50 protein-coding genes (2 of these 50 running past the window's edge) are annotated in these 57,470 nt (G+C 62.3%); 25 read left to right on the top strand and 25 right to left on the bottom strand.

What is annotated here, in order from left to right:
- The 5 genes from AC1MEK_RS02345 to AC1MEK_RS02325 all read left to right on the top strand — a co-directional run.
- Positions 1-2,820, top strand: partial view of a response regulator gene (locus AC1MEK_RS02345; RefSeq protein WP_480394647.1) — the 3' portion only. It extends 699 nt beyond the left edge of the window; only the last 2,820 of its 3,519 coding nucleotides appear in the window; its start codon lies off the left edge, out of view; the stop codon is at positions 2,818-2,820.
- Between the two features lie 48 nt (positions 2,821-2,868).
- Positions 2,869-3,690, top strand: a complete 822-nt coding sequence (locus AC1MEK_RS02340) for a CheR family methyltransferase (protein ID WP_480394646.1) — start codon at positions 2,869-2,871, stop codon at positions 3,688-3,690.
- Entirely contained in the window at positions 3,687-4,304 is a 618-nt protein-coding gene (locus AC1MEK_RS02335) for a chemotaxis protein CheB (protein WP_480394645.1), read from the top strand. The genes AC1MEK_RS02340 and AC1MEK_RS02335 overlap by 4 nt, the downstream gene beginning before the upstream one ends.
- Positions 4,298-5,479 carry a hybrid sensor histidine kinase/response regulator gene (locus tag AC1MEK_RS02330; protein WP_480394644.1) on the top strand — a complete coding sequence of 394 codons (1,182 nt, stop codon included), beginning with the start codon at positions 4,298-4,300 and terminating at the stop codon, positions 5,477-5,479. The genes AC1MEK_RS02335 and AC1MEK_RS02330 overlap by 7 nt, the downstream gene beginning before the upstream one ends.
- 168 nt (positions 5,480-5,647) lie before the next feature.
- Complete coding sequence (locus tag AC1MEK_RS02325; RefSeq protein WP_480394775.1) at positions 5,648-6,025, top strand: response regulator; 378 nt, start codon at positions 5,648-5,650, stop codon at positions 6,023-6,025.
- 839 nt (positions 6,026-6,864) lie between these two features.
- Here the strand turns inward: AC1MEK_RS02325 and AC1MEK_RS02320 are convergent.
- Positions 6,865-8,061, bottom strand: a complete 1,197-nt coding sequence (locus AC1MEK_RS02320; protein WP_480394643.1) for an amino acid aminotransferase — start codon at positions 8,059-8,061, stop codon at positions 6,865-6,867.
- 336 nt (positions 8,062-8,397) lie between these two features.
- Here AC1MEK_RS02320 and uvrB point away from each other — a divergent pair, with 336 nt between their 5' ends.
- Positions 8,398-10,413 carry an excinuclease ABC subunit UvrB gene (uvrB, locus tag AC1MEK_RS02315; RefSeq protein WP_480394642.1) on the top strand — a complete coding sequence of 672 codons (2,016 nt, stop codon included), beginning with the start codon at positions 8,398-8,400 and terminating at the stop codon, positions 10,411-10,413.
- A 114-nt stretch (positions 10,414-10,527) separates the two neighbouring features.
- On the opposite strand, the gene AC1MEK_RS02310 is transcribed toward uvrB, so the two are convergent.
- From AC1MEK_RS02310 to AC1MEK_RS02295, 4 genes are all read right to left on the bottom strand, one after another.
- Positions 10,528-13,002 carry a TonB-dependent siderophore receptor gene (locus AC1MEK_RS02310; protein ID WP_480394641.1) on the bottom strand — a complete coding sequence of 825 codons (2,475 nt, stop codon included), beginning with the start codon at positions 13,000-13,002 and terminating at the stop codon, positions 10,528-10,530.
- A gap of 85 nt (positions 13,003-13,087) precedes the next feature.
- Positions 13,088-14,074, bottom strand: a complete 987-nt coding sequence (locus AC1MEK_RS02305) for a FecR domain-containing protein (RefSeq protein WP_480394640.1) — start codon at positions 14,072-14,074, stop codon at positions 13,088-13,090.
- Positions 14,071-14,586: a sigma-70 family RNA polymerase sigma factor gene (locus AC1MEK_RS02300; RefSeq protein ID WP_480394774.1), complete on the bottom strand. Its 516-nt coding sequence runs from the start codon at positions 14,584-14,586 to the stop codon at positions 14,071-14,073. The genes AC1MEK_RS02305 and AC1MEK_RS02300 overlap by 4 nt, the downstream gene beginning before the upstream one ends.
- A 98-nt stretch (positions 14,587-14,684) precedes the next feature.
- Positions 14,685-15,089, bottom strand: coding sequence for a RidA family protein (locus AC1MEK_RS02295; protein ID WP_480394639.1), 405 nt, complete (start codon positions 15,087-15,089; stop codon positions 14,685-14,687).
- A gap of 160 nt (positions 15,090-15,249) precedes the next feature.
- Here AC1MEK_RS02295 and AC1MEK_RS02290 point away from each other — a divergent pair, with 160 nt between their 5' ends.
- Both AC1MEK_RS02290 and AC1MEK_RS02285 read left to right on the top strand, forming a co-directional pair.
- Entirely contained in the window at positions 15,250-16,173 is a 924-nt protein-coding gene (locus AC1MEK_RS02290) for a LysR family transcriptional regulator (RefSeq protein ID WP_480394638.1), read from the top strand.
- 195 nt (positions 16,174-16,368) lie between these two features.
- Complete coding sequence (locus AC1MEK_RS02285) at positions 16,369-18,561, top strand: TonB-dependent receptor (protein ID WP_480394637.1); 2,193 nt, start codon at positions 16,369-16,371, stop codon at positions 18,559-18,561.
- A 63-nt stretch (positions 18,562-18,624) separates the two neighbouring features.
- Here AC1MEK_RS02285 and AC1MEK_RS02280 read toward each other — a convergent pair whose 3' ends face one another.
- Positions 18,625-19,512: an NmrA family NAD(P)-binding protein gene (locus tag AC1MEK_RS02280; protein WP_480394773.1), complete on the bottom strand. Its 888-nt coding sequence runs from the start codon at positions 19,510-19,512 to the stop codon at positions 18,625-18,627.
- Positions 19,513-19,537: 25 nt separating this feature from the next.
- Positions 19,538-20,179 carry an HD domain-containing protein gene (locus AC1MEK_RS02275; protein WP_480394636.1) on the bottom strand — a complete coding sequence of 214 codons (642 nt, stop codon included), beginning with the start codon at positions 20,177-20,179 and terminating at the stop codon, positions 19,538-19,540.
- Positions 20,180-20,266: 87 nt separating this feature from the next.
- Between AC1MEK_RS02275 and AC1MEK_RS02270 the strand changes: the two genes are divergently transcribed.
- The gene (locus AC1MEK_RS02270; protein ID WP_480394635.1) at positions 20,267-21,337 is read left to right on the top strand and encodes a GlxA family transcriptional regulator; all 1,071 of its coding nucleotides are present in this window, start codon (positions 20,267-20,269) and stop codon (positions 21,335-21,337) included.
- A 258-nt stretch (positions 21,338-21,595) separates the two neighbouring features.
- On the opposite strand, the gene AC1MEK_RS02265 is transcribed toward AC1MEK_RS02270, so the two are convergent.
- The 9 genes from AC1MEK_RS02265 to AC1MEK_RS02225 all read right to left on the bottom strand — a co-directional run bounded on the left by AC1MEK_RS02265 (position 21,596) and on the right by AC1MEK_RS02225 (position 32,321).
- Positions 21,596-22,366: a class I SAM-dependent methyltransferase gene (locus AC1MEK_RS02265; protein WP_480394634.1), complete on the bottom strand. Its 771-nt coding sequence runs from the start codon at positions 22,364-22,366 to the stop codon at positions 21,596-21,598.
- 53 nt (positions 22,367-22,419) lie between these two features.
- Complete coding sequence (locus tag AC1MEK_RS02260; protein WP_480394633.1) at positions 22,420-23,307, bottom strand: phosphate/phosphite/phosphonate ABC transporter substrate-binding protein; 888 nt, start codon at positions 23,305-23,307, stop codon at positions 22,420-22,422.
- A complete protein-coding gene (locus AC1MEK_RS02255; protein ID WP_480394632.1) occupies positions 23,295-25,652 on the bottom strand; it encodes a putative bifunctional diguanylate cyclase/phosphodiesterase in 2,358 nt (785 codons plus the stop codon). The genes AC1MEK_RS02260 and AC1MEK_RS02255 overlap by 13 nt, the downstream gene beginning before the upstream one ends.
- 919 nt (positions 25,653-26,571) lie before the next feature.
- Complete coding sequence (locus tag AC1MEK_RS02250) at positions 26,572-27,864, bottom strand: amidase (RefSeq protein ID WP_480394631.1); 1,293 nt, start codon at positions 27,862-27,864, stop codon at positions 26,572-26,574.
- Between the two features lie 81 nt (positions 27,865-27,945).
- Positions 27,946-28,413 (bottom strand): helix-turn-helix domain-containing protein, encoded by a 468-nt coding sequence (locus AC1MEK_RS02245; RefSeq protein WP_480394772.1) that lies wholly within the window; start codon positions 28,411-28,413, stop codon positions 27,946-27,948.
- Positions 28,414-28,788: 375 nt separating this feature from the next.
- Positions 28,789-29,406: a PqiC family protein gene (locus AC1MEK_RS02240; protein ID WP_480394630.1), complete on the bottom strand. Its 618-nt coding sequence runs from the start codon at positions 29,404-29,406 to the stop codon at positions 28,789-28,791.
- Positions 29,403-31,085 carry a PqiB family protein gene (locus AC1MEK_RS02235; protein WP_480394629.1) on the bottom strand — a complete coding sequence of 561 codons (1,683 nt, stop codon included), beginning with the start codon at positions 31,083-31,085 and terminating at the stop codon, positions 29,403-29,405. Before AC1MEK_RS02235 ends, AC1MEK_RS02240 begins: the two co-directional genes overlap by 4 nt.
- On the bottom strand, positions 31,075-31,692 hold the full coding sequence (locus AC1MEK_RS02230) for a paraquat-inducible protein A (protein ID WP_480394628.1): 618 nt from the start codon (positions 31,690-31,692) through the stop codon (positions 31,075-31,077). Before AC1MEK_RS02230 ends, AC1MEK_RS02235 begins: the two co-directional genes overlap by 11 nt.
- Positions 31,689-32,321, bottom strand: a complete 633-nt coding sequence (locus AC1MEK_RS02225) for a paraquat-inducible protein A (RefSeq protein ID WP_480394627.1) — start codon at positions 32,319-32,321, stop codon at positions 31,689-31,691. The genes AC1MEK_RS02230 and AC1MEK_RS02225 overlap by 4 nt, the downstream gene beginning before the upstream one ends.
- 271 nt (positions 32,322-32,592) lie before the next feature.
- Between AC1MEK_RS02225 and AC1MEK_RS02220 the strand changes: the two genes are divergently transcribed.
- Positions 32,593-33,999: an NAD(P)/FAD-dependent oxidoreductase gene (locus AC1MEK_RS02220; RefSeq protein ID WP_480394626.1), complete on the top strand. Its 1,407-nt coding sequence runs from the start codon at positions 32,593-32,595 to the stop codon at positions 33,997-33,999.
- 175 nt (positions 34,000-34,174) lie between these two features.
- On the opposite strand, the gene AC1MEK_RS02215 is transcribed toward AC1MEK_RS02220, so the two are convergent.
- Positions 34,175-35,041 carry a LysR family transcriptional regulator gene (locus tag AC1MEK_RS02215; RefSeq protein WP_480394625.1) on the bottom strand — a complete coding sequence of 289 codons (867 nt, stop codon included), beginning with the start codon at positions 35,039-35,041 and terminating at the stop codon, positions 34,175-34,177.
- 118 nt (positions 35,042-35,159) lie between these two features.
- Here AC1MEK_RS02215 and AC1MEK_RS02210 point away from each other — a divergent pair, with 118 nt between their 5' ends.
- Together AC1MEK_RS02210 and AC1MEK_RS02205 are read left to right on the top strand one after the other, a co-directional pair.
- A complete protein-coding gene (locus AC1MEK_RS02210) occupies positions 35,160-36,350 on the top strand; it encodes a mandelate racemase/muconate lactonizing enzyme family protein (protein ID WP_480394624.1) in 1,191 nt (396 codons plus the stop codon).
- A 231-nt stretch (positions 36,351-36,581) separates the two neighbouring features.
- Positions 36,582-36,935, top strand: a complete 354-nt coding sequence (locus tag AC1MEK_RS02205; RefSeq protein ID WP_480394623.1) for a hypothetical protein — start codon at positions 36,582-36,584, stop codon at positions 36,933-36,935.
- Between the two features lie 129 nt (positions 36,936-37,064).
- Here AC1MEK_RS02205 and AC1MEK_RS02200 read toward each other — a convergent pair whose 3' ends face one another.
- Positions 37,065-37,382, bottom strand: a complete 318-nt coding sequence (locus AC1MEK_RS02200) for an ElaB/YgaM/YqjD family protein (RefSeq protein WP_480394622.1) — start codon at positions 37,380-37,382, stop codon at positions 37,065-37,067.
- Between the two features lie 197 nt (positions 37,383-37,579).
- Between AC1MEK_RS02200 and AC1MEK_RS02195 the strand changes: the two genes are divergently transcribed.
- Positions 37,580-37,837, top strand: coding sequence for a hypothetical protein (locus tag AC1MEK_RS02195; RefSeq protein WP_480394621.1), 258 nt, complete (start codon positions 37,580-37,582; stop codon positions 37,835-37,837).
- Positions 37,838-37,840: 3 nt separating this feature from the next.
- Here the strand turns inward: AC1MEK_RS02195 and AC1MEK_RS02190 are convergent, their stop codons facing one another.
- Positions 37,841-38,746: a LysR family transcriptional regulator gene (locus AC1MEK_RS02190; RefSeq protein ID WP_480394620.1), complete on the bottom strand. Its 906-nt coding sequence runs from the start codon at positions 38,744-38,746 to the stop codon at positions 37,841-37,843.
- Positions 38,747-38,833: 87 nt separating this feature from the next.
- Between AC1MEK_RS02190 and AC1MEK_RS02185 the strand changes: the two genes are divergently transcribed.
- Entirely contained in the window at positions 38,834-39,760 is a 927-nt protein-coding gene (locus AC1MEK_RS02185; RefSeq protein ID WP_480394619.1) for a carbon-nitrogen hydrolase family protein, read from the top strand.
- 121 nt (positions 39,761-39,881) lie between these two features.
- On the opposite strand, the gene AC1MEK_RS02180 is transcribed toward AC1MEK_RS02185, so the two are convergent.
- A complete protein-coding gene (locus AC1MEK_RS02180; protein WP_480394618.1) occupies positions 39,882-40,361 on the bottom strand; it encodes an LEA/WHy family protein in 480 nt (159 codons plus the stop codon).
- Between the two features lie 58 nt (positions 40,362-40,419).
- Positions 40,420-41,904, bottom strand: a complete 1,485-nt coding sequence (locus tag AC1MEK_RS02175) for a nucleobase:cation symporter-2 family protein (RefSeq protein ID WP_480394617.1) — start codon at positions 41,902-41,904, stop codon at positions 40,420-40,422.
- 367 nt (positions 41,905-42,271) lie between these two features.
- Between AC1MEK_RS02175 and AC1MEK_RS02170 the strand changes: the two genes are divergently transcribed.
- The 7 genes from AC1MEK_RS02170 (at position 42,272) to AC1MEK_RS02140 (ending at position 47,741) form a co-directional block, all read left to right on the top strand.
- Positions 42,272-42,568: an ArsR/SmtB family transcription factor gene (locus AC1MEK_RS02170; protein ID WP_480394616.1), complete on the top strand. Its 297-nt coding sequence runs from the start codon at positions 42,272-42,274 to the stop codon at positions 42,566-42,568.
- Positions 42,569-42,688: 120 nt separating this feature from the next.
- Positions 42,689-44,122 (top strand): NAD-dependent succinate-semialdehyde dehydrogenase, encoded by a 1,434-nt coding sequence (locus tag AC1MEK_RS02165; protein ID WP_480394615.1) that lies wholly within the window; start codon positions 42,689-42,691, stop codon positions 44,120-44,122.
- Between the two features lie 261 nt (positions 44,123-44,383).
- Entirely contained in the window at positions 44,384-44,581 is a 198-nt protein-coding gene (locus AC1MEK_RS02160) for a cytochrome oxidase putative small subunit CydP (RefSeq protein WP_480394614.1), read from the top strand.
- On the top strand, positions 44,578-46,167 hold the full coding sequence (locus AC1MEK_RS02155) for a cytochrome ubiquinol oxidase subunit I (protein ID WP_480394613.1): 1,590 nt from the start codon (positions 44,578-44,580) through the stop codon (positions 46,165-46,167). The genes AC1MEK_RS02160 and AC1MEK_RS02155 overlap by 4 nt, the downstream gene beginning before the upstream one ends.
- Positions 46,168-46,177: 10 nt before the next feature.
- A complete protein-coding gene (gene cydB, locus AC1MEK_RS02150) occupies positions 46,178-47,320 on the top strand; it encodes a cytochrome d ubiquinol oxidase subunit II (protein WP_480394612.1) in 1,143 nt (380 codons plus the stop codon).
- A gap of 12 nt (positions 47,321-47,332) precedes the next feature.
- Positions 47,333-47,449, top strand: coding sequence for a cytochrome bd-I oxidase subunit CydX (cydX, locus tag AC1MEK_RS02145; RefSeq protein ID WP_480394611.1), 117 nt, complete (start codon positions 47,333-47,335; stop codon positions 47,447-47,449).
- Positions 47,439-47,741 carry a cyd operon YbgE family protein gene (locus tag AC1MEK_RS02140; RefSeq protein WP_480394610.1) on the top strand — a complete coding sequence of 101 codons (303 nt, stop codon included), beginning with the start codon at positions 47,439-47,441 and terminating at the stop codon, positions 47,739-47,741. Before cydX ends, AC1MEK_RS02140 begins: the two co-directional genes overlap by 11 nt.
- Here the strand turns inward: AC1MEK_RS02140 and AC1MEK_RS02135 are convergent.
- The 3 genes from AC1MEK_RS02135 to AC1MEK_RS02125 form a co-directional block, all read right to left on the bottom strand.
- Entirely contained in the window at positions 47,729-49,021 is a 1,293-nt protein-coding gene (locus tag AC1MEK_RS02135; protein ID WP_480394609.1) for an MFS transporter, read from the bottom strand. The two genes, AC1MEK_RS02140 and AC1MEK_RS02135, sit on opposite strands and share 13 nt — an antisense overlap.
- Before the next feature lie 941 nt (positions 49,022-49,962).
- Positions 49,963-51,264 carry an MFS transporter gene (locus AC1MEK_RS02130; protein WP_480394608.1) on the bottom strand — a complete coding sequence of 434 codons (1,302 nt, stop codon included), beginning with the start codon at positions 51,262-51,264 and terminating at the stop codon, positions 49,963-49,965.
- Between the two features lie 111 nt (positions 51,265-51,375).
- The gene (locus AC1MEK_RS02125; protein WP_480394607.1) at positions 51,376-52,587 is read right to left on the bottom strand and encodes a pyridoxal-phosphate-dependent aminotransferase family protein; all 1,212 of its coding nucleotides are present in this window, start codon (positions 52,585-52,587) and stop codon (positions 51,376-51,378) included.
- A 164-nt stretch (positions 52,588-52,751) separates the two neighbouring features.
- Here AC1MEK_RS02125 and AC1MEK_RS02120 point away from each other — a divergent pair, with 164 nt between their 5' ends.
- Positions 52,752-53,477 (top strand): GntR family transcriptional regulator, encoded by a 726-nt coding sequence (locus tag AC1MEK_RS02120; RefSeq protein ID WP_480394606.1) that lies wholly within the window; start codon positions 52,752-52,754, stop codon positions 53,475-53,477.
- Between the two features lie 431 nt (positions 53,478-53,908).
- On the top strand, positions 53,909-54,157 hold the full coding sequence (locus AC1MEK_RS02115) for a DUF2790 domain-containing protein (protein WP_480394605.1): 249 nt from the start codon (positions 53,909-53,911) through the stop codon (positions 54,155-54,157).
- Between the two features lie 91 nt (positions 54,158-54,248).
- Here the strand turns inward: AC1MEK_RS02115 and AC1MEK_RS02110 are convergent, their stop codons facing one another.
- Entirely contained in the window at positions 54,249-55,154 is a 906-nt protein-coding gene (locus AC1MEK_RS02110) for a LysR substrate-binding domain-containing protein (protein ID WP_480394604.1), read from the bottom strand.
- A 221-nt stretch (positions 55,155-55,375) separates the two neighbouring features.
- Here AC1MEK_RS02110 and AC1MEK_RS02105 point away from each other — a divergent pair, with 221 nt between their 5' ends.
- Both AC1MEK_RS02105 and AC1MEK_RS02100 read left to right on the top strand, forming a co-directional pair.
- Positions 55,376-56,452: an ABC transporter substrate-binding protein gene (locus tag AC1MEK_RS02105; RefSeq protein WP_480394603.1), complete on the top strand. Its 1,077-nt coding sequence runs from the start codon at positions 55,376-55,378 to the stop codon at positions 56,450-56,452.
- A gap of 89 nt (positions 56,453-56,541) precedes the next feature.
- On the top strand, positions 56,542-57,470 hold the 5' portion of the coding sequence (locus AC1MEK_RS02100) for an ABC transporter ATP-binding protein (RefSeq protein ID WP_480394602.1). It continues 145 nt past the right edge of the window; only the first 929 of its 1,074 coding nucleotides appear in the window; the start codon lies at positions 56,542-56,544; its stop codon lies off the right edge, out of view.

Raw genomic sequence — 57,470 nt, 5'->3', positions numbered from 1 at the left:
GTGGCCTGGCTGCGCAACGGCCAGAGCGAACTGGCCGAGCAAGTGATCGGGCAACTGACCCTGAACCTGCTGGGGCGCAACATTCTGCAGTTCTTCGCTCATTATCTGGGCGCGGTGGTGGCGGCCGCTTACGTGCGCCAAGAGCACGGCGGCCTTGTACGCGTGGCGTCCTATGGCTTCTCGCGCCAGCAGGAGTTGCAGGAACAGTCGATCTTCAGCGGCGAAGGCATGGTCGGCAAGGCGGCCGAGCAGAATCAGATCATCACCTTGGACGACCTTCCTCAGGACTACTTCAAGGTCACTTCGGGGCTGGGTGAAGGCTCGCCGCGCAGCGTTGTTGTGGTGCCAACCCGCAACGACGAGTCGGTCAACGGCGTGATCGAACTGGGCTTCCTGCGCGAACTGACGCCGCGGGATCTGGAATTCCTGCAACTGGTGGCCGGCAACGTCGGCACTTCGGTGGAAGCGGCGCGCTATCGTCAGCGCCTGCAGGAAGTGCTGGCCGAGACCCAGCAGCTCAACGAAGAGCTGCAGGTGCAGCAGGAAGAGTTGCGCACCGCCAACGAAGAGCTCGAAGAACAGTCGCGGATTCTCAAGGAGTCTCAGGCCCATCTGGAAACCCAGCAGGTGGAGCTGGAGCAGACCAACGAGCAACTGGCCGAGCAGAGCAGGGCGCTGGCCAGCCAGCGTGACGCGCTGGATCGCAACAACGAGGAGCTGAGCATCGCTCAGGTCGAGCTGCAATCGCGGGCCGACGAGCTTCAGCGCTCAAGCAAATACAAGTCCGAGTTCCTCGCCAACATGTCCCACGAGCTGCGTACACCGCTCAACAGCTCGCTGATTCTGGCCAAACTGCTGGCTGAGAACCCCCACGAAAACCTCACCGAAGAACAGGTCACCTTTGCCGAGTCGATCTATTCGGCGGGCAACGATCTGCTCAACCTGATCAACGACATTCTCGACATCGCCAAAGTCGAGGCGGGCAAGCTGGATGTGCGTCCGGAAAACACCAGCATCAGCCGTCTGGCAGACAGCCTGCGCATGACCTTCGAGCCGCTGGCCGGTGACAAGAACCTGCAGTTTTCGGTGGAGGTGCAGCCCGGCACACCGGTGGCGCTGTTCACCGACCGCCAGCGTCTGGAACAGGTGCTCAAGAACCTGCTGTCCAACGCCGTCAAGTTCACCGAGGCCGGCTCGGTCAGCCTCACGGTCTCGCGTCGCCCCGACGAAGGCATCGCTTTCACGGTGCGCGATTCGGGCATCGGCATCGCCGAGCACCAGCAGCAGATCATCTTCGAGGCCTTCCATCAGGCCGACGGCACCACCAACCGCAAATACGGCGGCACAGGCCTGGGCCTGTCGATTTCCCGCGACTTGGCGCACCTGCTGGGCGGCTCGATTTCGGTGTCCAGCGTGCCGGGCGAGGGCAGCGTGTTCACCCTGATCATGCCCGAGCAGTACGTCGAGCAGACTGCACCGCTGCCGGTGCAGGCCAGCCTGGTCGCGGCACCCGTGGTGCCAACCATTGCGCAACCGGCCGCCGCGCCTGTGGCAGCGCCAGTGGTCGCTCCGGCGGCGCAGGTGATCGACGCCACGCCGCGCTTCGCCGATGACCGCGACAAGGGGCCATTCAGCAAGCGCTGCATCCTGGTGATCGAGGACGAAGTGCGCTTCGCCCATATCCTCTACGACCTGGCCCACGAGCTGGATTACCACTGCCTGGTGGCCCACGCCGCCGACGAGGGCTTCGATCTGGCGGCAAGCTTCATGCCCGACGCAATCCTGCTGGACATGCGCCTGCCCGACCATTCCGGCCTGACTGTGCTGCAGCGCCTGAAAGAAATGCCAAGCACCCGGCACATTCCGGTTCACGTGATTTCCGTCGAAGACCGTCAGGAAGCCGCGCTGCAGATGGGCGCCATCGGCTACGCGGTCAAGCCGACCACCCGCGAAGAACTCAAAGACGTGTTCGCCCGCCTGGAAGCCAAGCTGACGCAGAAGGTCAAGCGTGTGCTGCTGGTCGAAGACGACGCCCTGCAGCGCGACAGCATTGCCCGGCTGATCGGTGACGACGACATCGAGATCACCGCCGTGGGCTTCGCCCAGGACGCGCTGGAGCTGCTGCGCGACAACGCCTACGACTGCATGATCATCGACCTGAAACTGCCGGACATGCTGGGCAACGACCTGCTCAAGCGCATGTCCACGGACGAGATCTGCTCGTTCCCGCCGGTCATCGTCTACACCGGGCGCAACCTCACCCGCGAGGAAGAGGCTGAGCTGCTCAAGTACTCGCGCACCATCATCATCAAGGGCGCGCGCTCGCCGGAGCGCCTGCTCGACGAGGTCACGCTGTTCCTGCACAAGGTCGAGGCGCAGTTGTCCAACGAGCGGCAGAAAATGCTCAAGACCGCCCGCAGCCGCGACCGCGTGTTCGAAGGGCGCAAGATCCTGGTGGTGGACGACGACGTGCGCAACATCTTCGCCCTGACCAGCGCGCTGGAACACAAGGGCGCCATCGTCGAGGTCGGGCGCAACGGCCTGGAGGCCATCGACAAGCTCAAGACTGTCGATGACATCGACCTGGTGCTGATGGACGTGATGATGCCGGAAATGGACGGCTACGAAGCCACCGCAGAAATCCGCAAGGACCCGCGCTGGCGCAAGCTGCCGATCATCGCCGTGACCGCCAAGGCCATGAAGGACGACCAGGAGCGCTGCCTGGCGGCGGGCTCCAACGACTACCTGGCCAAGCCGATCGACCTGGACCGGCTGTTCTCGCTGATCCGGGTGTGGTTGCCAAAAATGGAACGTATCTGAATGGATTCGATCAATTGACCACGCCCGTAGAAAGACCAGGTTTTACCGATGGCCCATGAGCGCAACGTCGACATCGAACTGCGTTTGCTGATCGAAGCGATCTACCTCAAATACAGCTACGACTTTCGTGATTATTCCGGCGCGTCGATCAAGCGACGCGTCAGTCACGCGCTTCGCCAGTTCGAGGTCAAGACCATTTCCGCGCTGCAGGAACGCGTACTGCATGATCCTTCGGCGTTCATGCAGTTGCTGCAATTTCTGACTATTCCGGTCAGCGAGATGTTTCGCGACCCCACGCACTTCCTGGCGATCCGTCACGAAGTGGTGCCGCTGCTCAGGACCTACCCGTCGCTGAAAATCTGGATCGCCGGATGCAGCACGGGCGAGGAGGTCTATTCGATGGCGATCCTGTTGCGTGAAGAAGGGCTGCTCGACCGCGCCATCATCTACGCCACCGACATCAATCCGGCGTCGCTGGAGAAGGCCAAGCAGGGCATCTACTCGATGGAGAACGTGCGTGCCTACAACGAGAACTACCTCAAGGCAGGCGGCAAGCGGTTGTTTTCCGAGTACTACACCGAAGCCTACGATTACGCGATCTTCGACAAGACCCTGCGCGAGAACGTGACCTTCGCCGACCACAGCCTGGCCACCGACAGCGTGTTCTCCGAGACGCAACTGATCTCCTGTCGCAACGTGCTGATCTACTTCAACAAGAAGCTTCAGGACCGGGCCTTCAGCCTGTTCCACGAGTCATTGGGGCATCGCGGTTTCCTGGTACTGGGCAGCAAGGAAACCCTGGAGTTTTCCGCTTTCAAGGATCGATTCGAGCCTTTGGTCAAACAAGAGCGGATCTATCGCAAATCATGAGAACGTCCTTTCCCGGTAGCGACGCCGATCAGCCCGCGTTACCCCAGGTCGATGCCATCGTGGTCGGTGCGTCGGCCGGCGGGGTCGAGGCGCTGCTGAAGGTTTTCCAGCAGCTGCGCCGGGGCTTTCGCCTGCCGATCATCACCGTGCTGCACCTGCCCGACGAGCGCCGCAGCCTGTTGGCCGACGTGTTCGCTTCCCACGTGCCGATGCCGGTCAAGGAAGCCGAAGACAAGGAAACCATCGCCCCGGGCACGCTGTACTTCGCCGGGCCCGGTTATCACCTGTCCGTGGAACGGGATTTGAGCCTGTCGCTGAGCCAGGAAGAGCGGGTGTTCTACTCGCGCCCCAGCATCGACATCCTCTTCGAATCGGCCGCCGACGCCTACGATTCGCGGCTGGCCGGGGTGCTGCTGACCGGTGCCAACAACGATGGTGCGCAAGGCATGGCACGAATCAACGAGTACGGTGGTCTTACCGTGATCCAGGACCCCGCCGGCGCCCTGGCGCGCACCATGCCCGAGGCGGCGCTGGCCCTGAGTACACCGGATTTTCTCTTGCCCTTGCCCGATATCGGGCGGTTGTTGGTTGAGCTGGAACGAATTGCATGTTGACTGAAACCATTGCCAAGTTGCTGATCGTCGACGATCTGCCGGAAAACCTGCTCGCCCTGGAAGCGCTGATCAAGCGTGAGGACCGCCTGGTGTATCGGGCGCAAACCGCTGTCGAGGCACTGTCGCTGCTGCTCGAACATGAATTCGCCATGGCGATTCTCGACGTGCAGATGCCGGGCATGGACGGCTTCGAGCTGGCCGAGATGATGCGCAGCACCGAGAAGACCAAGAGCATCCCGATCATCTTCGTCAGCGCCGCCGGGCACGAACACAACTACGCGTTCAAGGGCTACGAAAGCGGCGCCGTGGACTTTCTGCACAAGCCGCTGGATATCCACGCGGTCAAGAGCAAGGTCAACGTCTTCGTCGACCTGTACCGCCAGCGCAAGGCCATGAAGGAGCAGGTCGAAGAACTCGAGCGCAGCCGTCAGGAGCAGGAGGCGCTGCTGCGCGAGCTCAAGTCGACGCAGAACGAACTCGAACACGCGATCCGCATGCGCGACGATTTCATGTCCATCGTCTCCCACGAAGTGCGCACGCCGCTGAACGGGCTGATCCTGGAAACCCAGTTGCGCAAATTGCACCTGGCCAAGGACAACGCCTCGGCGTTCACCATGGACAAGCTCAAGGCCATGGTCGAACGCGACGAGCGGCAGATCCAGAGCCTGATCCGCCTGATTGAAGACATGCTCGATGTCTCGCGGATCCGCACCGGCAAACTGTCGATCCGCACCAGCGCGTTCGATCTGTCGGAGCTGGTGAGCAACCTGGTGGAAAGCTACGCCGCACAGATCGCCGCCGCCGACAGCAGCGTGACCCTGCATGCCCGCGAGCCGGTGATCGGGGTGTGGGACGAGTTTCGTCTGGAGCAGGTGGTGGCTAACCTGTTGACCAACGCCCTGCGCTATGGCGCCCACAAGCCCATCGAGGTGCGGGTGTACTGCGAGGGCGATGAGGCGCGGGTGGAAGTGCGCGATCAGGGCATCGGCATCAGCGCCGAAAACCAGCAGCGCATCTTTCAGCAGTTCGAGCGGGTCTCGGCCAGCCACGCCATCGCCGGCCTGGGCCTTGGGCTGTTCATCTCCGACCAGATCGTCGCCGCCCACGGAGGCTCGATCAGTGTCGAAAGTGAAGAGGGGAAGGGCTCGATGTTCCGCGTGAGCCTACCGCTCTGAATGGGCTCTGAGGCCTGAAAACCTTGGGCCAGAGCCCTGCTGCCATTCTGCCGTCACCTGCACTTCGAGCTGGCATGACCGCTGGGGTAAATATCTGATTTTTCGGCGCAACCTCCAGCGCGGGCCATGGTCGTAATGGCAGCTATTTACAAGATCGAAGGCGTCCCAATGAGCTCTGATGCAGAAAATGTCGTACTGATCGTCGAAGACGAGCCGCTGATTCTGATGCTGCTCTCTGACTATCTGTCCGGAGAGGGGTATCGGGTTTTGCAGGCGGAGAACGGCGAGCAGGCGTTTGAAATTCTGGCGACCAAGCCGCACCTGGATTTGATGATCACCGATTATCGGCTGCCCGGCGGTGTGTCGGGGGTGATGATTGCCGAGCCTGCGGTGAAGTTGCGGCCGGAGTTGAAGGTGATTTTCATCAGTGGGTATCCGGCGGAGATTGTCGAGTCGGGCAGCCCGATTGCGCGCAAGGCGCCGATTCTGGCCAAGCCGTTTACGATGGACAGTTTGCAGGTGCAGATTCAGCGGTTGCTTAACTGATGGTTGGTTTTTTGATCAAGATCAAGATCAAAAGCGTTCTTCCTAACGTCAGACCTGTTTCGACTTCGTCGAGTTACTTGGAAAAGACACTCAAGTAACCAAGGTGTCCTGCTCCTGGTTTGGGTCCTCCTTCGTCGGACTTCCCTCCACTCCGGCGATGTTCCGTGGGCCCGGCGCGAAAGGGCCATCCATGGCCCACGCGCCTCTCGCGGCATCCTGCCGCTCGTCCCACTCCACATCGCCTGCGTTCGGCCTGCACCCAAGTCGCGATTTGTGGTGTCTGGGCTGTTGCGCATGAAGATCAACATCAAAAGCAACCGGCTAACGCCGTCCCGTAGCAGCACGGCTTGCCGGCGGGATCGATCTTGAGGGCGACCCGCGAGCAAGCTCGGCTGCTACGGGACGGCATACTCTGCCCGCTTTTGATTTGGCTTTTGATCTTCATGCGCGATAGGTCAGACACCACAAATCGCGACTTGGGTGCAGGCCGAACGCAGGTCTCGTGGAGTGGGTCGAGCCGCATGGATGCCGCGAGAGGCGCGTGGGCCATGGATGGCCCTTTCGCGCCGGGCCCACGGAGCGGGACCGGAGAGAGGGTACCCTGACGAAGTCAGGGCCAAACCAGGAGCACAAGGACTTGGTTACTTGGTCCCTTCAAGTAACTCGACGAAGTCGAAAGAGGTCTGACGTTAGGAAGAACGCTCTTGATCTTGATCTTAATTTGACGAAGTCGAAACAGCTCTGGCGTTAGCCAGAATAACTACGCCAGATCAGACACCACAAAAAAAGGGAAAGCAGACCAAAATCCGCTTCCCCCCGTTTTTGCACCAAGCGAGGCGTCAGATGACCGCCAGAATCGCCTGGGTCACCACCTCAATATTGCGCTTGTTCAACGCCGCCACACAGATACGCCCGGTATCCAGCGCATAGATGCCGAACTCGTTGCGCAGACGATGCACCTGCTCGGTGGTCAGGCCCGAGTACGAGAACATGCCACGCTGACGCGCCACGAAGCTGAAGTCCTGACCGGCTGCGTTGTTCGCCAGGCGATTGGTCATCTCTTCACGCATGCCACGGATGCGCAGGCGCATTTCAGCCAGTTCGTCTTCCCATTGCTGACGCAGCTCAGGGCTGTTCAGGACCGCGGCGACGATGGTCGCGCCGTGGGTCGGCGGGTTGGAATAGTTGGTGCGGATCACGCGCTTGACCTGCGACAGCACGCGCGCAGTCTCTTCTTTGGAGTCAGTGACGATCGACAGCGCACCCACGCGCTCGCCATACAGCGAGAACGACTTGGAGAACGAGCTGGAGGCGAAGAAGGTCAGGCCCGACTCGGCGAACAGACGCACCGCAGCGGCGTCTTCGTCGATGCCGTCGCCAAAGCCCTGATAGGCCATGTCGAGGAACGGCACGTGACCTTTGGCTTTCAGAACTTCCAGAACTTTCTTCCAGTCTTCCAGGGTCAGGTCCACGCCGGTCGGGTTGTGGCAGCAGGCGTGCAGCACAACGATGGAGCCCGATGGCAGGTTCTGCAGGTCTTCGAGCATGCCGACGCGGTTCACGTCATGGGTGGCAGCGTCGTAGTAGCGGTAGTTCTGCACCGGGAAGCCGGCGGTTTCGAACAGCGCGCGGTGGTTTTCCCAGCTCGGGTCGCTAATGGCCACGATGGCGTTGGGCGAGAGCTGCTTGAGGAAGTCCGCACCAATCTTCAGAGCGCCCGTACCGCCGACGGCCTGCACGGTCATCACGCGGCCGGAGGCCAGCAGTGGCGACTCGGCACCGAACAGCAGGGTCTGCACGGCCTTGTCGTAGGCGGCGATGCCGTCGATCGGCAGGTAGCCACGCGGCACGTGTTGAGCGACACGGATTTCCTCTGCCTGGGCAACGGCACGCAGCAGCGGAATCTTCCCTTCTTCGTTGCTGTAGACGCCTACACCCAGGTTGACCTTGGTGGTACGGGTATCGGCGTTGAATGCTTCGTTGAGGCCCAGGATAGGATCACGTGGTGCCATTTCGACAGCGGAAAACAGGCTCATTTTTGCGGGGGCTCTGAATGGGAGTGAATGGATTGCATCGCTCCGGCCGAATGCACTAGAGCGGTGCACAAACGGGGAGTCAGTATAGAGAGCATCGCGGGCGGGGGCGACAGGCCGGGGCCGGTTTTTCCGGGTTTTTTCAGAATTATTTCGACCATTAGTCATGTCGTGCAGACTAATGTCCCGAGACGCGCTTGAAAGCTGGCGTTGTGGGCTCCATTTGTAGTCCCATTACTTCCTTATACGTGCGTCTTTTCCTATGGCGGGATCAGGCGTCCGCGCTTATTTCGCGCCCGCCCGGGAATTTTCCGGCACAGGCGAACACAGAGGTCCGATATGTCCGAGTTTCAGCTCGTTACCCGATTTGCGCCGGCTGGCGACCAGCCCGAAGCGATCCGGCAGATGGTCGAAGGCATCGAAGCCGGGCTTTCGCATCAGACCCTGCTCGGCGTGACCGGCTCGGGCAAGACTTTCAGCATCGCCAACGTCATCCAGCAGGTGCAGCGGCCGACCCTGGTGCTGGCGCCGAACAAGACCCTGGCCGCGCAGCTGTACGGTGAGTTCAAGGCGTTTTTCCCCAACAACGCCGTCGAATACTTCGTCTCTTATTACGACTACTACCAGCCCGAAGCCTACGTGCCGTCGTCGGACACCTTCATCGAGAAGGACGCCTCGATCAACGACCACATCGAACAGATGCGGCTGTCCGCGACCAAGGCTTTGCTGGAGCGCAAGGACGCGATCATCGTCACCACGGTGTCGTGCATCTACGGTCTGGGCAGCCCGGAAACCTATCTGCGCATGGTCCTGCACGTGGACCGCGGCGACAAACTCGATCAGCGCGCCTTGCTGCGCCGCCTGGCCGACCTGCAATACACCCGCAACGACATGGATTTTGCCCGGGCCACCTTCCGGGTGCGCGGCGATGTGATCGACATCTTCCCGGCCGAATCGGATCTGGAAGCCATTCGCATCGAGCTGTTCGACGATGAAGTCGAGAGTCTGTCGGCGTTCGATCCGCTGACCGGCGAGATCATCCGCAAGCTGCCGCGCTTCACGTTCTACCCCAAGAGCCACTACGTGACCCCGCGCGAAACGCTGCTGGAGGCCATGGAGGGGATCAAGGTCGAGTTGCAGGAGCGTCTGGAATACCTGCGCGGCGCCAACAAGCTGGTCGAGGCCCAGCGTTTGGAGCAACGCACCCGCTTCGACCTGGAAATGATTCTGGAGCTGGGCTACTGCAACGGCATCGAAAACTACTCGCGCTACCTGTCGGGCCGTCCTGCCGGGGCGCCGCCGCCGACCCTTTACGACTACCTGCCGCCGGACGCGCTGCTGGTGATCGACGAGTCCCACGTCAGCGTGCCGCAGGTCGGTGCCATGTACAAAGGCGACCGTTCGCGCAAGGAAACCCTGGTCGAGTACGGCTTCCGCCTGCCTTCGGCACTGGACAACCGGCCCATGCGCTTCGACGAGTGGGAAGCGGTCAGCCCGCAGACCATCTTCGTTTCGGCAACCCCCGGCCCGTATGAGGGCGAGCACGCGGGCAGGGTGGTCGAGCAGGTGGTGCGGCCAACCGGCCTGGTGGACCCGCAGGTGGAGATTCGTCCGGCGCTGACTCAGGTCGACGACCTGCTTTCGGAAATCCAGAAGCGGGTTGCCAAGGACGAGCGGATTCTGGTCACCACGCTGACCAAGCGCATGTCCGAAGACCTCACCGATTACCTGGCCGACCACGGCGTGCGCGTGCGCTACCTGCACTCGGACATCGACACCGTGGAGCGGGTCGAGATCATCCGCGATCTGCGCCTGGGCACCTTCGATGTGCTGGTGGGGATCAACCTGCTGCGCGAAGGCCTGGACATGCCTGAAGTGTCGCTGGTGGCGATTCTCGATGCGGACAAGGAGGGCTTCCTGCGTTCCGAGCGCTCGCTGATCCAGACCATCGGCCGCGCGGCGCGTAACCTCAACGGCCACGCGATTCTCTACGCCGACAACATGACCGGCTCCATGGAGCGCGCCATCGGCGAAACTGAACGCCGCCGCGACAAGCAGATCGCCTTCAACGCAGCCAACGGCATCATCCCCAAAGGCGTGGTCAAGGACATCACCGACATCATGGAAGGCGCCACCGTCCCCGGCGCGCGCAGCAAGAAGCGCAAGGGCATGGCCAAGGCGGCGGAAGAGAACGCCAAGTACGAAGCCGAGCTGCGCTCGCCGAACGAGATCAACAAGCGCATCCGCCAACTGGAAGAAAAGATGTACCAACTGGCCCGCGACCTGGAATTCGAAGCCGCCGCCCAGACCCGCGACGAAATCGCCAAGCTGCGTGAGCGGTTGTTGGCGGTCTGATCGGCCGTGACGCTGTTCCGTAGCAGCCGGGTTTGCCCGCGGGGGCGTACTCAAGATCGCTCCCGCCGGCAAGCCGTGCTGCTACGAGGACGAGATTGCCTGCCGATCCCCGGATCAGAAATCCCAGCGGCTGGTGAGCATCAGGTTGCGCGGTTCGCCGTAGTAGGTGGTGTCGAAGTTGCCCAGGCCGCTGAGGTAGCGCTTGTCGAACACGTTGTTGGCGTTGACCACAAAGCTCAGGTGTTCGTTGTACTGGTAGCGGGTCATCAGGTCGACCAGGCTGTAGCCGCCCTGTTTGATGCGCGTGTAGTCGCCTGCGGCGTTGCTGTAGATCTGCCCGTAGAAGCTGCTCTGCCAACTGATGCCGCCGCCGACGGTGACCTTGTCCAGCGCGCCGGGCAACCGGTAGCTGGTGAAGATCCGGGCCACGTGTTCGGGTTTGGTGGTGGTCAGCGGGTAGCCGTAGATGCGCTGGCCATCGGCATCGCGGGTGCGGGCGTAGGTGTAGCCCGCTGACAGGTTCCAGCCGTCGAGCAGTTCGCCCGCCACTTCCAGTTCCACGCCCTTGGTGGTGGCGCCGTCGATGGCCTTGTAGATGTCCTCGTTGGTCACAGGATTGGTGCCGATGGACTCGGCGACGTTGTCCTGATCGATGCGGAAAAACGCCAGGCTGGCATTCACGCGACCGTCCAGGTATGCCGCCTTCAGCCCCGTTTCATAGCTGTTGCCCTCCATCGGCGCGAGGGTCGAGCCCTTGGCGTCCTTGTACACCTGTGGCTCGTAGATCGAGGTGTAGCTGGCGTACACCGAGTACACGTCATCGAGGTCATACACCACCCCGGCGTAGGGCGTGAAAACCCCGTGCTCCTTGTAGCTGGCGTGGGTGTCGTCGGTGCCGCTGCCGGGGTAGTAGGTGTAATCCTCGTTGTATTTGAAGGTGCTGAGCCGGCCACCGAGGATCAGCGACAGGTCATCGGTGGGCTTGAATCGTGACGCCAGGTACAGGCCATTCTGGCTCTGGGTGCGCTCGTACTTGCCGTTCTTGGGGAAGTCCTGCTCGGCCAGGTGGCCGTTCCAGTCGAAAATGCTGCCGGGGACTTCGCTGAACGCCGAGGTGTCGTAGGTCGCGCCGGTCTGCCGTGAGTGCGAGGCCATGAAACCGGCGACCAGTTCATGTTCACGCCCGCCCAGGGTGAAGGGGCCGGAGACGTTGATATCTGCGGTGTTCTGCACGCGATGGCCTTCCCAGCGGCCCCAGTACAGGAACATGCCTTCGCCGGTGACCGGGTCCGGGTTGCCGCCGCTGGCCGAGGCCAGGCGCGTGTCGTGGTCGGTGGTCCGCTGATCGAGGCTGAGCTTGAGTTTCCAGTCGTTGGCCAGCGCCTGCTCGAGGTTGGCGAAATAGGTCAATGAATCGAAGTCGCGGCGGCTCCAGTCGGCGCCCGGGTTGAAGCTGCGCGAGAAGTGGGTGCGCGTGCCATCGGAGTAGTAGGCCGGGTTGCCGGTCCAGGTCGAACCGCGGGGCGTGACGCTCTGCTGGTCGACGCCGAAGGTCAGGGTGGTGTCGGGCGTCAGGTCACCTTCGAGCACGCCGTAGAACACGTCTTTTTTCTGCGAGTAATGGTCCTGATACGAGTTGCGGTCCTGATACGCGCCCACCACTCGACCGCGCACGCTACCGCTGTCATTGAGCGGGCCGGACACATCGGCTTCGGTGCGATAGGCATCCCAGGAACCGACGCTGCCGCTGACCGACGCGTTGAAATCCCGGGTGGGTTTCTTGCGTACCAGATTGACCGTCGCCGACGGATCGCCCGAGCCGGTCATCAGGCCCGTCGCGCCCTTGATCACTTCGACGCGGTCGATGGTGGCCATGTCGACGTGGGTCGTTCCTTCGTCGTACACCCCGTCATAGATGGTGTTGACGCCGTCGTACTGGTAGTTGGTGATCGCAAACCCGCGCGCCGAATACTCCATGCGCTCGCTGTCATAGGCCTGGCGGGAAATGCCGGGCGTGTTGCGGAGCACGTCGCCGATGTCCTGGGAGCCGTGATCGTCGATCTGCTGACGGGTCACCACGGTGACCGATTGCGGGGTTTCGCGCAGGGTCAACGGCAGTTTCGTCGCGGTGGTCGTAGCGCCGGTGGTGTACGAACCGGTGCCCTCGGTGACCAGCCCCAACGCCATGCCTGTGATGGAGGTTGCCTGCAACTGCATGGCTGAGGAGTCCGCCGCCTGCTGAAACGTGTAGCGCCCATCGGGCAGGCGAATGGCAACGATCTGGCTGCCTTGCAGGAGCACTTGCAGGGCGCTTTCGGCGCTGTAGTCTCCCTTGACCGCGTGGCTCATGCGGTTGGCCACCAGATCCTCCGGAAACGACAACAACAGGTGCGCCTGCTGGCCGAACTGGTTCAGCGCAGTGGCCAGCGGCGCAGTGGGAATATCGTAATGGCGGATGCTGCTGTCTTCGGCCAGTGCCCAGCCCGGCAGCGCCGAAGCGGCCAGTACCGCACAGACCTGAGCGATGCCGCTGGCCGATGCTGGGAACAGTGAAGGTGCGTGAAGCGCTGATTTGTTGCCGTGATACATGGGGTGCCGTTTCCTGTGCAATGCTGATCTCTGGCCTATGAGTCTCGCCAGAATTCGAAACGGCTCATCGAGGACGAAAAAAGTTTCAGGCGCTGCGTTCGCGCTGTCGCAGGTTCACCCACAGCCGGGTGAAACGCTGCACATCGAGCTTGAGAGTATCGGCCACGGCGTCGATCACCCGGTCGCTGTCGGCCAGCGGATAAGTGCCCCACACGCGCAACCCGAACAGCGCAGCGTCACAGCTCAAGTGGCCGTAGCGATAGCGCCCCAGGTCCTGAAGAAATGCCTCCAGCGGCTGGCCGTGGGCGACGATCATGCCTTCGGCCCACGGCGCCGACGTCTGCTCCAGCGCGCCACGTTCCAACAAGGCCAGAGGCCCGAAGCGTGCCTGCTGGCCCTGATCGAGCAGGGTGATGCCCTGCGCCGAGCTGACCTGCAACGAGCCTCGATACACCGAGAGCAGGGTGCTGCCGTTGTCGAACAGCCGCGTGCCGAACTGCGCCGCCGTGGCCCGCGCTTCGACATGGGCGGTTTTCATCAGCAAAGGCGGCACAGCCCGGGTGTCGATCAGCACTTCCCCGCGCAGCAGCTCGACCTGCCACTGCTGGCTGTGGTGCTGCACGTTGACGGCGCTGCGGGTGTTGAGCTGCAGTTCGATCTGGCTACTCAGCGCGACCTTGCGCTGTTCGCCTACACCGGTGCTGTAGTCGGCCGTCACCCGCTGGACCAGCGCGGTGTCGCGTGCGGTCCAGGCGACAGTGCCCGCAGTCAGCAGCAATGCCAGGCTCTTGATCGCCCGGCGTCGGCTGATGCCGGTGCTGTCCGCCGAGAGCAGCGCGCGTTTGGCCAGACCGGCATCGGCATTCTGGCGAAAGGCGTTCATCTGCCCGGCCAGCACCTGGGCGCGGTGCCAGGCGATTTCATGCAGGCGCGATTCGTTGCGCCAGCGTTCGAGCGCGGCAAGGGTCGAGGCACTGGCCTGCTGGCCGTGGGTTCTGAGCCACCACTCCATGGCCTGTTCACACACCTGCAGCGGCAGTTGCTCCTGCGCGCCGTTGTCGGCCCGGTTCATGAACCGCTCGCCTCGGGCATGGCGATCATCAGGCAGCGGGCGCCGGCCTTGATGATGTGGCGTTTGACCGTTGCGATGGAAATCCCTAAGCGCTCGGCGATGTCACCATGGCTCAGGCCATCGAGCTGCGACCACAGGAACGCCTGGCGCACCGGAATCTCCAGCTCGCACAACGCCTCGTCCAGCCGTACCAGGGTTTCGAACACGATCAGTTGCGTGGCCAGATCCGGTCCGACGGTCTCGGCCTGGGCCTGCAGCACCTCCAGGTAGGCCTTCTCCAGCCGCGCGCGGCGGTAGTGATTGGACAGCACGCTGCGCGCGACCTTGGCCAGAAATGGCCGGGGCTGGCGCACCTCCAGCACCTGCTGGCTTTGCAGCAGGCGCATGAAGGTGTCCTGCATCAGGTCGGCGGCGCGCTGCGAGCAGTCGAGCTGACGAAACAGCCAGCCGCGCAGCCAGCGGTGCTGCTGTTCGTACAGCTCGTGGAGTTGGGAGGCGTTGAGCGAAGCCATGGCGGGCGAGTACACACGTCGTTCTTTAAATGAGATTTAATATCATATGAGAAGGACTTTTGTATCGGAAAATTTCCCCATCACGGCGCGGGTGAGCTTTACGCGGCACTTTCCTGCGGCAGCTTCGCAATCACCTTGATCTCGAAATCGAACCCGTACAGCCAGGTCACGCCCACCGCCGTCACGTTGGGGAAGGGCGCCTCGCCCCAGAACTCCGGCACCACTTGCCAGACCCGTTCGAAGGTCGATTGCGGATCGACCATGAACACCGTCACATCGACCACGTCATCGAAGGTGCAGCCTGCGGCCGCGAGCACCGCATTGAGGTTGCTGAAGGCCTGGCGCACCTGAGCCTGCAATTCAGGTTCCGGAGAGCCGTCTTCACGGCTGCCGACCTGGCCCGAGACGAACAGAAACCCGTTGGCTTTTACCGCCGGCGAGTAGCGATTGCGTTCGTACAGCGCCTGGCGGCCAGCGGGGAATACCACTTGGCGATTGTTCATGTGAAGCCTCCATCGGGAGTTGTCGTTGACGATGGAGCCACTTTAAGGGGCTTGCGCCGCGCGGATAAACGCGCAACCTTGTTCAGCACTGTTTGCGTTTTCCAAACAATCAATGGCAAACAATTAATGACAAAAAATCCCGCACTTTTCTGGAGCCGCGATGGACCGTTTCGATGCGATGCAGGCGTTCGTCCGGGTGGTGGAAACCGGCAGTTTCACCAAGGCCGCGACCACCCTGCACATGAGCAAGACCAGTGTCACCCAGCTGATTCAGCAGCTCGAAGCGCGCCTACGGGTCAAGCTGCTCAACCGCACCACGCGCAAGGTCAACGTCACCGCCGACGGCGCGGCCTACTACGAGCGCGCGGTGCGGGTGCTGGCGGATGTAGACGATGCCGAGACCAGCCTGTCCAGTGCAGCGATAACGCCAAGAGGGCGCCTGCGGGTGGACGTGCCCAGTCCATTCGCCCGCACGATTCTGATTCCCGCGCTGCCGGAATTTCATGAACGCTACCCGGACATCCAGATCGATCTGGGCGTGAGTGATCGCCGGGTCGACCTGATCGGCGAGAACGTCGATTGCGTGGTGCGCGGCGGCGAACTCACCGACCAATCGCTGATGGCCCGACGCATCGGCGACCTGCAACTGGGCGTCTACGCCGCGCCCGGCTACCTGCAACGCGCGGGGACGCCGAAGCACCCGCGCGATCTTGAAAATGCTCACCACCAGGTGGTCGGCTATCGCTGGGCCCGCACCGGCAAGCTGTTTCCTCTCGCCCTGCAGCGCGGCGGCGAGGCGTTGCAAGTCCAGGGACGCTACGTGCTGGCAGTCGACGACGGCAATGCCTTCCTGGCGGCGGGCATCGCCGGCCTGGGCGTGCTCTGGTTGCCGAAGTACATGGCGGTTGAGGCGACATCGCGCGGCGAACTGGTGGCGCTGTTCGAAGACTGGCAGGCGGACACCATGCCGATGTACCTGGCGTACCCGCCCAACCGGCATATCAGCCTCAAGTTGCGGGTGTTCATCGACTGGGTGGTGGAGCTGATGGGGCGGCATGCAGCGGTCATCGATCCGCCGAGGTGATCACTTGGCAGGCTCTAAGACAACATTTTCAGCCAGTCGAGTGAGAAGAGAACCGATGTACGCGAAATGTGAAAAAATCGTTAATGATTGATAACAATTTGCAATTACATCTGCTAAGGTGCGCGCCTGCTAATGAGTCGCATTGCCAGGGAGGCATCTATCTACCTCCTTAAGTTCGCGCAGGTGATTCGCTCCATGATGTTCCCGTCTCGTCCTACGATGCTCGCAGTCTGCTGTTCCCTGAGTTTCGCTGTTCATGCCGCCGATACCCTCGAACTCGGCGCCACCGATGTCAACGCCGACGCCGTCAAGACCAACTCCAACACCTTGCCGGAAGCCTATGCTGGCGGTCAGGTCGCGCGTGGCGGGCAGATGGGCGTGCTGGGCAACCAGGACAACATGAACGTGCCGTTCACCATGACCAGCTACACCTCGAAACTGATCGAGGACCAGCAGGCCGAAGACGTGGGCGACGTGCTGCTCAACGACCCGTCGGTGCGTCAGTCCTACGGCTACGGCAACCAGTCCCAGGTGTTCGTGATTCGCGGCCTGCCACTGAGCGGCGACGACATTTCCTATAACGGTCTGTACGGCGTGCTGCCGCGGCAGATCCTCTCCACCGATGCCGTCGAGCGAGTCGAAGTGTTCAAGGGACCGAACGCGTTCATCAACGGTGTCAGCCCGACCGGCAGCGGCCTGGGCGGCGGCGTCAACCTGCAGCCCAAGCGCGCGGGGGATACGCCGATTCGTCGTTACACCCAGGACATCAGCACCGATGGCCGCATCGGCGAGCATCTGGATCTGGGCCAGCGTTTCGGCGAGGACAACCGTTGGGGCGCGCGGGTCAACCTGAGCCAGCGCGAAGGCGAAACCGCCGTGCACGATGAAGACCAGCGCAGCAAGCTGTTCGTCGCAGGGCTGGACTACCGCGGCGACGACTTCCGGGTGTCCACCGATTTCGGCTATCAGAAGCAGCGCGTCAATGGCCTGCGCAACTCCGTGCAACTGGGCAGCGCGACCAAGATCCCCACCGCGCCCGACGCCAGCCACAACTACGGCCAGGACTGGACCTACACCGAGACCGAAGACACCTTCGGCATGATTCGCGGTGACTGGGACCTTTCCGACAGCTGGACCGCCTACCTGGCCGGCGGCGCCAAACACACCCGCGAGACCGGCGTGTACGGCACCCCTGCGCTGGTGGGCAACACGGGCCTGGCGACCGTGGGCGGCTCCGAGATTCCGCACAACGAAGACAACACCACTTTCGCTGCCGGCCTCAATGGCCACTTCCAGACCGGCCCGGTCAGCCATCAGATCGCGATCGGCGCATCGACCATCTGGACCCAGCAGGAAAACGCCTACACCTTCTATAAATCGACGGCGGGCAACACCAACATCTACAACACGCCGAACCTGCCCAAACCGACCACCGTCTCGCTCACTGGCGGCGACATGGGCGACCCGGGCGTCACTGGCAAGACCCGCAACCGCAGCCTGGCGATTTCCGACACCCTGGGCCTGTTCGACGACAGCCTGTTGCTGACCTATGGCGTGCGTCGCCAGCAACTGCGTGTCGAAAACTACAGCTACGACGGCACCACCAGCGGCGGCGTGGCCTACGGCAACAACGACGGCAGCCGCAGTTCGCTGTACGACGAATCCATCACCACGCCGGTGTACGGCATCGTCTACAAACCGACCGACACCGTCTCGCTCTACGCCAACCGCATCGAAGGCCTGGCGCAAGGGCCGGTGGCGTCCGGCAGCAACATCACCAACCTGGGTGAAGCGTTCCCGCCGGGGCGTACCAAGCAGCTGGAAGCCGGCATCAAGCTGGACATGCAGACCTTCGGCGCCAACCTGGGTGTGTTCCGTATCGAGAAGCCTACCGATGGTTACGTCGATTCAACCCGTGCGCTGTACGTGCGTGATGGCGAGCAGGTCAACAAAGGTGTCGAGCTTTCCGTGTTCGGCGAGCCCATCGAAGGCCTGCGCCTGATGGCCGGCGGCACTCGCATGACCTCGGAGCTGAAGAAAACCTCCGGTGGCACCAACGACGGCAACCACACCATCGGCGTGCCGACCTTCCAGCTCAACGCCAGTGTCGACTGGGACATCCCGGGTCTGGAAGGCGCCGCGCTCAACGCCCGCATGCTGCGCACAGGCGGGCAGTACGCCGATCAGGCCAACAACCTGAGCCTGCCGACCTGGAACCGCTTCGATGTCGGCGCGCGCTACAAATTCAAGGTCGAGCAGAAGGACCTGACCCTGCGCGTGAACGTGGAAAACCTCACCGACAAGAACTACTGGGCATCGGCCAACGGCGGCTACCTGACCCAGGGCGATCCGCGTCTGGTGAAGTTCTCCGGCACCATCGACTTCTGATCTTTTCAGAACACTCGTACCATCACCTGCAGGTCTGTCATGACCTGCAGGCACCTCTCCTGATCAGCCAAACACCTCGCGATTCGCTTCGACGAATCCTCGTACGCTTTGCGGCGCCTTGCCGGTGATGCGTTCGATCGGGCTCTGCTCGCCATCGGCGCCGGCAAAAATGCCGTTCTGGTAGTCGACCGCCACTTCCATGAAATGCTGAATCAGAAACTCCGGCAGGCCATAGGTTTGCAGGTGGGTCTGGTACTGCCCGAGCGTCGAAGGTGTGTAGCTGATGGTGCGTCCGAGCACTGCGCTGAGTTCGGTGGCGATGTGCGTGTAATCCATCTCCACCGGCCCGAACAGCGGATAGGTCTTGCCGATGTGCGGCGCGGGATCGGTCAGCACGGCGGCGATCAGTCGGGCCTGGTCTTCGGCGGCAATCGGTGCATGGCGACCGGCGCCGTAGGGCAGGGTGATGCGGTTGTCCTTGACGATATCGTCGAGCACCCACGGGAAGGTCAGCCACTCGCTGAAAAAGGTCGGGCGGATGTGCACGGTGGGCACCCCGGACCAGTCCAATACCCGCTCGGCGATCCAGTGGTCACGGGCGGCGTGGCTCTTGCTGTCTTCGCGGGCGGAAATCTGCGACATCTCGATCACCACTTCGACCCCGGCGCGACGTGCCGCATCGGCGAAATAGGCGGTGGCTTGAATGAAGCCCGGACGCACCGGGTAGCACAGGTAGGCGCCGGTGATGCCTTGCATTGCGCGAATGATGTCGTCGTGCTCCAGCAGATCGCCGACGAAGATGTCCGCACCCAGCTGGCGCAGCGCCTCGCTGCGCTCATCTTCGCAGTGCACGAATGCACGCACGGCATGGCCGGCATCGAGCAGGTAACGGACGGTGTAGACACCGGTTTTGCCAGTGGCGGCGGTGACCAGGTATTTGCGTTGCATGATGGAGTCTCCGAAGGGGTTGGAAAGGTCAGCTCTCGAACGGCGCGTTGTCGATCAGGTCGCACACGTTGGCGCAGTCGAAGCCGTGAACGTGGCGGCGGCCGACATCCGCAAGGCCGGTGCCGATAGCGGTGTGGGGTTTCTTGCGTGCCACGTCGGCCACCGCTGCGGTGAACGCGGCCTTCATGCCCAGGCGCGGATACAGCGCCAGGGTGTCGTCGATCAGCGACGGAGTGATTTCGTCGAGGAACAGGCCCATGACGTCGACGTGGGCGCCCATGAAAATCAGCGCGATCTCTGCCTGCTTGCGGTCGGCGATGCCAGCGCTGGAGTGCAGGGCGATGGCGTCCCAGACCAGTTGCGCTTTGGCGTCGGCGTAGCCGTTGTCGAGCAGAAAGCGGCTGGCCGCATCGGCGCCGTCCACTTCAAAGCGCTGGTCGGCGGCAAATTCCTGGGTCAGCCCCAGGTCGTGCATCAGGGCGGCGAGGTAGACCACTTCGCGGTCGTATTTCAGGCCGCGTTTCTGCCCGAGGAAGTCGGCGAACCACCAGCTGCGATGTACGTGATTGAGCAGGGCGGGGGAATGCACCCGCGCGACCAGCGAGGTGGCCTTGCGGGCCAGTTCAGAGTCCGGGGCAGCGAGGCCGCCGAGGGTGATGAGGGTGCTCATGGAGGCGTTCCGTGGTAAGGAGAGATGTCTCTACTCTAGGGACCGGCCGTTGTCAGAATTGACTAATTTCAGTCGATTAGTGACAAGATGCGCCTTGCCCTTTTTTCCCGCCTGCAGGAGCCCGCCGTGAACGATCAGACGACCCAACGCCCGAGGCGTAACGGCCCGCGACAGAAGCGCGTGGTCATCCTCGGCCTGCCGCCGGTGGACGCGCTGGACGTGATCGGGCCGGCGGAAGTGTTCGCCGTCGCCAACCGCTTCAGCCCGGGCCCGACGCCTCCTTACCTGCTGGAGCTGGTGTCGTCCACCGACGACGCCCGGCTGCCGAGCATCACCGGCATCGCCCTGATGGCCCACAGGACGCTGGATCAGGAGCGGCAGGACAACCTGCCGATCGACACGCTGATCGTCGCCACCGGCTGGGACCCGGATCAGGCGCTGGATTCCGCGGCGCTGGCGTGGATCGGTGAGCGTGCGCCCGGCGTGCGACGGGTGTGTTCGATCTGCGTGGCGGCGTTTGCCCTGGCCGCTGCGGGGCTGCTGGACGGGCGCAGGGCGGCGACTCACTGGGGCGTGGCCCAGGAGTTGGCCGAGCGTTATCCGAGGATCGAAGTGGATGCCGACCCGATCTGGATCAAGGATGGCAACGTCTACACCTCGGCGGGGATTTCGGCGGGGGTCGACCTGGCGCTGGCGTTGGTCAGCGAGGACCTGGGCGACGAGATCGCCCTGCAGATCGCCCGGCATCTGGTGCTGTTCCTGCGCAGGCCCGGCGGCCAGGCGCAGTTCAGCGTCACCCTGCAATCCCAGCGCGCAGCCGGCTCGGCGCTGGAAGCCTTGTGCTTGTGGATTGGCGAGCATCTGCAGACCGACATCACCGTCGAGCTGCTGGCCGACCGCATGTCCACCAGCGTCAGGACGTTGATCCGCATGTTCCAGCGCGACCTGAACACCACGCCGGCCAAATACGTCGAAGACGTGCGGCTGGAAGCGGCGCGCCGTGGCTTTGAACTGGGCGACCGCTCGGTGGACGAAATCGCCCGGCGTTGCGGCTACGGCAGTGTCGACGTGATGCGCAAGGTGTTCGTCCGCCGCCTGGGCGTGACCCCGCGCGAATACGCCATGCGCTTCGCGCCTGTTAAATCACGCAGTGCTTGAGCAGGCGCTGTCCAGCTTGTGATTCTGCCCAGAGGGCGTGGGAGCTGCCGGGGTCGCGCTCGACCTTGCCAGCGATCTGGCGCGAAGCGGCAGTAAACCCGGGTACCACTGTTGCGTCAGGTGCACCGCGTCTATTCAAATTGCTGCCGCTGCGCGCCAGATCGCGAGCAAGCTGCGCTCCCACGCCTTTCGGGCAGAAGCAGAGTGCAGGCAACCGGAGTAAATCGTCCATGCAAAGCGAGTCATGTTGGTGCTATTTCAGCCCAGCCGCTGGCACACATACGCCTGGGTCTGGTACGGAAAATCGATGCTCTCGCGCTCGCGCAGCGCCGGGTGGCTGGCGATCAACTCGCGCAACTGTGCGGTCACCTGCGCCTTTTCGGTCTCCGGCAACGCGGCGATGAAACTCACCGACAGAAAACGATTCATGATCACAGTTTCGGCCGGGCCGCTGTGTCTGTAGCCCAGGCGGGTCACCTGCGGCGACGAGAACAGGCGCCCGTCGAAGGGCTTGCGCCAGTCGCCGGTGTGAAAACGCGGGGTGTCGCCTTCGTACGGGGTGATAATGCGGGTGATCTCGGCGACCCAGTCCACCGACTCGTCGCGCACGTTCCACACCAGCCCCAGACGCCCGCCGGGCTTGAGCACGCGATGGATTTCCTCAAGCGCCTCCTGAGTGGCGAACCAGTGAAAGGCCTGGGCGCAGACCACCACGTCCACCGACTCATCACCCAGCGGGATCGCTTGCGCGGTGCCTTGCAGAACCTTCACCTCGGGAAGGGTTTTGGCAAATTCCTGCCGCATGGCCTCGACAGGTTCGACAGCGATCAGGTCACTGGTCAAGGGAGCGAGCAGGCGACTGAATTTGCCGGTCCCGGCGCCCAGATCGACCACGATCGAATGCCCGTCGATACCCAGCGTGTCGCTGAGCCAGGCGCCGATGGCCTGCGGATAGTCCGGGCGGCCCTGGGTGTAGGTGCCGGCCTGCGTTGAAAACCCCACTTGAGCAGCTTTGTGAACGAGCGTCATGGTTGGCGATCCTCGGTGCGAAAAAGGGCCGCAGGATTATGCGCTAACTCATGTCACTGCGCCGCCTGCAATTTGCCCAGTAACGGCGCATAAGCGGCATGGTCCACCGGCACGATCCCGGAGGCTTCCTGGGATTTGAGAAACTCGGCCAGGCCTTGCTGATCGTTGAGCATGGCGTTGCGCACTTGCTCTTTGAGTGCCGGGCACAGGGTGCCGCTGAAAACGAACGGGTCGTAGTAGATCGGCTCGGAGCGCCACAGCACCTTGAGCGTGTCCTTGTTGATCACGCCGTTGGTCAGGTATTCATCGGCCCGTACGCTTGAGACGAACGCGGCGTCGACCTTGCGCGCCAGCAGCGCATCCAGGGATTTGTCGTGGGAGCCGGCGTAGACGATCGAGCCGAAAAACTTCGCCAGCGGCTCGCCCACCTGCGCCGAGAACTCGGCATTGGGCACCACGCTGCCCGAGGTGCTGGCCGGGTCGGTCAGGGCCACGCGCTTGCCGCGCAGGGCAGGGATGTCGCCCGACGTTTCGCTGCGCACCAGCAACAGCGCCTGATAGTGATGCCCGGCCGGGGTGAAGAAGCCGTGGCTGATGGTCAGGCTGGCGAACGGCTCGATGCGCGGGTCGCGCTGATGAGCGATGACATAGGACGCCGGGCCCAGCCAGGCGATGTCGACGCCGCCGGAGATGATCGCATCGACCACGCTCTCATAGGACGAGGAGGGCACGATTTCCACGGGAATACCGGTGGCCTGGGTCAGCCGCTCGGTGAGGGATTTATGTTCCTTGAGCAGCTCGTCCATGCTCTTTTTCGGAATCACCGCAATGCGCAGGCTGTGCTGGGGGCAGGCCGTGGCCGCATGGGCTGCGCCTGCCATCGGCACGGCGTTGAAGATCAAGGCGGCGAACAACAGGGTGAAGCGTTTTAAGGCACGCATGTCTTTTCGGCCACATCCATGTTGGGGGTATCGGGTAGCGTCGCGTGGGCGAACGGCGGGTATTGATCCAGTTGTGCAGCCGACAGAGGCCGGCTGAAGTGATAACCCTGGGCAACGTCGCAACCGGCCAGCTTCAGGCACACCACCTGCTCGCGGGTCTCGACGCCCTCGGCCACCACTTCCAGCCCCAGGCGCTTGGCCAGGATGATCGTGGAGGAGACGATCGGGCTGTCGTCGGGGCTATTGGACAGCGGCGCGATCAGCGTGCGGTCGATTTTCAGCTTGGTCAGCGGCAGCGACTGCAGGTGAGCGAAACCGGCGTAACCCTTGCCGAAGTCGTCCAGGCTGATGTTCATGCCGGCCTCGCGCAGCCGGCGCAGGTGTTCAATGGCGCGGCCTTCCTGATCGAGCAGGGTGGTTTCGGTGATTTCCAGTTCCATGTCCCGGGGCGCCAGGCCATGGCGGGCCAGCTTGGCCAACACCCGGTCGCTGAAATCCGTTTGATGCAGTTGCAGGGCCGAGACGTTCACCGCCAGGCGCATCATGCGCCCCTGAGCGCGCCACTGCTCCAGGGTTTCGCAGGCCAGGCGCAGCACCTCGAAGCCCAGCGCGATGATGAAGCCACTGCGCTCGGCCAGCGAGATGAAACGGTCGGGGAACAGCAGGCCGAACTCCGGATGCTCCCAGCGCACCAGTGCCTCGTAGCCGTCGACCACCATTGAATCCAGGCGCATCTGCGGCTGGTAATGCAGGACGAACTGGCGCTCGCGCAAGGCATTGCCGAAGGCCTGTTCGAGAATGAACTCCTCGACATCCGCCACGTTCAGCGAAGGGTCGAAAAAGCGGTATTGCCCACGGCCCGCGCGCTTGGCCGAGTACATGGCGGCGTCGGCGCTGCGGATCAGGTCCTCGACATCCTGGCCGTCGCGTGGGCAGATGCTCACGCCGACGCTGGGGCTGGTGGTCAGTTCGTGTTCGCCCAGCGAATAGATCGCCGACAGCTTCTGCACCAGCGCCCGCACCCAGGCATCGATCTGCTCTTCAGTGCGTTCGCCCGCCAGCAGCACCACGAACTCATCGCCGCCAAAGCGCGCCGCTTCGTCGTCGCATTCGAGCATGCGTTTGATCCGCCCCGCGACCGCCTGCAGCAGCATGTCGCCGACCTTGTGGCCCAGCGAGTCGTTGATCGATTTGAAGCGATCCATGTCGATGAACAGAATCGCCATCAACCGGCGTTTGCCGCGCTGGGCCGACAGCGTGCGCCCGGCGACTTCGAGGAACTGACGACGGTTGTGCAGGCCGCTCAAATGATCGGTGGCCGCCGCGTGGCTGCTGCGCCGATGTTCTTCTTCCAGGCGGCCGATCAGCCCCTGATTGACCCGCTGCGCCTGCTCCAGCGCGTTGAAGGCTTCCTGACGTTTGCGGAGCACGCGCAGGGTCCAGACCAGGCTGCCGAGAATCAGCAGGGTCATGCACAGGTTCAGCCACAACTGGCGCTGATAGGTCAGGCGCGACGAGGCGAGGATTTCATCGAACGACTGGCTCACCACCACGCTGAACCCGCGCTGCGGTACACGCAGGTACATGCTCTGGAACAGGTCATGGCCGGCCGCCTGGGTCAACGCCCCATTGGTGTCGCCGCTGCCCGACAGTTCAGGAGACAGTGCCGCGCCGGCCACCACCACGCCGCTGTTGTTGATGCGCAGACGTTCGTGCCCCTCGCTGTCGAGCAGGCGCATCATGCCGCTCTGGCCCAGATCGATGTGCTCGAACAGCGCGGCGATATAGCCCACGTCCAGTTGCACCACCAGCACGCTGTTGCTGCTGCCGCTGGCGGAGTCAACCAGCGGCAGCAGGAAGGGCAGGCGCCAGTTGGGCAACAGGGTACTGGTCGGGGCCAACACCGCGCTGGGCAGCAGGGCCTTGAAGCCGTAGCGGTGTTCGTGGCTTTGCAGTTGTTCGAGCCACTGGGCGGGCAGTTGATGGGGTTCGTCGAAGTGGCTGGCCGAGAGCAGGCTGCCGTCGTTCTCGTACAGGCTCATGCGCTTGAACACCGGGTCTTCGGCGAGCATGCGCACCAGGCCGCGGTGGCGCTGGCCCAGGTCTTCCATGTCACTGCGAGTGACCCGACCAATGGCCTGGGCGCGATCAACCAGCTGGCGCAGGTTTTCCGCGGCAATGGTCGCCAGGTTCAGGTGCTCGGCGGCTTTGGCGGCCAGTGCTTCATGGCGCGAGGTGGCTTTCTGTTGGAAGTACAGCGCCCACAGGAACACCAGTGTCGCGGCGCAGAGCGTCATGAGCAGCACTTGGAGAAAGCTTAAGGAGGAGAAGGATCGGCGGATCACTGCTGGAATTTCCTGCCGCAAAGTGATGGCAGAATAATACTGCTTTATGACTGGTTCGTGACGGGGGGATGTCGGGCTGGGGCGGATTGAGGTCAAGGTCAAGGTCAAGGTCAAGATCAAGATCAAGATCAAGATCATGGTCAAGATCAAAAGCGCTCTTCCTAACGTCAGATCTGTTTCGACTTCGTCGAGTTACTTGGAAAAGACCCCCAAGTAACCAAGGGGTCCTGCTCCTGGTTTGGGTCTGACTTCGTCAGACTTCCTTCATTCCGGTCCCGCTCCGTGGGCCCGGCGCGAATGGGCCATCCATGGCCCCGCGCCTCGCGCGGCATCCTGCCGCTTGGCCCACTGCGCGAGACCTCCATTCAGCCTGCACCCAAGTCGCGATTTGTGGTGTGTGGGCTATCGCGCATGAAGATCAAAAGCAAGATCAACGGCAACGGCAACATCATGGCGGCATTTCCATGCGGAGCGTGGGAACGATCAAAGCGGGTGTACACCGTCCCGTAGCAGCACGGCTTGCCGGCGGGAGCGATCTTGAGGGCGACCCGCGAGCAAGCTCGGCTGCTACGGGACCGGGCTCACCGCATGCTTTTGATTTGGCTTTTGATCTTGATGCGCAATAGTCCAGACGCCACAAATCGCGACTTGGGTGCAGGCTGAATGGAGGTCTCGTGGAGTGGGACGAGCGACAGGATGTCGCGAGAGGCGCGTGGGCCATGGATGGCCCTTTCGCGCCGGGCCCACGGAACGAGACCGGAATGAAGGTACCCGACGAAGGAGGGCCAAACCAGGAGCAAGACCCCTTGGTTACTTGGGGGTCTTTTCCAAGTAACTCGACGAAGTCGAAACAGATCTGACGTTAGGAAGAGCGCTTTTGATCTTTATCTAGATCTTGATCTGCAAGCCGACCCCCGGCTCAGCCGCTCAACGCCCCCTCAACCCATTTGCAAAACCCAAGCATCACCGCATCCCCCATCACCGGCCCAATCAGCTGAACGCCAAGCGGCAGCCCCTGATCGCCAGCCCCCACCGGCAGGTTCAGGCTCGGCACGCCCAGCAGGCTCCAGGCCCGCGAAAACAATGGATCGCCTGTGCGCTCAAGTCCCAGATCCGCTTCACCGCAAGCACTGGGTGTGATCAGCAGATCGTAGCCGGTAAACCCTCGTCCGAGCTGATGCCGCGCCGAGGCCACCTGCGCCCGATGCCGCACGCTGTCTTCGAAGGTAATGTGCGAACCGCGTTCAAGCATTGAAACCAGCCGCTCGCTCAAAAGATCACGATGATTCAGGCGCTCATCGGCCAGTGCCTTGAACGCCTCGGCGCACATCACCTCGTCATGTACTTCTACCAATGAGGCGATCGCATCCGCCAGAACCACATCCACCACCTGCGCGCCCCTGGCCTGCAACCTGTCAACCGCGGAGTCGAATGCCCGTTGCGCCGCCGGGCTGGCCTGGTCCCACCAAGGGGTACGGCATACCCCGATGCGCGGCGGGCGGTCGGCTGACAGTTCGCGCCACTGCGGCGCGTTGGCCATCACCGAGGTCAGCAGCGCCACGTCATCGACACTGCGCCCAAAACCGCCCACGGTGTCCAGCGATTCGCTCAGGCTCTTGACCCCGGCGCGAGGGATCAGGCCGAAGCTGGGTTTGAAACCGACGATGCCGCAATAGGCTGCCGGGCGGATGACCGAGGCGGCGGTTTGCGTGCCCAGTGCCAGCGGCACCATGTGCGCAGCGACGGCCGCGGCCGAACCGCTGGATGAACCACCGGGAGTGTGCGCCGGGTTGTGCGGATTGCGCGTGGGGCCAGGGCTGAAGGTCGCGAACTCGGTGGTCACGGTCTTGCCCAGTACGATGGCGCCAGCGTCGCGGCACAGGGCCACGGCGGCGGCGTCGTTGAACGGGCGATGCTGCTGGTAGATCGGTGAGCCGTAGCCCGACGCAAAATCCCGTGTATCGAACAGATCCTTCACGCCCAGCGGCAAGCCGTGCAGGGGGCCGCGAACAGGTCCCCGGTCCAGTGCTCGCGCCTGTTCCATAGCCTTGGCCGCGTCGTACTCGCGCCAGGCCAACACCTGAGGCTCTCGGGTCGTGATCTGTTCAAGGCAGGCAGCGAGCAGTGTCTGCGCGCTCAGCGTGCGGGCTTGCAGCAGGCGGGCGGCCTGGCTGGCGGTGAGTCGGGTCAGGTCATCGGGAGTCTTGGGCACGAGGCTGTCCGGTCGTTTTTGTCATGATGCCGGATCATGCCGCAGGCAGGATGCGGTTGTACACCGCGCCCGGAGGAGGAATCAGGTGAGCTTGGAGGTTTCGAAAATCAGCCGGACGGAAGCCTGGGCCAGTGCCTGCGCTTCGCTTCTGAAGGTATCGAGTTCCGTCTTCACGCTTTCGTCCTCGGTGTCGTTTGCGCGGGTCTCGATCAGCAGCGTGATCTGATACAGCGCATCGATCAGGCCATGGAGATTGCGATGCAGCTGGTGAGTGACCTTGCCCAGATGTTCTTCCGTGGCCGCGTCTCGGGCCGGCAGCAGCGCTTGGGCAACGGCGTCTCCCGGGCGCGAGCGAGTGCCGGTCAATACGTAATAAATATCGACGCCCGCCTCGGCGATACGCAGCAGATAGTCGGCTTTCGGCGAGCGGGCCCCGCTTTCATAATTGCCCTGGGCATTGGTTTCGACGCCACCGAGTGTTCCCAGCGCGCTTTGCGACAGTTTCAGGCGAGTGCGTTCCTCTCGAAGTCTCGGGCCAATCCCTGTCATGTATTTTCTCCGGTGGCAGTGCGGGTGCAGCATCCCATATTTCTACCGGTTGCTGCACCGTATAAATCACGTTAAAGATGTAGGGGTATTCAAACAATAAACTTCATGAATGTGTCATGAGTTGGCGCATTAAAACCGTTGATCGCTGCCAAGACAAGAGCAAGTATCCGGTTGGATCCGAAACTATTCAAACGGTTGGGAATAATTTTTATGAAACGCCTGTATGACGTATTGTTGACGTAAGTTGTACGTCTTATTCGATTTGTATAGATTTGTCAGTGTTTTCTAACTGTTTCTATCTTAAATGAATTGATATATATTCAAAAACATACTTTATGGACACTCATTTGAGTGTCCATAAATGCGTAATGATAATCAACTCGGGCAGCGTGTGCCCGGCTGGCGAGCCCAGCCGGTTGCGGTTCTGGCGATGACGTCGGCCAGATTCGCGACCGCTTTCTGATGCGCCACCACCAGATTTTCCATGCCCATCCCCGCAGGCTGTCGAATCACACTGCTGCAGGTCAGTGTCTGACGCTGGGCATTGTTACCGTTATTGCGAAGACTCAAGTTCCACACCACATCGATCAATGCATATTGGCCAATAACCGACTCGAAGCGGCGAACGTCGGTACGAACGGACATTATCGGCTGATCACTTTGTTTGGGTAATCCGGCCAGATCACGAGTGCCGAAACGACGTTCAAGTTCGCCGGTCAGTGCATCGTGGAATTCATCGCCCAGTGGTGCGCCCCAACGCTCGTTTTCCAATATAGCCAAAGTGCCATCACCTTGCCGGACAACTAACGGGGGTTGATCGACTTGCACGGCCATCAACACCGGCTGCATTTCAAATTGAAACGGCGCCTGGGCGCTGACCGGTTGCGCCTGGGTGGGCGGGGCGATCAGCGTGTAGTAATGGGTGGGTGTGGACGAGCAGGCGCCAAGGCCCAGGGCGCAGGTCAACGCCAGAAGGTGGTTACGCAGAGTCATTGCGCAGGCTCCGGAGCAATTTCACGGGAAGAGGACGAACCTTTGTACGAACCGGGGGCGGCGTCGCCCGTGCGCCCGCGAATGAGCGATTCGGGATGACGGCTGAGGAAGTCGGTCAACACGCGGACCGAGCGGGCGGTGCGCTGTACTTCATCCAGGGCCTGGCCCATTTGCAGGCGCGCTGGCGAGTCTTCCGACAGCGTTGCATTGGCCGCCCCGATGGTTTTCTGCGCCTGTTGCAGGGTGCCGGTCATTTGCGGCAATACCTGACCGTTGACGTTTTTCAAGGTTTTCTGCAGTTCGACAAGGTTGCCGTTGAGGTTGTTGGCCAACTCGTCGATCGGGATCTTGCCGAGTTTGTCGACAAAGGCCTGCAACTGTTCCTGCAGCTTGTCGAAGCTGCCCGCCACGGTCGGGATCTCCATGGGCCTTGCCTTGGCGTTGTAGGCGATTTTTGGCGCCTTGGGGTCGAAGTCCATGGCCACGTACAACTGCCCGGTCAGCAGGTTGCCGGTGCGGATCTGCGCGCGCAGGCCACGCTCGACGAAGCGGCCGAGGATTCTCGAAGTCTGTTCTTCTTCATCGCCGCCGCCGGCCTGCTCGCGCAGCTTGTCGTTGGCCGCACCCAGGCGTTGCGGATAGATCACGGCGCCGACGACGCCGGGGAAGGTGCCGGTGGCGGGGTCGTAGTCCAGGTCCACCGAGACCACGCGACCGATGTTCACCCCCAGGAAGTCCACCGGTGCATTGACCACCAGCCCGCGCAGGGACTGATTGAAACGCATGCGGATGTACTTGGGATCGCCATCGGGCGGCGCCAGCGCGGTGGCCTGGTCTTCGAACAGTTTGAACTCGGCATTGCTGTCGGCAGGCTTGGCGTCCGGGCTGTACTTGGGTTCGCGAAAGGCGATGCCGCCAGCCAGGATCGAAGTCAGCGACTGGGTGGAGACTTTCAACCCGGCGGCGCCGAGGCTGACATCCACGCCGCTGGCATTCCAGAAACGCGAATCGGTCAGCACGTATTGGTCATTGGGCGAGTTGACGAAGATTTCGATGTCCACGCCCTTGCCGTCCTTGGCCAGCTCGTAGGCCACCACCTGGCCGACCTGAATGCGCCTGAAGTAGATCGGCGAGCCGATGTCCAGCGAGCCCAGGTCATCGGTGTGCAGGATGAAGCGCTTGCCCTTTTCGCCGAAGGTCACCGGCGGCGGGGTCTCAAGGCCGGTGAAGTCCTTCTTGGTTTCTTCGGAGCTGCCCGCATCGGCGCCGATGAAGGCGCCGGACAGCAGGGTGTCGACCCCGGAAACCCCGTGGGCACCGATGCGCGGGCGCACCACCCAGTATTGCGTGTCGGCGCGGGTGAACGGCGTGGCCGACTGGTTCAGTTCGATGGTCGCCAGCACGTGGGTGCGGTCATCACTGAGGGCGATGTCGGTCACCGTGCCGATCACCACGTTCTTGTATTTCACCTGGGTTTTCTTCGCTTCCAGCCCTTCGGCGGTCAGGAAGCTGACCACGACCTTGGGGCCGACGTTGAGAAAATCGTGGACGAGCATCGACAGGCCGATCACCCCGGCCACGATCGGCACCAGCCAGACCAGGGAAATGCGCGCCTTGCGGGCCTTGACTTGCGGTCGCCCGGGTGCCTGCGGCGACGGGGGTAGGGTGTTATCGGACATCTTCAACCTCTGCATCCCAGATCAACCGGGGATCGAAACTCATGGCGGCGAACATCGTCATCACCACCACCAAACCAAAAAACAGAATGCCCAGCCGGGGCTCGATGGTGCTCAAGCCGCGGAACTGGACCAGCGCTGCCACCAGCGCCACCACCAGCACATCGAGCATCGACCAGTAGCCGATCAGCTCGATGAAACGATAGAGCCGCGAGCGCTCGCGCATGGCCCACTGGCTGCGGCGCTGACAGGTGACCAGGAGCATGCCCAGCACCACGAATTTGATGCACGGCACCAGCACGCTGGCGATGAAAATCAGGATGGCGATGTCCCACGAGCCGCTTTCGGCGAACTCGATCACGCCGCTCATGATGGTGTTCTCGCTGGCGCTGCCGAGCAGCGTGGTGAACATCACCGGCAGCGTATTGGCCGGAATGTAGAAGATCAGCCCGGCGATCAGGAACGCCCAGGTGCGCGCCATGCTGTTGGGCTTGCGCACATGCACCGCCGACTCGCAGCGCGGGCAGACATGGGTGTCGTCCGGGCACACATAGCCGCAGACATGGCACAGCGTGACGTTGCGCTCGCGGGCGAAGGGGATGCCGTTCATTCAGGCTCTACTCCCAGCTCGTCCCACAGCCTGCGGATGTCCTTGCCGGCAATCAGCACGATCAGCACCATCAGCATCGCCATGGCCCACAGGCCGACGCCCGGGTGCACGTCGAGCATCCCCGCCAGCTTGATGATCGCTACCAGAATGCCCAGCAGGCAGACTTCCAGCATGCTCCACGGGCGCAGGTGCTCCAGGGTGCGCATGCAGGTCTTGAAGCCCGGGGCGATTTCGTTGCGGTGGGCATGGACCAGCACCCAGAACAGCAGGGCGATCTGCAGCGCTGGCGCAAGGATGATCGCAAGCCCGGCCACCAGCGCAATCAGGGTGATCTGCCCCTGGGCCAGCGCCTCGACCGAGCCCCAGAGGGTGACCTCGTTGTACAGGCCTTTCATGCTGATGCTGATGACCGGAAAGACATTGGCGAAGATGAACAGGATCCCGGCGGCGATGCTCAATGCCAGCATCTGTTCGATGCTCATGCGCCGGCCGCGGTCGAGGATGGCCGCGCAGCGCAGGCAATAGGCCGACTCGCCCTTGTTCAAGGCCTGGGCCTGGTAGAGCGAGTCGCAATGCTCGCAGATGATCCACTGAGCGGGATCGTCCGCAGGTGGAGGACTTAAGGACATGGACAGTACGCTGAAAGGTTCGATTGAGACATTGACCACATTGCCATCACCCGGTTCGATGGCAGTGGGTCGGTATTTGCTGAAGCAAAGCACGTTTTTGCAAGGAGCCCGGATTTGAGCTGTTGCGGCTTGTTTGATCACAAAGGCGGCAAGTGTACCGCGACATGGCCCTGCGCGCTTCGCACAGTGCGCTTTGTATACGATTGTTGGACAGCTGACGATCCCAGCGACTAGCATCGACGCCTTGTGTCCGGACCGATGGAGCGTGGTGATGTCTGCTTGGCGAACGATCAGTTTATGGATGGACCAGCTGGACGAGCCGCTGTCGCCCAGGCCCTCGTTGCAGCAGGATCTGGACGCTGACGTGGCAATCATCGGCGCCGGTTACACGGGGCTGTGGACGGCGTATTACCTCAAGCGCCACGCGCCGCAGCTGAACGTGGTGATTGTCGAGGCGCAGACCGCAGGCTTCGGCGCATCCGGGCGCAATGGCGGCTGGGTCATGGGCAATCTGCTGGGCGACGACCGCATGCTCGCCGGTGTCCCGACCGAGGCTCGCCGCGCCTCCTACGAGCTGTTGTTCGGCATTCCCGATGAAGTGAAAAGCGTCATCGACCGCGAAGCCATCGACTGTGATTTTCGCAAGGGCGGTGCGCTGTATTGCGCCGCGCGTTATCCGGAGCAGCAAAACAGCCTGCGCCAATACCTGGACAAGCTCTACAAGCAGGGGATGACCGAGGCCGATTATCGCTGGCTCACCCCTGAACAACTGAGCCAGCAGTTACGTATCGCACAAGCCTACGGCGCCATTCATTTCTCACATCTGGCTACTATTCAGCCGGCAAAACTGGTGCGCGGGCTGGCGCGGGCGGTCGAGGCGCTGGGCGTGCCGATCTATGAGAATTCGCCGGCGACCGACTGGCAATCAGGGCGAGTGAGCACTGCCCATGGGCAGATTCGCTGCCGTTGGGTGGTGCCGGCGGTCGAGGGCTACGCCGCAGCGATGCCGGCGCTGGACCGCTATCAGTTGCCGGTGCAAAGCCTGCTCGTTGCTACCGAACCCTTGCCCGCCAGTGTCTGGGACGAGATCGGCCTGAATCAGGGCCAGGCGTTTGGCGAGAGCAGCCGGCAAGTCACCTATGGCCAGCGCTCGATGGACGATCGGCTGGTGTTCGGCGCCCGTGGCGGTTATCAGTTTGGCGGCCGCTTGCGGGAAAATTTCGACCTGACCAGCAGTGAAGTCGAGCTGCGGCGCTACCTGTTCGGCGAGCTGTTCCCGCAATTGAAGAAAGTGCGCATTACCCATTCCTGGGGCGGCAACCTGGGCATGTCCCGGCGGTTTCATCCACACATGCTGTGCGACCGGGCGAACGGCATCGCCCTGGCGGGCGGTTACGGTGGGGAAGGCGTGGCGGCGAGCAATCTGGGTGGGCGCACCCTGGCCGACCTGATTCTGCAGCGCGATACGCCGTTGGTTCAGCAGCCTTGGGTTATTCGCGACGGCGGTCTGAAACGCCTCAAGGCCTGGGAGCCCGAGCCGTGCCGCTGGCTGGGTTACAACGCGATCATCAAAAGCTTCGTCCATGAAGACCAGACCCTGGCCAACCCCGCGACGCCGTTGTGGCGGCGCAAGATCGCCAGTGGCGTGGCGGATTTCATGGAAGGTTTCATGAAATGAACCCGTAGCCGTCCGGCTTGCCGGCGGCGAAATGTCAAGATCGCCCCGCGGGCAAGCCCGGCTGCTACGGGGTCGGAGGTGTTGCAACAGTTGCATTCGACACCTGCCCCGTAGCAGCACGGCTTGCCGGCGGGACGTTTTCGAGAACAACGCATAGGCAAGCTTGGGCAAAGGATCAAAGCTTCGCCCAGAACTCCTCGGCAAAATCACTCAACGCCATCGCCGGCCTGAACAGGCGGATCTCCACCGGAATGTCCCACTGCTCATCCAGCGCGCGCACCAGTTTGCCGCTCGCCACTTCCGGCTCGGCCAGGGTTTTGGGCAGCCAGGCGATACCTTTGCCCTCCAGCGCCATGGACAGCAACACCGCGGCCAGGTGCGAGCTGAACACCGTGTGCAGGTGCGGCGGTTGGGCTTCCTTGCGCAGGCGCGCCGAGACGATGCGCCCCAGTCCCGACTCGGCGGTGTAGCCCAGCAGTGAAGTGGCGCCCGCGTCGTCGGCCGTGACCTGCTGCGCGCGCAAGGGCATCAGCAGATCGCTGCCGACCACCTTGGACAGAAACGATTCGGCAGGAAACTGCGGCGGCACTTCCGGGTGCTGATGACACAGCAGAAACTGCACTTCGCCGCTCAGCAGCATCTGCTCGCAGACCCGCATGTTGTCCGAATGCAGGCGGATCGCTTCGATGGGGCTGGTGCGTTCGGCCGAGCGCACCCAGCCGGGAAAGAAGGTGAACGACAGCGAGTGAGTGGCGGCGAAATGCAGCGAACGTGCCTGTTTGCCGGCCACTTCGCGGGCTTCCTGACGCATCTGATACAGCCTGCGGGTCATCTCCTGCGCGCTATCGAGCATGTGCTGTCCGGCTTCGGTCAGGGTCGCACCTTGGGTGGTGCGCTCGAACAGATCGACCCCGACCCAAGTCTCCAGCGCGCGGATCCTGCGGCTGAACGCGGGCTGCGTGACATGGCGCAATTCGGCGGCGCGAGAGAAGTTGCCGCTCTGGGCCAGTGCATTGAAGTCTTCCAGCCAGACCAATTCCATCGTGATGCCATCCGCGCATTGAGTGCCGCGTTTTTAGCATTGGCCGCTTCCAGAGGTCCAGCCCTAGAGTGGGCCCATCACCTGCTGCACCTCTTTTGAAAAACAACAGGAGTGACCCATGCGTATCGTCGACATTCGCGAGAAAACCGTTTCCATTGCCTCGCCCATTGCCAACGCCTACATCGACTTTTCCAAGATGACCTGCTCGGTGGTGGCCGTGGTCACCGACGTGATCCGCGACGGCAAACCGGTGATCGGCTACGGCTTCAACTCCAACGGCCGCTACGGTCAGGGCGCCCTGATGCGCGACCGCTTCCTGGCCCGCGTGCTGGAAGCCGACCCTGAATCGCTGATCGACAAGGAACACAACAACCTGGACCCGTTCGCCATCTGGAAAACCCTGATGACCAACGAAAAACCCGGTGGCCACGGCGAGCGCTCGGTGGCAGTGGGCACCCTCGACATGGCGGTCTGGGATGCCGTGGCGAAGATCGAAGGCAAGCCACTGTATCGCCTGTTGGCCGACCGTTATCGCGACGGCGTGGCCGACGACAAGGTCTGGGTCTATGCGGCGGGCGGCTACTACTACCCCGGCAAGGACCAGAGCAAGCTCAAGGCCGAAATGCAGAGCTATCTGGACCGTGGCTACGACGTGGTGAAGATGAAAATTGGCGCCGTGCCGCTGGCCGAAGACCTGCGCCGTATCGAAGCGGTGCTGGAAGTAGTGGGCGATGGCCAGCGCCTGGCGGTGGACGCCAACGGCCGCTTCGACCTCAAGACCGGCATCGCCTACGCCGAGGCGATCCGCCCGTACAACCTCTTCTGGTACGAAGAAGTCGGCGACCCGCTGGACTACGCGCTGCAAGCGGAGCTCGCCAATCACTACGACCTGCCGATGGCCACCGGCGAAAACCTGTTCTCCCACCAGGACGCGCGCAACCTCTTGCGCCACGGCGGCATGCGCCCGGATCGCGACTTCCTGCAGTTCGACTGCGCGCTGTCCTACGGCCTGGTCGAGTACCTGCGCACCCTGGACGTGATGAAGGAACTGGGCTGGTCATCGCGCCGCGTGGTGCCCCACGGCGGCCACCAGATGTCGCTGAACATTGCGGCCGGCCTGCATCTGGGCGGCAACGAATCCTATCCGGACGTGTTCCAGCCATTTGGCGGCTTTGCCGACGGCATTCGCGTGGAGAACGGCTACGTCGGCCTGCCGGACATTCCGGGGGTGGGCTTCGAAGCCAAGTCGGCGCTGTATGCGGTGATGCGCGAGTTGGGTGAGGGCGCCGGATACCCGCTCGGTCGGTGATGCGCTGATCTTTCTCTGTAGGAGCGAATTCATTCGCGAACGTTTTTTCAGCAATGAATGAAGGGGCGATAGGTGCCAAGTCGTTGGCAGACGCCCGCGTCGGAAAGTCGCAGGGCTAAGGCGCAAGGGCTGGCCGTCGGCGGGTGTTCGCGGGCTGTCAGCCTGTCCTGTTACAACTCGAAATGACCTGCGGTGGTAGACTCTCGCCACTTCAGACGAGGAGCGACAGACGTGCGCAAGATGGCAATGATGGTGGCGGTGTTGATGCTGGCAGGCTGCGATGGCGGCAAACCGGCGCCGACGCCCAAGGCAGCGACCGCCGACTCGGTGGCAGAAGCCCCGACCCCGGCGTCGAATCAGTGGACCATTCGCGTTCACTTGAAAGAAGCCCTGAGCGACATGAGCTACTGGCTGGTCGAGCACCATTACCCGATGTACGTGGTCAAGGTCGAAGGCAAGGAAGTGGTGATGATCGGCCCGTTCGAGTCTCAAGAGGCGGCCGAGAAATCCAAGACCGACATCGACGCCGCGCTGGTCAAGGGCCATCGCCTGTCGCAGCTGGAAGTGATCCCGCCAAAATCCTGAGCCCATTTACAGGATTCGGGTCTGATCGCTGACCCGTAGCAGCACGGCTTGCCGGCGGGACCGCACGAAAGATCGCCCCGCTGGCAAGCCGTGCTGCTACGTTTGGATCAATCAATAATCATCGCGGGATCAACGACGCCCCAGCAGCAACCCGACCACCAGGCCGAACCCCGCGGAGACCGCCACGGTCTGCCACGGATGGCCGCCGATGTAGGTTTCGGTCGCCTCGACGGCTGGCTTGGTGCGATCACGCACGCTGCCCACCGAATCCAGTGCCTGCTTGAGCTTCAGGCTCAGTTGCGCGCGTACGGTTTCTGCCTCTTCGCCGACCAGTGCGGCGCTGTCCTTGAGCAACTTGTCGGACTCTTCGATCAGGGCCGCCAGTTCGCTGAAAGCCTGATCCTTGATCTGTTCGGCGGCGTTCTGGGAAGCGGTTTTACGAGCCATGGCTATTTCCTTTCAGTGGAGGGTGGCAGTGAGCAATGGAGTCCTGGCGCTTCGAAAAAGTTGCAGCGCATTTCATGCGTCGTGAAAAAGTGCGACGAATGAAGACGAGCTTGGCGCCGGGCGGGTGTAAGATGCTGACGCTTTTGAATCGCCGTCTGAGCCGCGGCATTGCGTTTTTGCACATCGAGGTAGACGTCATGAGTTTCAACCTGGCCAACAAGACCCTTGCCGAGCGCGCGGCGATCGAAGACGAGAAATCCCGTCTGTTCGAGCTGTGGCAGAGCAACCTGGGCAAGGCCAAGGGCGAGGCCGCCCGCTTGATGGGCGAGCGCGCCAAGCGCAAGGGCAAGTGGTCGGAATGGGTGCGGGCGGAACTGGACGTCATGTCGCCGCCCGAATACGCCAACATGGTGCGCGCCGAGGTCAACCGGCTGGTGGCCGCTGCCCGCGCCTGATGTTCAGAACAGCTGCTCGATCGCTTCCCTGACCCTGAGCACCGCCGGGTCCATTTGCGCCGAGGTCCGCCAGCCCAGCTCGATGGGGTAGCGCGGCATGGGCAGCGGGCACTCCAGCAGCGTCAACCCGGACATCTGCGCCACGGCCTCGGCGGCATGGGACGGAATGGTCGAGATCGCCGCAGTGCCCTTGAGCAGCCAGGGCAGGGCGGCGAAGTGGGTGGTCGAGGCGCAGACGCTGCGGCTCAGCCCCAGGCTCGACAGCCCCTCGTCGACCATGCCGATGAACCCGCCCGACGACACCAGAATTTGCTCGCGGGCAATGAACTCATCGAGGCTCAATGCCCGCTGACCGGGCGCGAGGCTCGCCGGGTCCGCCAGGCACAGATAGCCGCCTTCACCCAGCACCCGTCGACTCAGCAGCCGGTCGGCGAATCCGCCCGAGGCAATCGCCAGATCGATACTGCGCTCCATCAGCGCCGGCCCGACAATCTGGCTGTGGGTCTGGCGGAAGATCAGGCGCAAGCCCGGCGCGCGCTCGCGCACTGCTTCGATCAGCCGCCTGCCGAAGGCGATCTCGAAATCATCCGACAGCCCCAGTGCCACCGAACGCCCCTCGAAATGAACGCCCGCCGGGTCGACCATCGCCAGGCTCTGCCGGCATTTGTTCAATGCGTCGGACAGCACCGGCTTGAGCTGGTTGGCCCGCAGCGTCGGCGCCAGGCCGCGGCCGGTGCGCACGAACAGCTGATCGTCGTACACCTCGCGCAGGCGCCGCAACGCAGCACTGACCGCCGACTGGGTCACGCCCAGGCGCAACGCCGCACGGCTGGCGCTGGCTTCATCGTGCAGCGCTTCGAAGACCTTCAGCAGGTTGAGGTCGAGGTTGGTGATATTCATGGTGTTCATATCATTAACAATTGAGGTGGGCTTTATTCATGTTGGCGCTGGGGCGGAGAATTGGCAACACAGGCCCACTTCAAAAGGAACATCTCCATGAGCAAGTCCATCGTCGCTGCACTGCAGATCGGCGCACTGCCCGGCGGCAAGGCCGACACCCTGGCGCAGATCCTGTCCTACGAATCGGCGATTCGCGACGCGGGCGCCAGCGTCGTGATCATGCCCGAAGCCCTGCTGGGCGGCTATCCGAAAGGCGAAACCTTCGGCACGCAACTGGGCTATCGCCTGCCGGAAGGGCGCGATGCCTTCGCCCGTTACTTCGAGAACGCGATCGACGTGCCGGGCACCGAAACCGACGCGCTGGCTGAACTATCGGCACGCACCGGCGCCAGCCTGGTCATCGGCGTGATCGAGCGCTCCGGCAGCAGCCTGTTCTGCACCGTTTTGTTTTTCGAGCCGGAAGGCGGCCTGGTGGCCAAGCACCGCAAGCTGATGCCCACCGGCACCGAGCGGCTGATCTGGGGCAAGGGTGACGGCTCGACCCTGCCGGTGATCGACGCCAGGGCCGGGCGCATCGGCGCAGCGGTGTGCTGGGAAAACCAGATGCCGCTGCTGCGCACGGCGATGTACGCCAAGGGCGTGCAGATCTGGTGTGCACCGACGGTCGATGAACGCGAGATGTGGCAATGCACCATGCGCCATATCGCTCAGGAAGGGCGGGTGTTTCTGATCAGTGCCTGCCAGGTTCAGGATTCTCCCCGGGCGCTGGGGATCGAGGTCGCCAACTGGCCGGCCGACCGTCCGCTAATCAACGGCGGCAGCGTGATCGTCAGCCCCATGGGCGAAGTGCTGGCGGGGCCGTTGATCGGTGAAAGAGGGTTGCTGACGGCCGAGATCGACACCGACGAGCTGGTGCGTGCGCGCTATGACTTCGACGTGGTCGGGCATTATGCGCGACCGGATGTGTTCGAGCTGGTGGTGGATGAGCGGGCCAAACCGGGGGTGCGGTTCGTCAGGGATTGATCCACGCGCGAACGGCTGCCGCCGAACCCTGTAGGAGTGAGCTTGCTCGCGAATGCGGTCTGTCTGTGACAAATGCATTGGCTGATACACCGCATTCGCGAGCGAGCTCACTCCTACAAGGTCACGAGCCCCCACTCGCTGGCCGCGGCAGGCTCAATGTGCCGCTGTCGTAAAAGCGCATGGTGCCGAACAACCCGCCCGCCAGCTTGCCGTGCAGCTCGTAGGGCAGGTTATCCAGGCTCTGGCGTTCGCTCAGGCCCACCGCCTGACGCAACGCAGCAAAGGCCGAAACCGTCACCGGCACGGTCAGGATGCCTTCGGAAAAACGTCCGATGGTGCCTTTCTGGTCGCTCACGCCGGAGGCCAGCAGCTTGCCGTTGACGTCCAGGTTCAGCGCCACGCCGTCGTAGGGGATGTCGATGTCGTTGGGGTTCTGCAGGCGCAGCTTCACCGCGAAACGCACTTCCAGGTCCTGGCCTTGCAGCGGCTCGATGCCCACCACGTTGATGTTCAGCGGGTCACGGTTGGGAAACAGTGCGCAGGCGCTCAGGGCCAGCAACAGCAGACAGGTGCACAGGGTGCGGAAGGGGTGTTGCGGCATCGACGGCGCTCCGGTGGCAAGGCGTGGCAGGGACGCGAATACGCCCCTGCCATTGAGCCTAGCGGTTCACCTCTGCGACCGCGCGCGGCGCAAGAGGTTCGCCGTCGCCGGGTTGCTGCGGGTCTTGCAGAACCTTGACCGTAGAGGCTTCCGGGTCGAATTCGGTGATCTCTTCTTCCTCGTGTTCTTCAGGCAAGAAGATATTGAGAATGATCGCGCAGAAGGCGCCCACGGTGATCGGGGATTCGAAAATGTTGTGCAGCGCCTTGGGCAGCTCACGCAGCACATCGGGCACTGCCGCAACGCCCAGACCCATGCCGATGGAAATCGCCACGATCAGCATGTTGCGCCGATGCAGGCCGGCCTCGGAAAGGATCTTGATGCCTGCCACCGCCACCGTGCCGAACATGATCAAGGTGGCGCCGCCCAGCACCGGTTTGGGCATCAGCTGCAGCACCGCGCCGATGATCGGGAACAGCCCCAGCAACACCAGAATCCCGGCGATGAAATACGCCACGTAGCGGCTGGCCACGCCGGTCAGCTGGATCACCCCGTTGTTCTGGGCGAAGGTCACCATCGGCAGGCTGTTGAACATCGCCGCCATGGCCGAGTTCAGGCCGTCGGCCAGCAGGCCCGACTTGATCCGGCGGATGTACACCGGGCCGCGCACCGGCTGTTGCGAGATCATCGAGTTGGCGGTCAGATCGCCCGCGGCCTCCAGCGGCGAGACCAGAAAGATCACCGCAATCGGAATGAACGCCAGCAGATCGAACGAGAAGCCGTACTTGAACGGCACCGGAATGCTCATCACCGGCACCTGCGGCATGTGGGCGAAATCCACCCGGCCCAGCAGCCAGGCGACGAAGAAACCCAGCGCCAGGCCGATGATGATCGCCGAAAGACGCAGCAGCGGAATATTGAAACGATTGAGGACCACGATGGTGACCAGTACCAGACCGGCCAGGCCCAGATTGGTCGCCGAACCCAGGTCGGTGGCGCCGAAGCCGCCGGCCATGTCGGTCATGGCCACCTTGAGCAGCGACAGGCCCATCAGGGTGATGATGGTGCCGGTCACCACCGGGGTGATCAGCTTGCGCAGCTTGCCGATGAACTGGCTCAGGGCGACTTCGATGAAGGCTGCGCAGAAGCACACGCCGAAGATGGTCGAAAGCACTTCCTCGGTGCCGCCGCCGCGGCTCTTGACCAGGAAACCGGCGCTGAGGATCACGCTTAAAAAGGAAAAGCTGGTGCCTTGCAGACACAACAGGCCCGAGCCGATGGGCCCGAAGCGCCTGGCCTGGACGAAGGTGCCAAGGCCCGAGACGAACAGCGCCATGCTGATCAGGTAGGGCACTTCGCTGTCCAGCCCCAGCACGCTGCCGACGATCAGGGTCGGGGTGATGATGCCGACGAAGGACGCGAGGACGTGTTGCAGCGCGGCGAAGATCGCAGCGGTGAAATGCGGGCGGTCGTTGAGACCGTAGATCAGGTCGGTTTTTCCGGACGCAGGACGCGACGGGGGTGTGCTGTGAGCTGTGGTCATGGTTAGCCTGCCTGTTGTTTTTATTCGGTCGTGGGCTTTGCAGTTGACGCTGACCCGACCTGTATACAAAAGCTGTCTGCCGGGTCAGGTTTTGCGACTCTACAACATGTCGACAGATCTAAAAACAATTCATTTGTAGATTGTGTACAAAAATAAGCCATGGGCGAGGAACAAGGCCGTAGGAAAAGGGCGCGCAGAATGCCAGAAAATGCTTCGCGGGTCTGCGATCCGCGCTTATTCTGTCGCACTTGATCTGTCGTGACTGAACCTTGAGCTGCGGGTACGCGTCAAAAACGACGCACGGTCTTGAGCAGTGTCCGCATTCAGACGCTACAAGGAGGTTTCAACACAGGGTGTATCGATCTTCATGAGCACTGCACAGCCATTTCCGTTGACCGATCTGCAGATCGCCCTGATTTCCCGGGCGCTGGCGGACAGCCGCCGCTATCAGATCCTGCTGCAGATCAGCGCCTCGACCGAGCCCGTGCCCTGTGCCGAGCTGCTCAAGGTGCATCCGGTCAGCGCTGCCACGGTCTCGCACCACACCAAGGAGCTGGAGCGGGCGGGGCTGATCGCAACCCTGCGCGAAGGCAAATATGCCCGTTTCGCCATGCAACGCGAGGTTTTGCGTGCCTATGCCCAACAGCTGATGCAGCACTGCTGACACAATCGGTCAGTCATCATATAAAGGGTCCTTGACCCTTACCGGCATACGCCAGTAAATTGCCCGCCCCACGCTTTTTTTCCTTCTCCTGCCTGTGACAGGCGCACTCGGAGCTTCTATATGTACCCAGACGTTCAGCTGTACATCGACGGCCAATGGCGCGCCAGTGAAGACGGCCGCACTATCGCCGTGATCAACCCGGCCACCGGCGAAACCCTGGGCAGCGTCGCCCATGCCGGCATCGCCGATCTGGATCAGGCACTGGCCGCCGCCGAGCGCGGCTTCGAAACCTGGCGCAGCACCCCGGCCTACGATCGCTACAAGATCATGCAGAAAGCCGCCAACCTGCTGCGTGAGCGCGCCGATCAGATCGCCCGCATCATGACCCAGGAGCAGGGCAAGCCGCTGGCCGAAGCGCGCATGGAAACCCTGTCCGCTGCCGACATCGTCGACTGGCTGGCCGAAGAGGGCCGCCGCGCCTACGGTCGCCTGGTGCCGTCGCGCAACGTCTCGGTGGAGCAGAAGGTCATCAAAGAGCCGGTCGGCCCGGTGGCCGCGTTCACCCCGTGGAACTTCCCGATCAACCAGGTGGTGCGCAAGCTGTCGTCGGCGCTGGCCGCCGGTTGCTCGATCATCGTCAAGGCCCCGGAAGAAACTCCGGCATCGCCTGCCGAGCTGATCCGTGCATTCATCGACGCCGGCGTTCCGGCCGGTGTGATCGGCCTGGTGTTCGGTGATCCGGCGCAGATTTCCAGCTACCTGATTGCCCATCCGACCATCAAGAAAGTGACTTTCACCGGTTCCACCCCGGTCGGCAAGCAACTGGCGGCACTGGCCGGCCAGCACATGAAGCGCGCGACCATGGAACTGGGTGGCCATGCCCCGGCACTGGTGTTCGACGACGCCGACATCGACCTGGCGGCACGCACCCTGGCGACGGCCAAGTTCCGCAACGCAGGGCAAGTATGTGTGTCGCCGACGCGCATTCTGGTGCAGCGCGGCGTGTATGAGCAGTTCGTCGAGAAATTCGTCGGCCTGACCCGCGAAGTGAACATGGGCAACGGCCTGGACCAGGGCGTGACCATGGGCCCGCTGGCCAACGAGCGTCGTGCTCCGGCACTGGCGGCGCTGGTCAAGGACGCCTGCGAGAAGGGCGCGAAGCTGGAAACCGGCGGCAAGGCGGTGGATGGCCCGGGCTATTTCTTCGAGCCGACGGTATTGAGCGACCTGACCACCGACATGAAGGCGATGAGCGAGGAGCCGTTCGGTCCGCTGGCGCTGATCGTGCCGTTCGATACCGTTGAAGAGGCGGTCAAGGAATCCAACCGGGTGCCGTTCGGTCTGGCGTCGTATGCGTTCACCACATCGATGAAGACGGCGCACATTCTCAGCACGCGGATCGAGGCGGGGATGCTATCGATCAACCATCAGGGGATTGGCCTGGTGGAAGTGCCGTTCGGCGGGATCAAGGATTCCGGGTATGGGTCCGAGGGCGGGCCCGAAGCGATCGAAGCTTACCTGAATACCAAGCTGGTGACCGTTTACAATCTGTAAGTCGAACGCTCGATTGCAGTGCCCTTTGATCGGGGCACTTTCCTGACCGAACAAGGGTTCTGCCGCCCGGCAGAACCCATCCGCAAAAACCGCTTGAAGCGGATCACTACGCACGCCGTAAACGCCGTCCTTATTAAAGACACCATTCTCCCGCGACTGTGGCGTTCTGCCACACCCCACCCATTTCCCGCACTTGATCTGGATCAACAGTCCAGAAAACGCATGTAGGAAAAATACCTCGCCCCCAGACGAGTATTAAACATGCCCGGTCCCTTTGATTTCCTCAAACACCCCTTGGCGAAAGAAATCGGCCTGATCCTGTTGCTCAAACTTGTCCTGCTGATGGGAATCCGCAGCGTCTGGTTCGACGCTCCGGTCGACGTCGGCGACGACGGGGTGCAAGTCGGCCTGCATGTAATGGGTGCCCCTCCCGAACCTGATGAGAAGAACCCAAAATGATTTCGGAATCAGTCGTCGACCTGTCTCGACTGCAATTCGCAATGACCGCGCTGTACCACTTCATCTTCGTGCCCCTGACTTTGGGCATGACCTTCCTGCTGGCCATCATGGAGTCGGTCTACGTCATGACCGGCAAGCAGGTCTACAAGGACATGACCAAGTTCTGGGGCAAGCTGTTCGGCATCAACTTTGCCTTGGGCGTGACCACCGGGCTGACCATGGAGTTTCAGTTCGGCACCAACTGGGCGTATTACAGCCACTACGTGGGCGACATCTTCGGCGCGCCGCTGGCTATCGAAGGGATGATGGCGTTCTTCCTCGAATCGACTTTCATCGGCTTGTTTTTCTTCGGTTGGGATCGCCTGAGCCGCGTGCAGCATCTGGCCGTGACTTGGCTGGTGGCGATCGGCTCGAACATGTCGGCGCTGTGGATTCTCATTGCCAACGGCTGGATGCAAAACCCGGTCGGCGCCGAGTTCAACTTCACCACCATGCGCATGGAACTGACCAGTTTCAGCGAACTGGTGTTCAACCCGGTGGCCCAGGTCAAGTTCGTCCATACCGTGGCCGGTGGTTACGTCACGGGGGCGATTTTCGTGCTGGCGATTTCCAGCTGGTACCTGCTCAAGGGCCGCGACATCGGCTTTGCCCGGCGTTCGTTTGCCATCGCCTCGGCGTTCGGCATGGCCTCGATTTTGTCGGTGATCGTGCTGGGGGACGAATCTGGCTACGAGATCGGCGACGTGCAGAAGACCAAGCTGGCGGCCATCGAGGCCGAGTGGGAAACCGAACCGGCACCGGCGGCGTTCACCCTGTTCGGCTTGCCGAATCAGGAGCAGCAGCGCACCGACTACGCGGTGAAGATCCCTTACGTGATGGGCATCATCGCCACCCGCTCGGTGGACAAACAGGTCACCGGCATCAAGGACCTGGTCGGCGAGCATCAGGGCCGCATCCGCAACGGCATGGTCGCCTACGAGTTGCTGGGCAAGCTGCGCGCCGGCGACAAGAGCGAGCAGACGCTCAATGCCTTCAACGATGTGAAGAAGGACCTGGGCTACGGCCTGTTGCTCAAGAAGTACACCGACAAGGTGGTGGACGCCAACGAGCAGCAGATCCACCAGGCTGCGCTGGATTCCATTCCCCATGTCGCGTCGATTTTCTGGACCTTCCGCATCATGGTCCTCAGCGGTGCGTTGATGCTGCTGTTGTTCGCCTGCGCCTTCTGGGCCTCGGCGCGCAAGAACGAGACTGGCAAGCGCTGGTTGCTCAAGTGGGCCCTGTTCAGCCTGCCGCTGCCGTGGATCGCCACGCAGACCGGCTGGTGGGTGGCCGAGCATGGTCGCCAGCCTTGGTCGATCGGTGAAGTGCTGCCGGTGCATCTGTCGGCCTCGACCCTGTCGGCCGGCGATGTGATGGGCTCGATCCTGGCGCTGGTGGCGTTCTACACCGTGCTGCTGATTATCGAGATGTACCTGATGATCAAGTTCGCCCGGCTGGGCCCGAGCAGCCTGCACACCGGGCGGTATCACTTCGAGCGCCGCGAGAGCGACGTGAGCGCAGCCAAACAACCGGCGCTGGCCTGAGGAACGCATGATGTTCGATTACGAGACACTCAAACTGATCTGGTGGGTGCTGGTCGGCGTCCTGCTGATCGGCTTCGCCCTGACCGACGGCTTCGACCTGGGCGCGGCGATGCTGATGCCGTTCGTGGGCCGCAACGACACCGAACGGCGGGTGGTGATCAACACCATCGCCCCGCACTGGGACGGCAATCAGGTGTGGCTGATCACCGCCGGTGGCGCGCTGTTCGCCGCCTGGCCGCTGGTGTACTCGGCGGCGTTTTCCGGGTTGTACTGGGCGCTGCTGCTGGTGCTGTTCGCGTTGTTCGTGCGGCCGGTGGGCTTCGACTACCGCAGCAAACTGGCCAACACCCGCTGGCGGCAGAGCTGGGACTGGGGGCTGTTCGTCGGTGGGCTGGTGCCGTCGCTGGTGTTCGGTGTGGCCTTCGGCAACCTGTTGCTGGGCGTGCCGTTCCAGTTCGATGACACCTTGCGCTCCAGCTATCACGGCAATTTCTGGCAACTGCTCAGCCCCTTCGGCCTGCTGGCTGGTGTGGTCAGCCTGAGCATGCTGGGCCTGCACGGCGGCACCTGGCTGATGATGCGCACCGAAGGCGCGATTGCTCGTCGCTCCCAGCGTGCGGCGCAGTGGCTGTCGCTGGTATTTGTGCTGTCGTTCGTCGGCGCCGGCGTGTGGCTGGCGCTGGGCGGTATTCAAGGGCTGGCGATCACGTCGGCGTTCGATGCAGGCGCGGCGCTCAACCCGCTGTCCAAGACGGTTGCCGCCACCAATCACGGCTGGATGGCCAATTATCACGCGCACCCTCTGACCGTTATCGCGCCGCTGCTGGGGATTTTCGGCGCGCTGCTGGCGCTGCTGGGGGCCAGCGCAGGGCAGGGCAGAACTGCGTTCATGGGCAGCAGCCTGGCCATTGTCGGTGCCCTGTGCACGGCCGGGTTTGCGCTGTTCCCGTTCGTCATGCCGTCGAGCCTGGACCCTGCGTCGAGCCTGACCGTATGGGACGCGGTGTCGAGCCACAGAACCCTGGTCATCATGCTGGTTGCCGCCGCCATTTTCGTGCCGCTGATCCTCTGCTACACGCTGTGGTGCTACGCCCGCATGTGGGGCAAGGTCACTGACGCGCACATCGAACAGAACCCTCACGGCCTGTATTAAGGAGAGCTGACTATGTGGTATTTCGCCTGGATTCTCGGGGTGTTGCTGGCCTGCAGCTTCGGCATCATCAACGCCCTGTGGCTGGAGGCGTCGGACAGCGACGCGGTGGAGAACGCTGGTGAGCGCTGAGGCGTTGAACGCCCCGTTGCGGCATGCCGTCAGCCGGGCGCTGTCCCTGCTGATGGCGGTGCCCATGAGCCTGGTGCTGCTGATCCATCCGGCGTCGATGCTCGACGCCAACGGCCACTACTCCCACAGCCTGTTGATGCTGGTGATGTGGGGCGTGGCCGGTGGTTTCGTGCATGGCGTGGGCTTCGAGCCCCGGGCGCTGGCCTGGCGGGTGGTGTTCCACCCGCTGCTGGCGTGGGCCTTGATGGCCGCTGGGTACGGGATGTGGCTGATGGCGCGTCAGGCGCTCTGAGGCTGCGCCGCCTTGACCGCAGGCACGATGGACAGCGCAATCAACGCCGCGATGATGCACAACAGGCCCGAGATGAAGAAAGCTGGCAGGTAGGTGGCGAAGTGAGTGCGCGTCCATCCGGCGCCGAACGCGGCAAAGGCGGCGCCCAGTTGATGGCCGGCAAACACCCAGCCAAACACGATATTGGCCCGGGCAGGGCCGAACTTCTGCACCGTGAGTTTCACGGTCGGCGGGACGGTGGCGATCCAGTCCAGGCCATAAATCAGGGCGAAGAACGACAGGCCGTACACAGTGAAATCCGAGAACGGCAAGATGATCAGCGAGATCCCGCGAAAGCCGTAATAGAAGAACAGCAGCTTGCGGTTGTCGAAGCGGTCCGACAGCCAGCCTGAACCGATCGTGCCGAAGAAATCGAAAATCCCCATCACCGCCAACATGCTCGCCGCTATGGTGGCGGCCATGCCGAAATCGCCGCACATGCTGATGAAGTGGGTCTGAATCAGCCCGTTGGTGCTGGCCCCGCAAATGAAGAACGTCATGAATAGCACCCAGAACGTCCAGGTGCCGGAAACCTCGCGCAGCACCTTGAGCGGGGTCAGCAGCAGTTGGCCGAAGCTCTGGTTGCTGGCAGCTGCGGGCTGCACCTCGCTGTCGCCGTAGGACGGCAGTTGCAGGTCGGCCGGATGATTGCGCATCAGCGCGAGCACGGCGACACCGGCGATGACGATAGCCACGCAGATGCAGGTCAGCGCGGTACGCCAGCCGAAGTGTTCGGTGAGGTTGGCGAGCATCGGCATGAACACCAGCTGGCCGGTGGCGGAGCTTGCCGACAGCAAGCCCATGGCCATGCCGCGGCGCTGGGCGAACCAGCGGGTAGCGACGGTGGCGCCCAGGACCATGGCGGTCAGGCCCGTGCCGAAACCGACCACCAGCCCCCAGAGCACGACCAGTTGCCAGAACTGGGTCATGAACAGCGAGAGGATCATGCCGCTGGCGACCAGGGTCAGGGCGGACAGCACGACGTTGCGCACGCCGAAGTGGTTCATGAACGCGGCAGCGAAAGGGCCGGTGAGGCCGAACAGGGCGAAGCGGATTGCCAGCGCCGAGGAGATTTCGGCGGTGTCCCAGCCGAATTCGGCTTCCAGCGGTTTGATGAACACCCCCGGCGCACCGACGGCGCCGGCCATGACCAGCATGGTCAGGAAGGTCACGGCCAGGATGACCCAGCTGTAGTGGATGCGGCGGCGGGAGAGGGAGGCCGCAAGGACGGACGAAACCATGAGCGTTTCCTGGAGGGCGGGGTAAAAGGGAGTATGGTCGTGCGCCAATATGAACGCTCAGGAGGGGGAGGTTCGTCAAGCGGATATTTCTGGATGTTTCCGGTTTCGTCGAATCAAGATCAAGATCAAGATCAAGAGCGCTCTTCCTAACGTCAGATCTGTTTCGACTTCGTCGAGTTACTTGGAAAAGCCCCAAGTAACCAAGGGCTTTTGCTCCTGGTTTGGCCTCGACTTCGTCGAGGTTCCCTCACTCCGGCGATGTTCCGTGGGCCCGGCGCGAATGGGCCATCCATGGCCCCGCGCCTCGCGCGGCATCCTGCCGCTTGGCCCACTCCACATCGCCTGCGTTCGGCCTGCACCCAAGTCGCGATTTGTGGTGTCTGGGCTATCGCGCAGGAAGATCAAAAGCAATGGCAACGGCAGCGGCTGGTGTTGGCGATCTGCTTTTGATTCTGCCCGAAGGGCGTGGGAGCAAGTTTGCTCGCGATCTGGTGCGAAGCGGCAGCAAAACCATTCACCCTCACCGTATCAGGCACACTGCATGCTCCGGAATGACTGCCGCTTCGCGCCAGATCGCCGGCAAGCCGGGCTCCCACGCCCTCCGGGCAGAATCAAGAGCAAACTGCATCCTGCTCCTGCTCCTGCTCCTGCTTTTGATCTTCGTGCGCGATAGCCCAGACACCACAAATCGCGACTTGGGTGCAGGCTGAATGGAGGTCTCGCTAAGTGGGTCGAGCGGCATGGATGCCGCGAGAGCCGCGTTGGGCCATGGATGGCCCTTCGCGGCGGGCCCACGGAGCGGGACCGGAATGAAGGAAGTCCGACGAAGGAGGACCCAAACCAGGAGCAATGGTTTGGTTACTTTGCCGAAACAAAGTAACTCGGCGAAGCCGAAACAGGTCTGGCGTTAGCCAGATCAAAAAGGCCTCCGGACAAATACGCTATTTGGAAACCACCACAGACCCCGCCGTTTCACCCGCCTGACCTGGGACCGAAGGCTTCTCGTACACAAACCGATTCTGCGGCTTCATCGTAAACGACAACACCACCCCAATCGCCAGCAACGCAATGCTCACCATGAACGGCAGTTGCCAGTTACCAAACTTGTCGATCAGCAACCCTGCCACCACCGGGCTGATGATCGCCGCCATCGCCGAGCCGGTGTTCATCATCCCGCTGGCCGTGCCGCAATGATCCGGCGCAATGTCCATCGGAATCGCCCACATCGGCCCGATGGTCATTTCAGAGAAGAAGAACGCAATCGCCAGGCACGCCAGCGACACATACATGTCATGGGTGAACATCAACGGCACCAGCGCCACCAGGGTGCAGGTCAGGCAGATCGCGACCATACGGCTGCGGGCCCGATTCAAGTCGCCAGTGCGCTTGTAGATCCGGTCGCTGACGATGCCGCCCAGGGTGTCGCCGACCACGCCGCCGAAAAACACCAGCGAGGAAAAAATCGCCGTGTTCTTCAAGTCCAGCCCCATGTTCATGAAATACATCGGCACCCAACTCAGCAGCAGCCAGAGCGTCCAGCCGTAGCAGAAGTAAACGATGGTCACCGGCGCCATGCGCTTGAACAGGCGGCCCCACGGCAGCTTGATGTTGCTTTTGGGTTTGGGCGGCGGCAGCACATCCAGTTCCTGTTGCGAGATGCGCGGGTGGTCCTTGGGTTGTTCGGTGAACACCAGCATCCACAGCATCACCCAGACAAAACTGATGGCGGCGCAGACATAAAACGACTCGCGCCAGCCGTAGGCCGCCATCACCGCGACCATCGCCGCCGGGGCCAGGGCGTTGCCCAGGCGGGCGAAGGCGTGGGTGATGCCTTGGGCGAAACCGCGCTGATCTTTCGAGACCCAGCGCGACATGGCAGCGGTCGCGGCGGGGAAGGTCGCCCCTTCTCCGAGGCCCAGCAGCAGGCGCGCGATGATCAGCGAAACGAAGCCACCGGCCAGCCCGGTCAGCACCGTTGCACCGGCCCAGATGATGCCGCAGAACACCAGCGTGCGTTTGGCGCCGAAGCGGTCGCTGACCCAACCGCCGATGATCTGGAACACCAGATAGGGATACGCGAAGGCAGAAAAGACCAGGCCGATTTCGGTCTTGGTCAGGTTGAATTCCTTGCCGAAACCGACCGCCGCGGTACTGACGTTGACGCGGTCCAGGTAGGTGATGAAGTACATGGCGCACAGCATGATGAGCACCACCGTGGTGGGGCGCAGACGTAAAAACTTCATGTTCTATCTCCAGTTTCTTGTTGTTCGCGCCATGGCTGGCGCGTTGATTCGGGATAGTGAGTCAGTCGTACGTGGGCGCTGCGGCAGGGGCCGCAGCGCTTTAAGGGGCGATCATTCGCGGCGCAGCGGCACCGATTGGCCTCCCAGGTAATCCATGGCGGCCAGCACGCCGCTCGATTGCAGTTTCACACCGGCCATCTGCAGGCCCATCTCGCAGCCGGTAAGCGTAGCCATCAAGGTCAGATCGTTACAGTCGCCCAGGTGGCCAATGCGGAACATGCGCCCCTTGACCTTGCCCAGGCCTGTGCCCAGCGACATGTCGAAGCGCTCGTAGATGATCTTGCGCACCTGGTCGGCATCGATGCCTTCGGGCGTCATCACGCCGGTCAGCACCGGGCTGTACACCGCAGGGTCCGCGCACTGGATTTCCAGGCCCCAGGCGTTGACCGCCGAACGGCAGGCGTGGGCCAGACGGTTGTGACGGGCGAAGACATTGTCCAGACCTTCGCCCAGGATCATGTCCAGTGCTTCAGACAGGCCATAGAGCAGGTTGGTGTTGGGCGTGTACGGCCAGTAGCCGGTCTTGTTCATCTCGACGATTTCTTCCCAGCCCCAGAAACTGCGCGGCAGGCCGGCGCTTTTGCTCGCCTGCAGGGCCTTGGGCGAGAGGGCATTGAAACTGATGCCCGGCGGCAGCATCAGGCCCTTCTGCGAGCCGGACACCGTGACGTCCACGCCCCATTCGTCATGGCGATAATCGGCCGAGGCGAGGCCGGAAATGGTGTCCACCAGCAGCAGCGCTGGGTGTCCGGCAGCGTCGATGGCGCGGCGCACCGAGGCAATGTCGGAGGTCACGCCGGTGCTGGTTTCGTTATGCACTACGCACACGGCCTTGATGCGATGGCCAGCGTCGGCGCGCAGGTGCGACTCGATCATTCCGGCGTCGACCCCGCCGCGCCAGCCTTCGATGCCCGGCTTGCCGATGAACTGCGGCTTGAGCCCGAGGCTCAGCGCCATCTTCTGCCACAGCGTGGCGAAGTGGCCGGTCTCGAACATCAACACTTCATCCCCGGCACTCAGCGTGTTGCACAGCGCCGCTTCCCAGGCACCGGTGCCGGAGGCTGGATAAATGACAACCGGATGTTGGGTCTTGAAGATTTTCTTGATGCCGTCGAGCACTTTGAGCCCCAGTTCGGCGAACTCTGGGCCACGATGGTCGATGGTGGGGTAACTCATGGCGCGCAGGATGCGATCCGGCACCGGGCTGGGCCCTGGAATCTGCAGAAAATGACGGCCGGCGGGGTGGAAATCGAGCTTCAGCATGGGGCGTTCCTCTTGTTTTTGTATTTTGAATGCAAAATACGTTAGCACCCCATTCGCCTACGTCAATGGATGAATTTGAGCTAATATCAGCCGCAAATGGCCTGCTTTAAGTATAAGAATCACCCCGGAATACCGCTTTCCGTGATGCAGTAGAGGAATCTTGCATGCAAAATTTCGAGCCGTCGGGCACCACTCCCGATCCGCGTCTGTCGCTCAAGGTCGAGCGTCAGCGCCTGCACGACATCGTCGTCGAGCACCTGCGCAGCTTCATCACCGAAGGCGTTTTGCCGCCCGGTACCAAGCTCAACGAGCGCGAACTGTGCGAAACCCTCGGCATTTCCCGCACGCCGCTGCGTGAGGCCCTGAAAGTGCTGGCGGTAGAGGGCCTGATCGAGATCAACCCCAACCGCGGCGCCAGCGTTTCGCGCATGTCGGAAATGGAGATCCGCGAGACCTTCGAACTGATGAGCGGTATCGAAGCCTTCGCCGGCGAGCTGGCCTGCGAGCGCATCACCGCCCAGGAGCTGGAAGACATCAAGGCGCTGCATTACGCCATGGTGGTGAGCAAGAACCAGAACGACTTGCCCGGCTACTACCAGCGCAACCGCGCCATCCACGACCTGATCAACCTGGCCGCGCGCAACAGCGCTCTGCGTCAGGTGTACCTGTCGCTCAATCGACGCATTCAGGCGCTGCGTTATCTCTCCAACCAGCAGGCACCGAAGTGGGAGCGGGCGCTGCACGACCACGAAGAAATGATCGAGGCGCTGCAGGCGCGGGACGGCAAGCGCCTGAGCGAAATCCTGCGCCATCACCTGCTGGAAAAACGCGACGCGATCATGCTGATGGTGCGCGCGGAAGGGGAACACCCCAACTCGATCCGCCGCTAACGCACAGCTACCTACTCCCCGTAGCGGCTCGGCTTGCCGGCCGTGCCGTCCTTAAGATCGCTCCCGCGGGCAAGCCCGGCTGCTACGGGATTTTCGGCGTGCCGGGGATCGGCGGATCACCTTCGCCCGGTAGCAGCACGGCTTGCCGGCGGGAGCGCCCTCAAGATCGATCCCGCCGGTAAGCCGTGCTGCTACGATTGTGTTCCTGCTATATGAAAAATCTATAAAGTTAGTTTAAGTTTTATATCGCTAGTTAAAGTAATAGAGTCTTTCCGGAATCGAAACAATCGCGCTTATATCGACGTGGGTAATGTTTCCTATCGACCGTTAATATTTTTCAACGCAACGATAACGCGCAAGAATCAGCACCAAGGCAAACGAACACAACGGTTTGCCTACTGATCCGATTACCTCACTTCTGGAGATTCAAAATGAAATACGTTGCCTTCGCCGCTCTCTCGTTCTTCAGTGTGTTCGCCTCTGCTGGCGAGCTGACTCAAGCCGAAAAATACAACCAGCACAAGGGTCTGGACATCGCCAAGGTCTCCAGCGTCACCACCGCCCAAGACCCTGAAAAAGTCGACGGCCTGGTCAAATCGAGCATGGTGTATGTCGACAGCAATGGCGCCACCCATACGCTGGATTACACCACCATCGGCTACGGTCGTCAGAACGGATGATTAAATCCGGATTAACAGCCCCGCAAGAAGTTGAATAAAAACGCTGCGTTGATCGCAGCGTTTTTGTTGTTGTCGCTCGCCTCTCTCAAACTCATCTCTGGCGTACCACGCCAAACATCTCCTCATAAAAGTCCTTGAGCGTCTCGACAAACTCCTCCGCCAACCGTGTGCGTGCATGGGCGGCCGGCCAGATCACGTAGGTCGGGAACAGAATCTCGGGTTTGAACGGCCGGATCGCGATTGCCCGATGCTCATAATCGTGAGCTACCAACGGATGGGCGAGGGTGATGCCCATGCCCAGCGCCACCATTTCGCAGTTGATCGCACTGTATTGCGCTTCTACCGCCATGACCCGTTCAACGCCCGCTTGCTCGAACAGGCCATCGACCAACGAGCGAGTGCCATCGCCATGGCACAACGAGACGAAGGTTTCGCCTTCCAGGTCCGTGAAGGTGATGTGGTCGCGTTCGGCCAATGGGTGTGCAGCAGGGAGCACGCAGACCGCAGGAATCATCGCCAGCAATTCGCTTTGCTCGGTGCTGGCGTCGCCAGGGTGGACCACGATGCCGATGTCGCAGAACTGCGACTTGACCCACTGCTCCACGGTCTGGGACGAGTTTACGTGCAGCGAAACCGTCAGCTCCGGACGCGAATAGGTGAATGCCTTGAGCGCGCGGGGGATCATGCTGAGCCCCGTCGAGGGCACGGCAGCCACCCGCAGGCGGCCGGTGCCCAGATTGCGAATGTTCTTGGCCGATAGCCTGAGTGAGTCCATTCCGACATAAGCGCGCTCAACTTCCTGAAAGAACGCCTGGCCCTCCTGGGTCGGAATCAGCCGCACCCCGGCGCGCTTGAACAGCGTCAGCCCGGTGCTCAGTTCCAGCTGGGAAATCAACCGGCTCACGTTCGGCTGCGAGGTGTACAGCACCTCAGCGGCTGCCGTCATCGAACCCAAACGCATGACGCTTCGAAACGCTTCGATCTGTCTGAGATTCATGACGCCTTCCATATCAAATATGAATAACTAACCTGGATATCCGTATTTGACCATATGAGAGAGCCGTCGCAATACTCGAATGGCAAACCCATAGCGCACATGAAGATGCGCCGCCCCGCGATGGACTTGCGGGGAGCATGCACCGTGCATGCAAGGCTTCGGCTTCGGTTGAAGCACTGACGCATTGTTCGATCTGCCCTCATGCACTTCGGAGATAGTCTGTGAATAGCCTTGAATCGTTTCCAGCAGCACAGTCGTTTCGTCCCTTCCAGCGCGCAGCGCTTGCCCTTGCCGTGACACTTGCAGGATTGGCCAGCAGCCAGGCCTTTGCCGAGCCCACTCTTTATGTGGCTGGCGTCGGCGGCTCCACCGAGCAGATGTACAAGACCCAGGTCATTCCTGCCTTCGAAAAACTGCATAACGTCAAGGTGGTGTATGTCGCGGGTAACTCCACCGAAACCCTGGCCAAGCTCCAGGCGCAGAAGGGGCGTCAGCAGATCAACGTGGCGATGATGGACGATGGCCCGATGTACCAGGCGCTGCAACTGGGCCTGTGCGAGAAATTGAGCGATGCACCGGTGTACAAGGATCTTTACCCGCTGGCCCGGCTGAGCCCCGAAGCCACTGGCATCGGCGTGGTCGCGACCGGGATCGGTTACAACGAAGAGGCTTTCAAGAAGCGTGGCTGGGCGGCGCCGGACTCCTGGGAGAACCTGACGGACCCGCGTTATAAACAGCTGCTGGGGATGCCGCCGGTGACCAACACCTATGGCTTGCACACCCTGGTGGAGATGGCCCGCTTGCGCGGTGGCGGTGAGAAAAATATCGACCCCGGCTTTAAAGCCCTCAAGGATGAAATCGGCCCCAACGTGCTGGCCTGGGTCGCGGCTCCGGGTGAGATGGACGGCATGATGCAGAACGGCGATGTGGTCATGGCCGTGTACGGCAGTGGCCGTGCCGTAGCGTTACAGAGCACCGGCTTTCCGCTGAAATTCATCTACCCCAAGGAAGGCGGTATCGCCCTGCAGATCGCGGCCTGTGGGGTCACTCCCAACGCACAGCCGGAGCTGTCCCAGGCGTTCATTCAGTACGTGCTGTCCCCCGAAGTTCAGGAAATCCAGGCGAAAGCCAACGGCTTTGCCCCGGTCAATCAGACCGTCAGGCTGACCCCCGATATCGCCTCGCGCATGCCCTATGGCCCCGAGAAGGTCAATGCGTTGATCAAGGTCGACTGGGACACGATCAACCAGCAACGGGGTGAATGGACGACCCGCTGGAATCGCACGGTCGAGCGCTGATCGCCCGTCTGATCAGGGCTGCGGTCCGACTTCCCATTCCTTGCGCACACCCCTCCTGGAGACGCAGGCCCGCGCCTGCGTGAAACGCCATGGCATTTCTCACACTTGAAGGCATCGTCAAGACGTACGGCAGTTTCAAGGCCATTGACGGTTTGAACCTGGAAGTCCGGCACGGTGAATTCATCGCCCTGCTCGGGCCTTCCGGTTGTGGCAAGACCACCACCCTGCAATCGATTGCAGGTTTCGTTCAGCCCACCGAAGGGCGCATCGTGCTGGATGGCCGCGACATCACCCATGTACGCCCCGAGCAGCGCGGGCTTGGGATCGTGTTTCAGAGCTACGCGCTGTTTCCGCACATGACCGTGGCACAAAACATCAGCTTCGGCCTCGAAATGCGTGGCGTACCCAAGGCCGAGCGCAGCAAACGCATCGCCGAGGCGCTGGGTCTGGTGCGTCTTGACGGGTTGGGCGAGCGCTACCCCAAGGCGCTTTCCGGTGGGCAGCGCCAGCGAGTGGCGATTGCCCGGGCGCTGGCGATCCGCCCGAACCTGTTGCTGCTCGATGAGCCGATGTCCAACCTCGACGCCAAACTGCGTGAAGAGATGCACATCGAGTTGCGGGCGATCCAGCGCGAACTGGCCATCACCACGATTCTGGTGACCCATGACCAGGTCGAGGCCATGACCATGAGCGACCGCATCGCCGTGATGCACAAAGGCCGCATCGTGCAGATCGATACGCCGTACGAGGCTTATGAACGGCCTCATTCGCCGTTCGCCTCGGCGTTTCTGGGCAAGACCAACGCCTTCGCCGGTGCCGTGCAACTGCGCAATGCGCGTTGCTGCCATGTGCAGGTCCACGACACAGTGCTGCATGTGCCCCACGAAGACCGCTCGCTGGGCAACGACGTCAACGTGTACATCCGCCCGGAAAAGATCGGCCTCACACCTGTCGGCAGCGGGCGGGTCACCGGGCGCATCCGCTTGCGGGTATTTCTCGGCAACCTGTGGCTGATCGC

The organism is Pseudomonas sp. 2, assembly GCF_056627435.1.
This window is presented reverse-complemented; position numbering and strand designations above follow the sequence as displayed.

Bases quoted from the DNA above. Each gene is read 5' to 3' on its own strand.
- AC1MEK_RS02340 (WP_480394646.1), top strand. From the start codon at position 2,869: ATGGCCCATGAGCGCAACGTCGACATCGAACTGCGTTTGCTGATCGAA.
- AC1MEK_RS02335 (WP_480394645.1), top strand. From the start codon at position 3,687: ATGAGAACGTCCTTTCCCGGTAGCGACGCCGATCAGCCCGCGTTACCC.
- AC1MEK_RS02330 (WP_480394644.1), top strand. From the start codon at position 4,298: ATGTTGACTGAAACCATTGCCAAGTTGCTGATCGTCGACGATCTGCCG.
- AC1MEK_RS02325 (WP_480394775.1), top strand. From the start codon at position 5,648: ATGAGCTCTGATGCAGAAAATGTCGTACTGATCGTCGAAGACGAGCCG.
- AC1MEK_RS02320 (WP_480394643.1), bottom strand. From the start codon at position 8,061: ATGAGCCTGTTTTCCGCTGTCGAAATGGCACCACGTGATCCTATCCTG.
- uvrB (WP_480394642.1), top strand. From the start codon at position 8,398: ATGTCCGAGTTTCAGCTCGTTACCCGATTTGCGCCGGCTGGCGACCAG.
- AC1MEK_RS02310 (WP_480394641.1), bottom strand. From the start codon at position 13,002: ATGTATCACGGCAACAAATCAGCGCTTCACGCACCTTCACTGTTCCCA.
- AC1MEK_RS02305 (WP_480394640.1), bottom strand. From the start codon at position 14,074: ATGAACCGGGCCGACAACGGCGCGCAGGAGCAACTGCCGCTGCAGGTG.
- AC1MEK_RS02300 (WP_480394774.1), bottom strand. From the start codon at position 14,586: ATGGCTTCGCTCAACGCCTCCCAACTCCACGAGCTGTACGAACAGCAG.
- AC1MEK_RS02295 (WP_480394639.1), bottom strand. From the start codon at position 15,089: ATGAACAATCGCCAAGTGGTATTCCCCGCTGGCCGCCAGGCGCTGTAC.
- AC1MEK_RS02290 (WP_480394638.1), top strand. From the start codon at position 15,250: ATGGACCGTTTCGATGCGATGCAGGCGTTCGTCCGGGTGGTGGAAACC.
- AC1MEK_RS02285 (WP_480394637.1), top strand. From the start codon at position 16,369: ATGATGTTCCCGTCTCGTCCTACGATGCTCGCAGTCTGCTGTTCCCTG.
- AC1MEK_RS02275 (WP_480394636.1), bottom strand. From the start codon at position 20,179: ATGAGCACCCTCATCACCCTCGGCGGCCTCGCTGCCCCGGACTCTGAA.
- AC1MEK_RS02270 (WP_480394635.1), top strand. From the start codon at position 20,267: ATGCGCCTTGCCCTTTTTTCCCGCCTGCAGGAGCCCGCCGTGAACGAT.
- AC1MEK_RS02265 (WP_480394634.1), bottom strand. From the start codon at position 22,366: ATGACGCTCGTTCACAAAGCTGCTCAAGTGGGGTTTTCAACGCAGGCC.
- AC1MEK_RS02260 (WP_480394633.1), bottom strand. From the start codon at position 23,307: ATGCGTGCCTTAAAACGCTTCACCCTGTTGTTCGCCGCCTTGATCTTC.
- AC1MEK_RS02245 (WP_480394772.1), bottom strand. From the start codon at position 28,413: ATGACAGGGATTGGCCCGAGACTTCGAGAGGAACGCACTCGCCTGAAA.
- AC1MEK_RS02240 (WP_480394630.1), bottom strand. From the start codon at position 29,406: ATGACTCTGCGTAACCACCTTCTGGCGTTGACCTGCGCCCTGGGCCTT.
- AC1MEK_RS02235 (WP_480394629.1), bottom strand. From the start codon at position 31,085: ATGTCCGATAACACCCTACCCCCGTCGCCGCAGGCACCCGGGCGACCG.
- AC1MEK_RS02230 (WP_480394628.1), bottom strand. From the start codon at position 31,692: ATGAACGGCATCCCCTTCGCCCGCGAGCGCAACGTCACGCTGTGCCAT.
- AC1MEK_RS02225 (WP_480394627.1), bottom strand. From the start codon at position 32,321: ATGTCCTTAAGTCCTCCACCTGCGGACGATCCCGCTCAGTGGATCATC.
- AC1MEK_RS02220 (WP_480394626.1), top strand. From the start codon at position 32,593: ATGTCTGCTTGGCGAACGATCAGTTTATGGATGGACCAGCTGGACGAG.
- AC1MEK_RS02215 (WP_480394625.1), bottom strand. From the start codon at position 35,041: ATGGAATTGGTCTGGCTGGAAGACTTCAATGCACTGGCCCAGAGCGGC.
- AC1MEK_RS02210 (WP_480394624.1), top strand. From the start codon at position 35,160: ATGCGTATCGTCGACATTCGCGAGAAAACCGTTTCCATTGCCTCGCCC.
- AC1MEK_RS02200 (WP_480394622.1), bottom strand. From the start codon at position 37,382: ATGGCTCGTAAAACCGCTTCCCAGAACGCCGCCGAACAGATCAAGGAT.
- AC1MEK_RS02195 (WP_480394621.1), top strand. From the start codon at position 37,580: ATGAGTTTCAACCTGGCCAACAAGACCCTTGCCGAGCGCGCGGCGATC.
- AC1MEK_RS02190 (WP_480394620.1), bottom strand. From the start codon at position 38,746: ATGAACACCATGAATATCACCAACCTCGACCTCAACCTGCTGAAGGTC.
- AC1MEK_RS02185 (WP_480394619.1), top strand. From the start codon at position 38,834: ATGAGCAAGTCCATCGTCGCTGCACTGCAGATCGGCGCACTGCCCGGC.
- AC1MEK_RS02180 (WP_480394618.1), bottom strand. From the start codon at position 40,361: ATGCCGCAACACCCCTTCCGCACCCTGTGCACCTGTCTGCTGTTGCTG.
- AC1MEK_RS02175 (WP_480394617.1), bottom strand. From the start codon at position 41,904: ATGACCACAGCTCACAGCACACCCCCGTCGCGTCCTGCGTCCGGAAAA.
- AC1MEK_RS02170 (WP_480394616.1), top strand. From the start codon at position 42,272: ATGAGCACTGCACAGCCATTTCCGTTGACCGATCTGCAGATCGCCCTG.
- AC1MEK_RS02165 (WP_480394615.1), top strand. From the start codon at position 42,689: ATGTACCCAGACGTTCAGCTGTACATCGACGGCCAATGGCGCGCCAGT.
- AC1MEK_RS02160 (WP_480394614.1), top strand. From the start codon at position 44,384: ATGCCCGGTCCCTTTGATTTCCTCAAACACCCCTTGGCGAAAGAAATC.
- AC1MEK_RS02155 (WP_480394613.1), top strand. From the start codon at position 44,578: ATGATTTCGGAATCAGTCGTCGACCTGTCTCGACTGCAATTCGCAATG.
- cydB (WP_480394612.1), top strand. From the start codon at position 46,178: ATGTTCGATTACGAGACACTCAAACTGATCTGGTGGGTGCTGGTCGGC.
- cydX (WP_480394611.1), top strand. From the start codon at position 47,333: ATGTGGTATTTCGCCTGGATTCTCGGGGTGTTGCTGGCCTGCAGCTTC.
- AC1MEK_RS02135 (WP_480394609.1), bottom strand. From the start codon at position 49,021: ATGGTTTCGTCCGTCCTTGCGGCCTCCCTCTCCCGCCGCCGCATCCAC.
- AC1MEK_RS02130 (WP_480394608.1), bottom strand. From the start codon at position 51,264: ATGAAGTTTTTACGTCTGCGCCCCACCACGGTGGTGCTCATCATGCTG.
- AC1MEK_RS02125 (WP_480394607.1), bottom strand. From the start codon at position 52,587: ATGCTGAAGCTCGATTTCCACCCCGCCGGCCGTCATTTTCTGCAGATT.
- AC1MEK_RS02120 (WP_480394606.1), top strand. From the start codon at position 52,752: ATGCAAAATTTCGAGCCGTCGGGCACCACTCCCGATCCGCGTCTGTCG.
- AC1MEK_RS02115 (WP_480394605.1), top strand. From the start codon at position 53,909: ATGAAATACGTTGCCTTCGCCGCTCTCTCGTTCTTCAGTGTGTTCGCC.
- AC1MEK_RS02110 (WP_480394604.1), bottom strand. From the start codon at position 55,154: ATGAATCTCAGACAGATCGAAGCGTTTCGAAGCGTCATGCGTTTGGGT.